Here is a 57,671-nt window from a genome sequence, read left to right on the forward strand (position 1 = left end):
ACATTCTTCCACTCGTTTCAGCGCAGCCTCAGCGATGTCCGCCACGTCAAACACATTCCGCGGGTCAACCATTTGCACTGGTACATCCCTCTGTCCATGATCCTGCAGCAGCTGCTTGATCCGCGGTATCGGATCTTCCTGTCCAGGAGCCAGGAAGTTTACTCCGATGACGGTTCGGTGCAGCGCCCGCTTTTCCCCCAATAACCCTACCCATTCTTGTACTTGGTCTTTGAGCAAGTGCTCATACCCAAACAGCATAAGGACAATTCCTGCTTCTGGGTTAAGCGCCGGAGTCCGCGAAGCATCAAAGCGATCTTGTCCGGCGGTACCGTAAAGCGCCACGCGTTGACCGTTCAGGCGTTCCCACACGCCCATTTCAATGCCGACGGTGGTGGTTTCCTTGCCTCCCACAATGAAGTCATCCGTGGTGGATGCCTTCACTTCAGAACTCACCGGCGTGGATGTGGAAAGTGCACGTACTGCGGTTGTTTTCCCAACCCCGACCGGACCAACGAACACGATCTCTGCATGCGAATGGGCACCAATGATCGCGTCATCTGGCATGACCAGCGTGGAGTCAACATCTTCTGGCGTGAGCTCCTCTGGCTTGCCGTGTCGCGGAGCATATCTCGCTTCGAAATTCATAACATTACCTCCGGCTTCTGCCAGGAATTTCTACATCATTATTGATGACATTTCAACAGCTGAGTATTCTCATGGTGTCTTGTGCTACTCGCTCGCGACTATCTCGACTGGAAAAACTATCCAAGATCGGTGATGATCGTGTACAGCATCAACTTGAAAGGAACCTAAGCATGACTCAGCAGGACTCCCTGAACGGCTTCCTCGAGGCTCTCTCGACGGATCTGAACGGCTTCATCGGCGCTTCCGTCGTCGACTTGGACACCGGTATGTCCCTGGCCTCCAACTCCAAGTACCCGGACTTTGACCTCGATGTCGCGGCCGCGTACAACTCCGAGATGGTTAAGTCCAAATTCAAGACTATGGAGGCTCTTGGCATCACCGGTGGCCTTGAGGATATGTTGCTGACCCTGACGGATCAGCTGCACCTGATCAAGATCCTGGACAACAACATGTTCGTGTACCTCGCAGTGAACTCCTCGCAGTGCAACCTTGCTCTGATGCGCCGCGCTGTGATCCAGCACACCCGCGAATTCAATCTGGCATGAAGAACTGAGGGCGGAGCCTTCCCGTTAAATTACGGAGAATGGGCGGATCAAGTTCCACCGCAATCACTCGATGAGGAGGCGGTGGACGATCCTGCATCGGGCTTCAACCCCTCAGAAGAACATCCCTCTGTCAGCCCCGATGATGTAGACCCCACGGACATGAGCGACGAAATCGCCGAGGACTACGAGACCTACATCGTCTACGAGGAGGGAGAGCCGGAAAACTACGACGCTCCCTCCGATGCCTCAACTGAATATCCTCACGAGGAGAACCCCGGATTCTTCACCTCACTTGCGCGCCTCTTTGGGGTTTCCAAAGATAAGCACTAAGCGAGAGCACTAGGAGCCGGGTTTCTCCTCGTTGCTTGTTTTTAAAGCGTTTTACGCGCCAGTGTGAACACTAAGACGAAAACTATCAAAGTATCAAAAGCGAGAAACTATCAAAGTATCAATTCGCTACACTGTTCCACATGGATGCGCTCCCCCACACCAGCAACCCCTTCCGCCCGACCTTCGGCGTCAGCCCACTGATTTGGTCCGGCAGGCAAACCGTCCTCCTCGAATTCGAGAAAGCCATCCTCAGCCAACCTGGCAACCCCGGACGATCCATCATCGTGTCCGGGTCCCGCGGTATTGGGAAGACAGTCTTGCTTAATGAGGTTGAGGATATCGCTCAACGCAACGGTTGGATTGTTCTTCGGCTATCTGCACGTGAGGGTATGGCGCAGTTGCTTACGGAGTCGCTGGTTCCGGAGGCCGTCGAAAAGCTAGAGCCCTCGCGCAAGCACCACATTGAGCACATCTCCGTTGCAGGTGTGGGCTCCATCGGCTGGAACAGCGACGAGACGCAGGTAGCCCCGCGCCTGAGCAGTCGCCTCCGCGAACTTCTGTCCCTTCTGAAGGACACTGGCGTGCTGATCACGATTGATGAGGTCCAGGATTGTGACCCCCAAGACCTCACGACAATAGCTATCTCATTCCAGGATCTTGTGCGTGACAATGAGCACATCACCATAGCGATGGCGGGCTTAACCGTTGGTGTGAACAACCTGCTCAATTTGCCGGGCACCACCTTCCTCCGCCGCGCACGCCACTACGAGCTCGGTCCGCTTACGATCGCTGATGCACGCTCCAACCTGGTCGAAACCGCCGCTGGATCAGGCAAAGAATTCAGCGAGGAAGCTGCGGACTACGCCGCCAGTTTCACTCAGGGCTACCCGTATCTTGTGCAGCTCATTGGTTTCCTGTCGTGGGAAAAATCAGACGCAGCGATCACGCTCGACACGGTAGAGGAAGCTCGGCCGGAAGCCATTCGAATCTTGGGCACGAACGTTCATCAGCCTTCCGTCCGAAGCGTGCCCGCGCGCCAGCGCGAGTTCCTCGACGCCATGGCCAACCTCGAGACAACATCACCCAACGGAGAAATTTCCATCAGCGACATCGCCTCCTCCCTGGGCAGAAAACTCAATGAGATCTCCGATTCGCGCGCCAAACTGATCAACCGCGACCTCATCGTTTCCGCCGGCCACGGCAAGCTCGAATTCGCCCAGCCCTACCTCGGCTCGTACTTGCGTAGCGACGATCGCCCCATCCGCGTCAACTAACCCCACGCTTCGCCATTTTCCCAAAAGACAGCAGAGACCCGTCAACGCGTGTATGTTTGCGTAACCAAAGAAAGGTTTCTTAATGTCTTCTAAGTTTTTTACTGTCGTTGCCTCCACCGCCGTTAGCGCGTTGCTCCTGACGGGCTGCGGCGGCATAAACATTCTCAACCAGGATAAACAGGACGATTCCGCTGATCAGACCACTGGAACCGAGTCTGCCTATGACACGGGCTTTTACAATGCCGAGCCCCATCCGGGCTGGCGCAAGAAAACTTGGGAGTCTCTCAGCCTGGTGACGGAGACTAATCTTGTGGCCGCCTACACACTGTTGCCGTATGAGGTGGATGAAGCGTTTTCCGGTGGCCGTAATCCATTGCGCAGCGATTCCTTCACGGATTTCCAGGCAGGAATGCCGGATCAGGTGGCGGAGAAGCTCAACCATCTGGAGCAGAAGTGGTTGGGTGGCTACACACAAGAAGCAGTGGATTCCGCGGGCAAACGTGGTGCAGAACATAGTGTGCACCGCTTCGAGTCCCCGGAGGATGCACAAGAAGCAGCTCAGCTCATGCACGATGCGTATCTTGCGGAGGGCGGAACTGACTACCTCGGCGACGCGAACTACCCACTGGAGAATGTAGACATCGCCGGCGATCCTAAGGTTCTGGCTGCCAAGGACGAGCAGCAGCAGGCGCAGATAGCCATCACCACCAAGGACGAGTACTTGATGGTGGCTAAAACACACAATGACAAACTCGACGAGAACTCTGCAGTCATCCCGCATGGTCCGGATTCGATGGATTGGATGAGCGGGTACGGGCGTGCCTTCGCGGATAAGCAAGCTGAGCTTCTCAGCGACATCCCGTCCCACAAAACCGCCAAAGGCTACGGCCAGACGGATGATTGGCTTCCGCTGGACCCGGACGACATTTTGCGTTACACCCTCATGCCACCACGCCAAGGCCAAAGCGTGGGCACCACTGCCCTACCGTTGAACGCCCGACTGACTGCCAGCCGGTTTGTTTCTACGCCGGAAGTGTTGAGGTTGTACGAATCCTCTGACATCGAAGCCGCTGGCGTCGCGGAAACACTCCTGCTGCGCGCATCTAGCCCCGAGCAGGCTGAGCACATCGAGTCCGAATTCACATCCATCGACGCAAACTCTGGGCTCTTTGAAACATTGGAGCCTTACGATGACCCGCAGAACGTCCCCGGCACCAGCTGCTACTCCTCCCCACAAACCAGTAGCACTTTCTACTTCTGCTACGTGCGACACGAGAACTACCTTGCCTACGCCTCCTTCATGGACCACGCCCCCGTTGAGTCCGACTCCGCATCAGACGAACCGGAAGTGGACGGGAAGACGAAGTTGTCCCAAATGGTCGCCGCCCAATACCTCATCCTGCAGGAGGCACCAACCAGTTCTCAGGCATCATGACAAACATGAAGCTCTACACCATCGGCTATTCAAAGAAGAGCGCGGAGGAATTCTTCGACCTGCTGCGTGACAATAACGTGAAGCGTGTCGTGGACATCAGGCGCCACAACACAAACCAGCTCGCCGGATTCACCAAACAAGACGACCTCGCGTGGTTCCTCAAAGTCATCGCCGACATCGAGTACCAGCACGTCCTGGAACTCGCGCCAAGCGAGGACCTCATGCACGCCTACCGGAAAGAGCACCTGCCTTTCGACGAGTTTGCGGACCAACTCCGCACACAATTCGACGAACGCGACATGCCCACGAAAGCCACCTTCGACCACGCCGCCCTGCTGTGCTCTGAAGCCGACCCTTCCACGTGCCACCGCCTCATCGCCGCGCAGTACCTCGCCGAAAAGTGGTCCGGGGTGGAAATCATTCACTTGTAAGTCCGCACCCCGCCCACCCCGTTTCCAGCTAGGGTCGATGGCAGTCCCAGTTGTTCTTTTCCGCAAAGAGAGGGCAAGAAATGCATTCCATCGATTCCCACAAGTGCGTCTTGGCTATGTCCCCGGACCAGGAACCCCGTCTGCATATTGAAAGCGGCGACGAAGTCACAGTCCAGACCATGGACTGCTTCTCCAACACCATCACGGATGAGTCGCAGTTGTTCAGCTCCGTCGGCTGGGACAAGGTCAACCCGGCCACCGGGCCGATTGCCATCAACGGCGCTAAGCCAGGCGACACCCTCAAGGTGGAGATCCTCAGCATTGAGATCGGCGACCACGCCACCATGACTACCCATCCGGACTTCGGCGCACTGCCGGGCACGGTTGAGGAGCGCACCCGCATCATCCCCATCCGCGACGGCAAGGCCCACTTCTCCGAGAACATCGCTATTGAGCTGCGCCCCATGATCGGCGTCATCGGCACCTCCCCCGCCACCGAATCCGTGCCCACCGGCGAGCCCCGCCAACACGGCGGCAACATGGACACAAAGGAAATCGTCGCCGGCTCCACGCTCTACCTCCCCGTTGAGGTCGAAGGTGCAAACCTCAGTCTTGGCGACGTCCACGCCGTCATGGGCGACGGCGAAGTCGCCGTCTGCGGCGCCGAAATCGCAGCGGAAGTACGCATCCGCGTCACCGTCCTCGACGGCCGCCCACTGCCCCTGCCCTTCCTCGACTCCGGCGATGCGGTCTACACAATCTCCTCCGAAATCGAGCTCACCGACGCCGTCAAGGAATCCACCCGCATGATGCGCGATTGGCTTTCCGACGAATCCCCCCTCGACCCCACCGACACCCTCATGCTCCTGTCGCTTACCGGCGACATCCAAATCAGCCAAATCGTCGACCCCCGCATGACCGCCCGCTTCCGCCTGCCCAAGACCATCCTCGAACAGTGCGGGGTGGCGCTGCCGTAGTGAAGTGACAAAGCGTGCGATCACCCGCTTTGCTCTGTTGAGGTCACCAGAGATCATGGACTCACAGCCCTGTGGAGGACCGTATGCTTCCGCTTTAACGGAACATGAGGCGGGAACACGAGGATGCACTGCTATCCAGGCTTTTAGCCTTGCTTGATGACATAGGTGTCAATATTGGAAACCTCTCCACAGGCCCAACCCGGCACACAGCTCCCAGAAATTCTCTTACTGCACTTCCCTCATCATCTTTTTGTAATGACCTAACTGTCCTTCCACCTCAAAAATTTTGCGGAACACCGTATAGCAATGCAAAGCTTCAGTGCCAGCTGGAGCGTAATCAACTTCCCAAGGAATGTTGTGGGATCCATCGTTAGCCCAAGCTAATAGCGATTGGGCAGCTAACTGATCACCCGGCTCCATTTTCTTTAGTAGGTCCTCCCGAAACCCTCCAATCGAACCAAAATACGTTTCAAGTATCCGGCGCATAGTGTTTTGGGTGCTTGCAGAAATGTTTCTGTCTTCGACATCGCCCTGCTTATCGTTTCGAAGATCAGCCCAAAGTTGCTCGTATGTAGAAACGATGGGATTCCCTTTGTGCTCGGTAGCCTGCGTCACAGAACCATCTTGCTTCCGGAATGTGTAGTAAAGGCGACCTTTATCATTAGGCTTTCCGAATTGATATGTGATCTCCTTAAAGAAATAGGCATTGTGGGTTAAGAACAGAAGCTGACATAACCGCGAATGAGTATCAAGGCATGTATCAATTAACTGTTTGCAAAGTACGCTGATTACAAATAGAGTTTCCGAATCTAAACTTGATATAGGATCATCAATTACCCCTACTAGTGGCAAGGTTCTAGTTTTATCGTTGGCAGCTGTTTCAAGACTATGGAAGAAGTAAAGAAACGACACAAGAGTCTTTTCCCCTTCACTCAATGTAGGTCCAGCAAGGGCCCCCGTTGAACGAACAACTTTGTAAGAATCCTCATCTTTCAATGGTGCAAGATGGAAGTTGGAGAATCCTAGGGCTTTGAGGGTCTGGTTCACATCATCCATAACATGCTTAGTGGACGACACGCTTTCCGCAAGTCTTCTCGCTTCATTGTTTAGACTCTCAAGCTCCGCTTTAGCCGAAGAAACTTCCTTTTTTAAATTCTTCACCGCCTTCTCTGCACCGTCAACGTCCGTTTTGTAGGAATTCCAGCATTGCTCAAGTTTTTCAGCTGCAAATCGATCAAAAATTTCATTTGTAATCCGTGCGCGCGCTTCCTTCATATTCCGGCGACTAGCGTTAACTCGATCAATCTCTTCCGAGGCTTTTTTATACGCGCCTGCCAGCACATCGGGTTGATCAATGCCATCAATCGAGCACGCAACCGACATTTGATTAAGCTTTTCATTGGCTCTTTCAATTATTGTTGACGCGTATGTCGAATGCTCTGCTATCGACACTTTCAGGACGGAAACAATGCGCTCTGGAAACCCCTTTAGCTCCTCCTCAAGGACATTTAATTCTCCTCGATAATCCAAGAACTTGTCGCGCAGTTGTTCAATTTGACTGACGGCGGCGTCATAGTTCTCGCTAAACAACGATCGGATCTTCTCAATCAGAGACTCAGAGAGCTCTTGCTGACAGAACGGGCAACATGAGTCAGTTTGATCTAAGTGCGCAACACCTTGTTTCACCCAATCCGCGTTTCCAATATTTTCAATTAACTTCGACAGCTCATTGCTAGTGTCAGGAACAAGCTCTTCGTTGAATAGATCCCTGATATATCCGTCGATTTTGGTTAGACGAGGCAAAGTTGGCAGCGTTGGTAATTCAGGCTCACCGGCGGTACCCAGCTCTTGAAGTTCAACTTCCAAGGAACCAAAGGATTTCGTGTTCTCCAGAGTCGGTCTATTTCCAGACCTAAACTTTTGCTTAACCTGGTCAGCTAGGTTTTGTTTTCTACCGAGCCCCTCCTTCAAACCCGCCTCCCTGAGCGTTGCTGGGACTGCTTTCTTTGCATCCCAACATTGATTTTGGAACCGTTGTTCAGCTGCATTAGCCTCACGCTGTTTCTCAAGAAGTGTATTCTCTAAACCTTCGAGTTTAGATTGAGCGAGTTCAATTTCTCCCCCAGCACCATTCAGCTCCCTCAACCGCTCTGAAACGTCATCTGGCCCATCAATCACGCGCAGGACGCCTGCAAACTTGTGATCGGGATTAAGGAGATTGCGAATGAATTTTTGATCAAAAGCTCTAAGCTCACAAACTCCGTCGGTGAAGACGGAGTGCTGTCCCATTTCCCTGAGAATTGTGGACTTACCAGAGCCATTTGGCCCATAAACAAACGTCAATTTATCAAGTTTCAGCTCTGGAGCATCCGATGGAAAACACTGGTGGTTCTGCAATGAAAGTTCACTGATCGCCAGAGTGTTATATTTAGAATTTTTCATCGGTAGCCCCCGAATTATAAGCAGCCGTTAGTAGACTAGACACAGAAACAGATGACTGTAGCTTATTCTCTACCAGTGGTTTCTCCAACGTTTTCATTCAAAAGCATCCAAATTGTTAAACCGCCAAGTGTATGGGGAGCACCGTAATGGCCCTCGCTCTCAAGCTTCATGGCCCAAAAAGTGAATGATCAGAAAGGTCAATGTGAGTTCTTTTCCTTGGCCCCTGTTCAAGCCAAGGTGCTAATGGCTGATCCATAATTAGGAATCAATCCACTAGCGGGGCTGCGTTCTTGAGCTCTTCCCTGAGTTCTTCATCGACAGCGTAGATTCCCATGCCACGAACTCCTCGGGTCAGAAGAACGTTGAGCTGGTTGCGTAGCAGTTCTTGGCTGACGTCGAGTTTCTTGTTTTCTCCGTCGATCTCCATTGATCGTTTGCTCGTTACGTTGGGGTTCCTGCTTTCTGTCTTGTCGTAGACGATTCGGCCGTCACGGTACTTGACGGATGGCCCAAGGATGACCCCGGCGTAGTTGAGATCAAAGCCCTGAACCGTGAAGATTGACCCGACTTCATCAACAGTTGAGGCTCGCTCCGCCCATGACTGTTTCTTCTCCGTGCGTGAAATTGTCATTTGGTTGTTCCAGGGCAGGCGGAAATCACCGATGGTCACGTCCCACGTGTCACTATCCGCTGGCCGGGTCTTTCCGGACGAGAACTTCCAATCGTAGGTTGCAATGAGGCGGCTTAAACCTTTTTCTACCTCCGATGATTCGCTCAGATCCGATTTTGCACGAATGACAGCATGAAGATCCTCAGGAGTGTCAAAGACCTCGATCCGGTACCGATCATTCGTGGGAATCTGAGTGATCAAACCCTCATCAACAACCGTTCGAATCCATGTTTCGGCGGGGCCATCGGAGTCGATGCGCATTTGTTGACTGAGGTTGATGATATTGCCATGACCTGCACGCGCTTCGAGTTCTTGTAGCTGATCTTCAGTCCAAAACTGATTACCCGCCAGAACTTGCAGAGGATCAAAGACAGCAACGACAACATCAGCCAATTCAAGGATGTCGCGGAGCTGATTTTCACCGCGGTAGGACTGCTTACCCTGTGTCCAAAGGAGGTGGGCTTCGTCGATAAACACGACATCGGCCTTCTCACCCGAGTTTTGGTGCTCATTAATAAATCGTGTCGGTTTCATGACGCGCGAGTGTTTATCGTTGTGCAATCCAAGCTTCTCCGCGATTTGCTCGTACACAGTTACCTGTTCGTCGTGGTTGACAAGCAAGTATGCGTTGAAGCTCTGATCATCCCCTAGATCCGTCTTAGCTGTACGGGCTTGGATGAGGTCATAGAAAACGCTGCTGAGCAACACGGTCTTGCCGGTTCCTGCTCCCCCTTTAACCAGAATCAGATCAGACTGGTTTCGGTCTCTTTGAAACTCGTCCGGGGTCAATGCACGATCAACAGCCTGGAGGATCTGTATTTTTGCGCCAACTTGTTGCTCGTTGAGTTGATGAAACGGGGAGGCTTTAAAAAGCGCCGACTCACGAATCAGGCGCTCAAGGGGAAATAGAACAGGATCGTGCTGGCGGAGTTTTCGCCAGATTGAGTTAAACGCCTCATCGACGTAATCGCGCGTGAAATAGTCCGTCTGGATATTCCTACGAGCATTGGTGAGCGTAACCGAGTTCGCTCCCTTCACGCCCTCAACGGAGGACAGGTAGAGCATTAGTCGATCCTCGATGTCCAAGGTCAACGACTTGTTGAATAGGGAGTGCCCGATGACGATAATCGTGGAATCATTATCCCGGAATGAATTCCACTTTGATGGCTTTAACGCGATGACCTCAGGGTCTTCTACAGGGAGTAGTGCCTCATCAAACACATTTTGACCCAGATCAATGTTGTCGGGATCAACTTCGAGGTGAGTTTTCGTTCTTTGCGCAATGTCGTTGGTTTCACCGACGTAGACTTGATACGCGCCGTTAGATTCTTGATAGATGACGTACACCGTCGGGTACTTCAGCAGGAGACGCCTTGTGGCTTCATCTTCTTGAGCTGCTTCTACAAGGAAATTCTCAAGGTGATCGACGCTGTAGGGAAATGACCTGACTACAGCTTTACTCTTGAGTTTCATGTTTCCTCCAACCACGGTGAACCCTAACCCAGCAATATAGCGAAAGACCACCTTGCGGTGGCCTTTCGAGGAGGTCGACGTTTGGCAGCTTCGTGCTTTAGCGAATCACGTCGGAGCGGGTTGCGTTGACGATGGCCATGCCGGGTGCGCCGCTGAGTTCGGCGTCGACGTTGGTGGTGGCAACCATGGTGTGGTCGGAGTCGGCCCAGGCGTCCTCGAACTGGTCGATGGGGACTTCGAGGCCGTTGCCGTAAGGGGCGCCCGGGTCGGTGAGGGTGACTACGCCGCGGTTGAAGTCGATCTCAGAGACGACGAGGAAGTGGTCCATCAGGTTGTCCTCGCGGACGGCGTCTTCGGGGTCACCCCAGATTTCGCCGGAGTCGACGCAGGCGATGATGCCGTAGCCGTCGTTAAGCTTCATGGCCAGGTCCTCCATGTTGGAGGTTTGCATCTCAGCGGGGAGGCCGGACTCCGTGAGCAGGGTGGCCAGGTCCTCGGTGTACATGCCCTCAGTCGGGTCGCCCATGAGGCCGAGGTTGACGGCGCGCTCCACCATGTACTCCGGGTTGGAGATGCCGGCGTCCTGGAACTGGTTGAGCAGGAATGCGGCGGCGGTGGGGCCACAGTAGCCGTCAACTTCCTGCCAGAACCAGTCGTCGGACCAGAGGAAGTGGTTGCCAGCAACGCCGTCTTCGAGGCCGGTGGAGTCATCAATAACCGGGACGTCGTCGGCGGGTTCAACCGGGGCTGGGGCATCGTCCGCGATCGGGGCGGGCTCGTCCTGTTCCACCGTCTGGGTAACTTCCTCGTCGGCAGGCTCGAGGATCGGGGTGGCGTCGGTGTCAGGTTCGGGCGTGGTGTCCACGATTGGCGCGGGATCGGTTTCTGGTGCGGTATCAGCCTCAGTGGTGTCCGGCTGGGCGATGTCCGTCTCAATGGGCTGTGGGTCCGGTGCCTGCGGGTAGGCGTAAGGGTTGGACTCAATCGGGTCGAGGGGGCTCGGGGTGATGTCGGCGTCATTCTCAACGATGTCGTTGAGGAAGTCAGGCAGATCTGCGGAGAAGTCGGACATTGTTACGGCCTTTCGGTGTGGTGCTTTTCATGTTCTGACCGTTAGACGGTCCGAGGGGACAAAAGGGTTACACGGATTCTTGAAAAACTTTTACGTCATCGCCTGGGCGTTGCGTTCAAGCTGGTCATAGGCTTGGGCGAAGGTGACAAGCGCGTGTTCCTCCGAAGGGTCGAGGAGGCCGAAGGACAGGGTTTGCATCTCCCGGCGCTTCTCCTGGATGCGGTCGAGGATCTGCCACGGGTTGGCATCATCCGGCAGGCCAAGGCGTTGGGCGGGGCTGCCGATGGCGGCCAGGCGGGTGGCTTCTTCCACGAAGATGTTCTGCGCAGAGGATGTGAGCAAACCCTTCAGGGTGACCAGGAGTTTGGCGGGGAGAGCAGCCGGGTGGTTGCGCACGGTGGATACTGCCTGGCGGATGGCATCCGAGTGGGTGGGGTGGCGGTACACCAGGGTTTCCATGGAGGCGAGGATCTCACCGGCGCGGTGGAGGTACGCGTAGGTGGACAGTTCCTTCTCCAGCACGTCGCGCACGGCACCGATGCCGGAGGATTGGGTGAGCCACTCGTTGAAGGTAGCGGCACCCTTGGCTGCTTCTTCGGCGCCGAGGAAAAGGCCATACTCCCCCACCACGTCGATGACGTTGGTGATCTGGTTGATGGCGCTGCGGCTGCCACCAGGTTCAGCGGTGAACAGTTCGGTAATGAGTTCCGTGCGGGACATCGCCGTCACGCGGGCAATCTGGCGTGTCAGGGATTCGGTGACCACACCGGTGGCAGCGGTTTGAGCAAGCAAACCGGAGACAGGCATGACGCGGCCAACGTAGGAGGCGAGCTCACGCTGCAGCTTCTGCGCGTGGTCGCCGGCAGCCACCATCGGGTCCTCCTGACCCAAGGGACCCTCACCAAAAGAATCGGCGCGGGAGAGCACGCCCATGGTGTTCAGCGGGGTGAAGCCAAGTTGTTGGATGAACTCCACTTCGTCGCGGCGGGGAGCCGAATCAAAAAGGAACATGGCGGCGTCGGCGTCGACGGAGGCGCTGCGGGTCTGCTCGTAGCCGTCGATAAGCGCGGCGCGCGTTGTTGCCTCATTCTCATCCGTGAGGGTGGCTAGACCTGGTGTATCGATGAGCGTGTAGTTGCTCACGGCGCTAGCTGGCATCCACCTGTCGATGAATGCGATGTCCACCGGCGGGGCAGGCAGCGCGGCCACTTCCCCACGCATGGTCTGGATGGGCACGCGCTGGCCGTTGCGCAGCATCGCTTCCGCGCGATCCGGCGCGCCGTACTGGTACACGGTGACCACGTTGGTGGCTTCCAGCGCCTTGGTCTCCGCCACGGGGGCGCCGACGAGGGCGTTGAGCAGCGTGGACTTACCCGCCTTGATGCGACCAACGATGACAATGCGCGGCGGAGTACTCACCCGCGCAGTCAGTGGCGCACAAGCTTGAGCCAGTTCCGGCGACTGGGCGGACAGCCCCTGGAGCTCTGCCAGCAAAAGGTCAAGGATAGAGGCCATTTACACCATCTCCTGCGCCGCGATCTTACGCAGCAAAATCTCGGCATCGCGGTAGGAACGCTGCACAGCCTTGAGGTTCGTGTTCAGCTGCGCCAACTCCCGGTCGCGCTTCTCAACGGCCTTGTTCTTATCATGCTCAATTTTTCTAATGCGCGTCTGAGTTGCCTTAATCTCCTGCGCCAAGAACTCGGAGTAGCGGATGGAAATACGCGGCTGGGCAATAGCAATGAAGGTCTGCAGCGCATTGCCGGTGTTCTTCTGCGCGGCGTTCGCTGCCTCACGCAGCCAGTTCTGCAAGTGAGACTTGCCCTGGCGCATGGCGCGGTAGCCAAAGGTGATGGCCACGAATCCGGCACCGGCAACAATGCCCACGCCCGGCACCAGCACCGCACCGAGCAAGCCACCGATGGTGGACCCGGATGAAAAACCCATCATGAGCATCATCGGGTCGAAGGTGTCCTTCATGTAGTTCTGCAGCTCCGAGGTGTGCAGCTCACCCAAACTCAACTGCGCGCGCACATCCCCGATGATCTCATCCGGAATATGGGATGCCCCGAACTTCTCCCGCAGGTACGTTTCCACTTCCCAGCCGAAAGAATCCACGGTGGCCACCACCGCGCGCTGGAAGTCCTCCTCCATGAGGCGGGTGAAGTGCTGCGGATCCTTGCGCAAAAGCTTCACGCCGTGTTTAGCAATGAAGTCGGTCCACTTCTTCTTCACCTCCTGCACGTCGGTGTCCAGGCGTTCCATCGCGCGGGTGCGCATCAGCGACAGGTCCGAGTAGAAGAAGCGCTCCCACTCCTTGCTCGTGCGCTGCAGATCCTCCAGCCGCGCCAGATCATTAGTCAGATCCGGCAGGAGTTTCTCCGCCTCACGCACGTCCTCAATATCGCGGTGGATCTGTTTGTCCACATCTTCCAGGCCCTCCAACACCATGTTGAGGCCCTTGGTCACCGGGATGGATTGTGCACGGGTAAAGCGCTCGCTGATCTCGGCACGGAGTTGCCCGAGGCCCGAAATATCGTCGATAACGCTATCGGACGTATGCAGGCCCACGAACGGCAACAACGAAGACACACCGATCACCGGAATCGGCTCATTCAAATGAGTAGCAATGAGCGCCTTGTCTTCCTCCACGATCTCGCGCCAACGCGTCGAGTTCTTATCCGTCTTCGTCACAGCAACCACCACGTTGCCGTTCACCGCGTGCGCCCGCGCGAGGAAGTCCATCTCCGGTTTGGTCAACGGGGTCGACGCATCCGTGACCACCACGACCACGCTGGCCTGCCGCTCCGAATCCGCGTGCACCGCCGAATCCATCGAGGAAATCCCGCCCACACCCGGCGCGTCAATGACCACAGCGTCGCCCATCATGGAGGATTCCAGCGCAACGTGCGCGCGCGTGGGCACAAAGTCATCGAAGTGCTGCGCCGCACGGTCCACGCGCTGCGCAAGGTCTTCTGGCTTAACGACGATCGCTCCGTCCGCCGACATCAACGCCGCCTGCCCCGCCACGAGATCCTCCGTGGGCAAGGTCAACGCCACCGGGATAACGGTGGTGAAATCTGCCCCGGCGGGCGAAACACCCTGCCGGCCCACCAACGCATTGGCCAAGGAGCTTTTACCACGGCCCACTTCCCCCACCAGGATCACTGTGTTGACCTGGTTTTCCGCCGTCGCCAACGCCTTGGCATGCTCGCCGTACTTCTCCCGGCCGTAAGGGTTGAGGATCTTCTCGCTCACACGCTCAATCCACAGCGCCGCTTCTTCGCGCGGGCCTCTCGTGGGGGCCTGGGGCTGATCGGACTGATCGGGCTGATCGGACACTGAGCAGAGCCTTTCCGGAACACGGTGGTTGAACACGTTAGTTGGACGTGGTTGAAAACTAGAGGGAAGTATATCTACTGCCCCAGTCATGGGCACATGATCTGACGCACGAGAAAACTTGGTTTACACATAGCAGCACAGTTGAAGAACCTGTGTAAAGCTTTAGAAAATCTTTATGTAACCTTTCCGCATGCGCGTTCATCTAACAGAGTGAAAGCGTTACTCCCCTGCTGGCCTTCTTATGTGGCCAGCGGGGACGCGTAGCGCACATCCTTCCGTTAAAGCAGAAAGGTTTTGCCCGTGTCCTCTAAATTTCTCACTGTCGCCGCAACCGCCATTGCGAGTGCGTTGCTTTTGACCGGCTGTGATCTCCCATTGAAGGGCGGGGACGGTGCACCGACTAAATCCTCTGAAGAATCACTGTCCATGGCCCCTGCCTATGACACCGGTTCGTACAAGCCTGAACCCCACCCAGGTTGGCCGGAGGAAACGTGGGAAAGTCTCGGTCCGATCACAGAAACCACGCTCATCGGTGGCAACACATTACTGCCCTACGAGGTGGATCCCAGGTTCACGCTTGGACTCACCGCGCAACGCCAAACAACGTTTGAACTTTTCACAAACACTATGCCCACGGGTGTGCCGGATAGAATCACATCCTTAGAGCCGACTTACCTGACTGGCTACAGCCAAAGGGCATCGGACACCCTGACCAACTCCCGTGCGGAGAACGCACTGCTCCGTTTCGTTTCCCCCGAGGCGGCAAAGGAGGCTGCGAAAGTTTTGCATGAGGCGCTCCTAGCCGCAGGTGGCACCGACTTCATCACCGATTCTTCTTATCCGTTGGAGAATGTGACCTTCCCCAGCAATGAAACAATCCTTGCCTCCAAAGATGAGCGCCGCCAGATCCTCCGGGCCTTCGTGCCAAAAGACGAGTACGTCCTTTACGTTTACACCAGCAACCTGGAGGTTGATGCGGATGGGAATGAGACACAGCGCGGACCAGAGGCGATGGATTGGATGTCGGAGTATGTGAATACCACTGTGGATAAGCAGCTCCCACTCATTGATCTGATCCCGTCGCACAAAACCCCTGAAGGCTACGGCAAGTCTGATAAGTGGCAGGACGTGGATCCAGATGACATTTTGCGCTACACAGTTCTGAAGCCGGAAGATAAAAACCTCGTTGGCGTTGTGCCTATGTCCATGAATAGCCGGCTGTTCGCGGCACAGTTCTCAAACGTTCCCGAGATTCTGAAAATGTTCGATAGCGCCAAAATCGAAGCTGCTGCAGCATCAGAGACAACGCTTGTTCGCGCGTCTAACGCAGCCAACGCGGACCTTATTGAAGCGTCGTTCAAGGCTATCGATTCAAACTCGGAGGACTCCGCAACACTACAGCTTTACGACGAACCGCAGAACGTCCCCGGCACCACCTGTTACGCCTCCCCTCGAGACGGGCAGACCTACTACTTCTGCTACCTCCGTTATAAGAACTATTTCGCCCACGCCGGCATCACGGAATCACATCCTCTCGACGATGAGGTCAAAACAACCCCTGACTCAGGCGCCGAAGAACTGGATCCGAAGAAGACTCTCTCCCAAATCATTGCTGCCCAGTACTACATTCTGGAGAAGGCTCCCACGAAATAGCATGTAACCTTTTGTCCCCACCATCCGTCTAAGGGGTGTACCCACCCGACTGCGTAGAAAGAAAGATCAATGAAGAAACGCACTTCTCTCCCGCTCGCAGCGATGCTGACTGCGACCGCTTTGTTGAGCACCGGCTGCTCCGTCTTAGACGGGATCGGTAAAAGCGGCGAAGCCCCGTCTGAACCAACCTCGGTTGAGGTTGCGGAACCAACTGGCCCGGAATTTGATACCGGTTCCTACGCCACCGAGCCCCACAAGGGTTGGCCCGAAACGAACGATGAGATGGGCCCATCGGCCGAAATGGCACTCTTTGCCAACAACACATTGCTGCCGTATGAAGTGAACAACGAATTCACACGCAATGCTGCTCACCGCCGTGTGTGGAAACTCGACAATCTCAGTATGGACTTGCCTAAGGTGGCTCTTGACCGTCTGGATCCGTTGGGTGAAAAGTTCCTGCTCGGCTATGCCTACCTTGGCAATGACGCTTCAAAGAGCCGCTCAGTAGGTAACTTTGTCCTCCGTTTCGAAGACCCGGAAAGCGCGCAAAAGGCGGCTGATGCTCTCACAGAAACACACCTCACAGAAGGCTCGATGTATTTCTTTGAGGGTGACCCGCACAACCCGGGCACCGAAGAACCAGTGGCAGGCCATAATGATGCTACGGCTGTACGCACCGCTGACGGCGAAGGCCTTGATGCGGTGAAGGTGCATAAGGAGTATCTGCTCATGTCCACTGCATACGTCGACAAGAGCGGCGATGAGGGCAACGACGATGCGGGCCCAGAAGCGACGAAGTGGCAGGGAGAATACGTATCTTCCTTCTTCTCCAAACAGATCCCCATTTTGGATACTTTGAAGACCCATAAGACTGCAGCAGGTTATGGCTTCTCCGATGAATGGCCGCCCCTTGACCCGAAACACATCTTGCAGTACACGGTCTTGAGCCCAAAGGACCAGTCAGTACAGTCTCTGGGCGGTCTCCCCATGGCCTTGGAGCCACGCGGTATGGCCGGCAGGTACAAGGAGGTGCCCGAAATCCTCTCCATGATTGATCAAGCCAAGGTCGAAGCCATGGCAACGATGGACACGTCACTGTTCCGCACTAAGAACCCTGAGGGCGCCAAGCTCATTTTGGCCACCATGCACGCCGTCACCGCGGACCTGGATTATGAGCCGTGGGACGCCCCTCAAGAGGTTCCGGGCATGGAATGCAAGAAAGAGGACGGTGCTGCCGGAACGGTATACACCTGCTACCTGGTGTATGAGAATTACTTTGCCCATGCTAGCGCCTTCGAACCCAAGAAAGACCCGGACGCTGTGGAAGGGACCGATAAGGATGCGGAATCAGTCCTCGCCCCCAGCCTCCAGCTCTCCCAGGCCATGGCTGCCCAGTACCTCATTTTGCAAAAAGCGCCGACGAGCGCGGGCACTCCCACGAGCGAAGCCACTTCCCCGAGCTCTGTGGAGAACAGCTAGGCTCCCATGCGGGAAATAGATTAGGAAGGACCCGACATGTCCAACGACTGGATTTTGTCCATCGACTTCGGCACATCCAACACCGCGGCAGCGCACACGAATCCGACGCGCGGTGGGGTTGAGGCAGTGAGCCTCTCCCATGACCGGATGACCATGACGTCTTCGGTGTACATCGAAACACCTGACCACGTGGACACTGGTGATGTGGCGCTGAACAAGGCGGAGGACAACCCGGACGGGTTCTTGGCCGCACCGAAGCGCGTGGTGCCGCAGCAAGTGTTCCAGATCAATGGCTATGACGTGCCGGCTTCTACCCCGGTTGCCGCCATTTTGGATTCTGTGGTGAAGCGCGCCTCCCGCGAGCACAACAATCAGCGCCCGAGTGAGCTCGTGCTCACTCACCCGGAGGCGTGGTCCGATGCTGAGGTGAAGGTGCTGCTGGATGCCGCGGAGAAACTCGGCCTCAACGCCACCACCATCCGCACCGTGTCGGAGCCTAAGGCTGCTGCGCAGTACTACTCCACCAACTCTCCGCTGGAACCGGGCGACAAGATCGCGGTGTTTGACTTCGGTGGCGGCACCCTTGACGTGGCCGCGCTGCAGGTGCAGCCGGATGGGTCTTTCCACATCATCGCCGCACGCGGTGACAACACTCTTGGCGGCAAGAGCTTTGATGCTTTCATCCGCCGCTGGGTGGACCAGCAACTGGAGGATGATTACCCGGAGCACCTCGAATACCTGCGCCGTCGCGCTCCCCTGTCCGACCGCCATGCGGTGGAAGACAGTATCCGTCGCGCCAAGGAGCTCCTCTCTGAGCACCCAACGGCCACCATCTCTGTCCCCGGTGATGGTGAAACGATCCGTTTGCAGCTCACCCGCTCCGAATTCGAAGACATCATCCGCCACCCCGTTCAGCGCGCCGTAGAGCTCACGCGAGCAACGCTTATCGACGCGGGAATTAACACCCCAACCGACCTCAAGGCCCTGTACCTCACCGGTGGTTCTTCCCGTGTGCCACTGGTGCAGGAGGAAATTAAGGCACTCGGCCCAGTAGCAACCCTGGATGACCCGAAGATGGTGGTGGCCCAAGGCGCTATCTCCGCTGTCGGGCCCATCGTCACTGGTTTGCATACTGCTGCTGCCCCAATACCGCAGCAACCAGCCCCCCAGCCGGCGGGACAGCAACAGCGACCGATGACGGAGCCGATGTCCGCGTATCAGTCGCAGCCTTCGGCAGCGCCCGCCAAGAAGTCGAAAGGCAAGATCATCGGAATCGCCGTGGGCTCCATCTTGGCCGTCGCTGCGTTGGTGGGTGCAATTGTGATGTTCGTCAAACCGCAATCAAACGACAAACCCAACGAGGAACCACAAGAAACCGTAACAACGGAGACCACCGGGCAAACCCAACCGACCACGGAAGCTCCCACACAGCAAACTGGTGAGGACGTGCTCAACGCGCTGCCAGAATCCATCAGCGCGGAAACGGCGGCATGCCATCGCCGAACCACAACCATAAGTACCCTCACCGGAACTTCTATCTCCTGTGAAGTGGCATTAAATGGCGACAACGTGCCGTACTTCAAGGCAACGAGCCCGTACGACGCACCGCGCATCACCTTCGCGTACAACACGGAGGACGGCTCGCGTGAGAAGGCCCTTATTGAGCAGGGCCGCTACACCGACAAGTCTGACGCTGAACCGGTGACCACTGACAACGCAGCTGCCATTGCCACGAAGGACAATGACACATCTGCCACCCTCCACTACGCCAATGCTGAAACTGGCCTGGTGATTGAGTCCCGTGATTTCGCCTCCCCGGAGAAGGCTATCGAGTGGCTGGAGCACCACAACCTGCTCTAACCTGCGGAAATAATCTTTTTAAAAAAATGTGGCGCCTGGATGTAACCATCCGGGCGCCTTCCGCATCTAAAGATATGTAAGCAACCACAACCCCTTGAGAAAGGAACCCATCATGAGCGGTGACAACAACCTCAACCTCCCAGAGCTCAACCCGGAAGAATTCGGCTACCTCAGCGCACGCGACATCAACGCTGACGGCACCAACGACCTGATCCACGGTGTTGACCACGACGGCAACGCACACGTCTTCCACCTGGACGGCAAGGGCGACATCACCCTCGAGGAGATTGACACCGACGGTGACGGCACCTTCGAAACCCAGCGCGAGATGGTCGACAGCAGCACCGTCGCCTACACCGTGGACACCGACAACGATGGCGCGGCTGACACCGTGGCCTACGTTGATGCCAAGACGAACACCACCTTCCAGCAGGACTTCATCGAGGACGGCCAGGTAGTCGAGTCCCGCGTTGACCTCGACGGCGATGGCATCACCGACGTGGTGTACAAGGACACCACCGGCGACGGCTACGTCAATGAGATCTCCCTGGACACTGACGGCGATGGCTTTGCCAACACCAAGCTCGTTGACCGCGATGGTGATGGCAACATCGACGAGATCCACTCCGACCTGGATAACTCCGATGGCATCCTCGAAACCGTGATCGAAGCAGGTGACTACGCTGGTGGCCTCGGCTCCATCAATGACTACTTGGGCACCCAGGACACCTCAGGTTCCCTGGACAACACCCTGGACTCGGACCTGAACAACCCAGCAGATAACCTGGACACGGACTACAACGATTCGTTCTAACGTGACGCTCGCCCACCCCTGTACTTTGCAGCGCACGACAACGAAGCAGGCTGAAAGGAGGCCGCAATGATCAACCAAGAGCCCGTCCCCGAAGGATTGCTTGAGCGCGCCCTCCACACAGCCTTCACCACCGACGAATGGCCAGAGTGGGACACCCTGGACATCGTCCCTACCACCGAAGAACCCTTCGACCTGGATGCCTTCGACCCCTTCGCGGGGGAAGAGGGCACCGATAACACCGACACCGACGCCCTGGATTCTGATTCCGCAGGCTCCGGCGCCGAGCCGGTCGAGTCCTCGGAGGCTGACTCCACGGACACTTCCGATTCCCCGGCGCTCGACTACCCAGATTTGGGCCCTGACCTGGGATCTGACCTCGGATCTGACTTCTCCTCCGGTTTTGATTCGGGATTTGATTCCGGTTCTGACTCGGCCTCAGATTCCGGTATGAGCGGGGACTACGACATGTAAAGGGTGCCCCTGCAAAAGCACGCACCCACCACTACTTCAGCCCGGCGCGGCAAAGTTACAGTATTCTTTTTGCGTAACTTGTTTTCCCGGTACACACGAAAGTAAACATGTCCGAGTCCCAGCTTCTCCAAAACGCTAAAGGTGGCGATGAGTCTGCCTTTGCCAAACTGGTGAAGCTGCACGAAGGAAAACTTTTCAACCTCTGCCTCCGCATCACCACCAACCACCACGATGCGGAGGACGCATTCACCGCGGCACTGTACCTGGCATGGAAGAACCTGCCTACGTTCCGCGGTGATTCCGGTTTTGCCACCTGGATCTACCGCATTGCCTCCAACACTTCCTTGGAGGTTGTGCGCCGCCGCAAACCCACGATCTCCCTCGACGCACCGCGCGACTCCGAGTCGGAGGACTCCCCCTCCTTCGAGATCGCCGATCCCCTCGCCGAGTTTGAGCAATCCATCGCGGATAATGACGCGTTGAGTACAGCCTTGGCCTCGCTCCCCGCAGACTCCCGCGAAGCCCTCATCCTCGCCGAAATCGGTGGCCTCACCCTGGCCGAAATCGCCGAGCACCAAGGCTCCTCACTTTCCGCCACCAAAGTCCGCGTGCACCGGGCGCGCAAGAGCCTCCGCGAGCTGCTGCAGGGATAGCGCATCCAAGAACTGACCCGTCGATAAGCAACGCACACCCGTTCGAGCAGCTCAGCCCACCTATGTCGCACCCGCGTTGTAGCGTGAGGGCATGAGAGAAAACGTGGTGGAGCATATTCAGGCCCTGGGCGAGGCGGGCGTGGCAGCACTGGCTGATGTGAAGAGCTTCATATGTGCTGATGAGATCTTGGACATGGAGATGACGCCGTTGGTGCGAACGGAGTCAACCTTTACCGCGCAGGTGTTAGGCACAGGTGTGTGGGTGGTGCGGTTTGAGCTGGTAGCCGATGACGGTGCCATGGTGGCGGATCGTCTCAATGTGCACTGCACGTGCCCGGTACCACGGGTTTGGTGCAAGCACGCGGTGGCGGTGGCGTTGCAGATGATGTGGCACCCCGAGTGGCCGCTGACTGCCAAGCTGGTTGGGGAAGCCGAAGAAGAGTACGAGGTTGATGCGACCAGGCGCTATGACGATGTGGTGGTGGATACCAAGGATGTGGTCACCAGCACGCTGGAGATCATGAGCAAGCAGGATCTGGTGGATGTGATCAACGCACTGCGGCATGAGAATCCGCTGGCTGAGCCCACGGTAACCAAGTATGTTCTGCCATTTTCTTCGCAGCCGTTGCCCGCGATGGAAGCGGTGCAAGATGAGATGAAGTTTGCCAAATTCCTGTTCGACGTGGCCTATACCGAAAAGAAAGTGGAAGAGGCTGCGCACAACTTGGAGAACGCGGGAAATGTGATCCGTAGTCATGCTGATGCAACGGACTTCCAGAATGACAAGCTCAAGCTCCTGTGTTCGTTGGAGAGTCTCATCTTTGACGCTATCGCGTGGACACATCGCATCACTTATCCCGTCGGGAGCGTGGTGGTTGCGCTGGAGAAGCTGTATCAGCACCACGTGGTCATCGCGCATGATACCCAGCCGCCGACAAAGCTTCTGGTCGATTGGATCGTGGACATATTCTTGGTCCCCGGCGGTTACCTACGCCCGCATCTCGCGGACTATGCAGAGCTGCTTGAAGATGAGGATCTTGATGTCATCATCACCAAAGCCCACACACGCTGTCCCCGGCATCCGGAGAATGTCCTGCCTCTGGAGATCGACGTGGCCCTGCTGCGCAACAACATGCAGGAGGTCAAGCGGCTGTGCGCGGAGTACGGCAACTATGACGCACTGCTGTTGTTTTATCAGCGCAACGGGATGGATCTGGGCGCCGAGAAGCTTGTCACAGCGGCACTGGATAGTGCGGATCCGGTGGAGCTCACACCGGAGGTCCTGTACGCCGCGGCGGCGAAGTACTTCGGTGCGGACGGTACGCGGATGTATCACCGCTACTGGTTTGAGAAAGACGTGAGCATCGAGAGTTTCCTCGACTACATCCGGCTCCCGGACATGGACTTTGCTGAAGCCATGTTCGTGCTGCAATCCGTGGAGGAAGCCGCCACCAACCCGGATTACATGTTGCTGGCAGCAACGTATTTCAAGCTTTTCGACGTCGGCTTTACCCTCATCACCACCGCCTCCCCCAGCACATCCATGGCTGCCCACTTCGCAGAACACGTCGGTCTGGTGTATGACCCGGAGTGGGCATTCGGCGTGATCTTTACGCACATCCGGGAGCAGATATCCCGAGCCCTGGCCCAGGAGAACATGCCGGCAACGCGTGCAACGCTCAACTGCTTGATGGACCGGATGCTCACACTGAAGAAAAAAGCAAAGGAAGTATCCGGCTCGCCGGACACCGATGCTTACTGGGGCTTTCAGGTAGGCGCACTGAAAGCCGAGTTCGGTAGCCACCCGGTGGTCAAGGATGTGTTCGCGGAGTGGGGTTTCTGAGCCGGTTCAGGGTTGCAAACACACCACTACACTGTTGGGGCATGAAGTCCCATCTCCGAGTTGCTGCCCTGGCTCTTTCAACTGTGCTGGCAGGAGGTGTGCTCACTGGTTGTTCCTCGTCTGGGGAGTCCCTCAACGAATCCGCGATGACCACCGTTGCTGCCGCAGATGAGGGTGCGTCGACGCAATCCAGCAGTGCGCAGCCCTCGTCGGAGGAAAAGCCGGCACCGGACAAGAAGTGTTCTTCGCTGCCCAAGGACCCACAGGAGCAGTACCCGGACCACGAGTCCCCTGGACGCATGCCGGCGCGGGATTGGGAGGACAACAACTTCTGGATCAACGACATTGAGAACCACTACGACCCGTGCGCACCGATTAGCTGGATCATCTTCCGCGGTGGCCTCGGCGATGCGGAGCGCCCGGCACACACTGGCGCATCCATGACGGACGGTGTTGCCTTCTATGTCCATGGCGAACCAGTCGACGACATGACCTTATTCACCCGCGTCGAAAGCGTCACCACCAACCCCGACGGCGCCGTCGAGTTCATCTGGGGTGAGCGCACACGCTCCACCGCCGAAGGCATCACCGCGCACTTCACCGCCACCATCGAGCCACGTGACGGGTCTATGGTGCCGGTCAGCGGCAACGGCAGTGAATTCAGTGCGCGCTGGAACGACCAGCATGCGAAGTTCTTGTTGGGGCATGATGGGTAATCGTGGGCCAGCCCAACTAACTCCGAGAAGCGTAGAATCGCCCCCATGGCAACACATAAACGGAAACCTATTCCAAAGGTCGCTTACGCCCCCATGCTCGGACTGGAAACATACGTTCGCGCACGTGTGGCAAAGGACTTCTCCCACCTTGTGCAACTTCGGGCTTCTGCTCTGAACCAATGCGTTTATTGCCTGGCAATGCATCGTCGTGATGCGCGAAAGGGCGGTTGGACAGAAGACAAAATCACCCAGACCGAGAACTGGACTGACTTTCCGGACGCTTTTTCTGAGAAGGAACGTGCAGCACTTGAGCTCACAGATGCTGTAACCAAGATCCACGGCGAGGAATCTGTCCCTGATTCGCTTTGGGAGCGCGTGGAGGAACTGCATGGTGAGAAGGGCGCGCGGGATCTCCTCATGGCTATTGTCACCATCAACGCTTGGAACCGAGTCGGCATCACCACGCGCCTTGATCCAACAAGCCTCTCCGGAGTCACAGCTTTTGATCTAGGGCAAAAGTGAGCTGACCCGTTGATGGGGAATTTGGACGCCCCGTAGACCAAGACTCGTCGATAAGCATCCGGCGAAACATCGCGGACGCGCGGACCGATAGGCCGTGTAGGACCTGATCTATTCACAGCTAACCCGTAGACTGAGGCGCTATGACCGATAAGAAACCCGACATGACCACCACCGCCGGAAAGATTGCAGATCTACGTAACCGTTTGGCGGAGGCACGTGAGCCGATGGGCAGCGAAGCCGCCCGCGCCGCAGGTGAAAAGGGTATTTCAACAGCCCGCCAGCGCATTGAGGCGTTGCTGGATACAGACACTTTCGTGGAAACGGATGCGCTTGCGCGTCACCGCGTGGAGGATTACGGCTTGGATCGCATCAAGCCGACCACCGATGGTGTTGTGACGGGCTACGGGCTTATCGACGGCCGACGGGTCACCGTCTACGCCCACGACTCCTCCATTTTCAACGGCCAGTTGGGTGAGGTGTACGCCGAGAAGATCCTGAAGATCTACGACCTGGCGATTAAGACGGGTGTGCCTGTCATTGCGATCCATGATTCGACGGGTGCGCGCCTGCAAGAAGGTGTGGTGACCGCCGCGATGTCCGCGCGCATTCTGCGCAAGGCGACGGAGGCTTCCGGCGTTGTGCCGCAGATCTCCATCGTCGCTGGTGAAGTGGCATCCCTGCCGGCACTGCTAGTGCCGTTGAGCGATCTCACCGTCATGGTGAAAACCGCCACGATGCATCTGACCTCCGTGTCCGCGGTGACCAAGGTGACGCGCCGCGTAGCAACCGCGAAGTCCCTGGGTAGCACCGATGTGCACTCCCAGATCACCGGCATGGCGCACCTGACCGCACCGACTGACCTTGAGGCGGTTCAGACCGTACGTGACCTGGTGGCTTTCCTGCCCGAGAACAACCGCGCAGCATCCCCCCTGAACGAAAACACGACGGAGCCGGACACCACTGACCTGGATACCTTCATCCCGGATAGCATCGCTGCTTCCTACGATGTCCGCGACGTGATCAACCGCATCACCGACAAGGGTCTGACAGAACTCAGCCGTGGTTACGCCGACAATGTCGTCACCGGCTTCGCGCACATCTCTGGTCGCGCGGTGGGCATCGTGGCTAACCAGCCGAGCGTGCTGGCTGGCTGCCTGGACCACGCAGCCGCAACGAAGGCCGCGTCCTTCATCCGCGTGTGTGATTCCTTCAACCTGCCCATCGTTGAATTCGTCGACTCCCCTGGTTTCTTCCCGTCTGAGGAGGAAGAGCACCTCGCCTCCGCAAAGCATGGCGCCGGCCTTGCCTTCGCCTACGCCGAGGCCCAGGTGGGCAAGATCACCGTGATCCTCCGCCGCGCTATCGGCCCGTCCTACGTGGTCATGGGTTCAAAGGACTTGGGCGCAGACATGGTCTTTGCATGGCCGACCGCGCAGATCGCGCTTGCCGACGCCACTACGGCCGCCGAACAACTCGGCGTCGACGCGGACGAATACGCCACCACCCACCTGACCCCCTACGTGGCTACGGAACGTGGCCTCGTTGACGCTGTGATCGAGCCATCCCAGACCCGCGCAAACGTCACCGAAGCGCTGCGCCTCCTTGAACGCAAGGTGGTCTACGCCATTCCGAAGAAGCATGGCAACATTCCGCTGTAAGGAGGCTAAGGAGCTAGCATGACTAATCCCCTATTCACGGTGGTGAAGGGCAACCCCACCGAGGAAGAACTTGCCGCGCTGACCCAGGTGCTCACGGACCTGCAGCAGGAAGCCAAGTCCCGCACCGGCGGTGGTCACCGCAACCTGTGGGGCCGTCCCGCCCCGCGCAACCACGACCCCGTGGTGTTCAACCCGTCCGCGTTTAACTCGCAGACCTTGTTCTAATTCGGTTGTCGTTCAGTTCTCATGCGCCTGGTTCTTGCTTCCCAGTCTCCATCGCGTTTGATGATTCTGCGCAACGCCGGTGTGGAGCCACTGCAGCACCCGGCGCACGTGGATGAGGACGCGATCATCGCCTCCCTTGGTGGCGCCTCCCCCTCCACCACCGTGACTACCCTCGCCCGCGCAAAGGCCGATGCCGTGGCTCCGAACTACCCCGATGACATCGTGGTGGGGTGTGATTCCATGCTGCTTCTTGGCGGCACTCTCCAAGGCAAACCCCACACCGTTGAGGAAACCATCCGCCGTTGGCAGGCCCAACGTGGCCGCACCGCTGAGCTGGTCACCGGCCACGCGATCGGTTTCAACGGGACCTGGGTTGTGGACACCGTGTCCACCCGCATCCACTTTGGTGATGTCTCCGATGCAGACATCGAGGCCTACGCCCGATCAGGCGAACCCCTCCAGTGCGCCGGCGCTTTCACCTTGGAAGCCCTCGGCGGCTGGTTCATTGATTCCATCGAAGGCGACCAGACCAGCGTCATCGGCCTGTCCCTGCCCCTGCTGCGCCGAGCGCTGTATTCCTTTGGCGTGAACGCCTCCGATCTCTGGGGTGTCTAACCCTTAGAACCCAATAGTTAGAACCCGCTACCTAGTACCAGCTATTCGGCCCAAAAGGGATGAATAGCGGGATCTAGATAGCGGGTTTTAGCGTGCAGCGAGACCAGATTGGAGGCAATCCAGGCGGGTGCTCCTGCTGGCACCACAAAGAAAACCGCACCGAACCCCACATTGGGCACCCGGCGCGGCCTAGCTTCAGCGTTTCAGCGCGAAGGCTTACACGAAGGTTTACTCGGTGTCCTCCTGACCGTCCTTCTCGCTGTCAGCCTTGCCTTGCTCCACGAGCTCGGTGGTGTTTTCAGCGGTCCGGTACAGATTCACCAGTGCCTCAATGCCAAGGCGGGCGAAAACGACCTGGATGAAGCTCCAGAATGTACCCAAGATCAAGTACATGAACAGGAAGAAGATGCCGGCGCCTGTCGAACCTTGCTGGCTGAGCCCCAACATCGAGCCAAAGGCGAAGAAGAGGCCAACGAGCCAGAACAACCCAATGAGAACGAGCGCAAGGATGTAGATGACCCGGGCGCTGTCCAGGGTGACAAAGCGCTTGAAGGACAGATCAAACAGCTTTCCAAAGAAGCTGTTCGGGTTCTTGGTTGATCCGGCCTGCAACGGCTGTCCCAGCTGATCTGGCTGGCCCGGATAGTAGCCCTGCTGCTGGTACCCCTGCTGCTGGTACCCCTGCTGTTGGTACTGGCCGTACTGCGCACCGTATGCCTGCTGGCCGTACGGAGCATTCGCGGCAGTCGGATCAGACGCAGACGATGACGGCGGAGTCATCTGCCACGTGGAGTTGGACGGGTTCGCATCAGCGCCGGTGTTGTTAGACGCGCTGTTGTTCTCATCAAATGGGGTGGACATGAATTCGTCGGTCCTTCATCTTTCTCGTCTCGGCGATATGTAAGAAAACCATTAGAACACTAATAGCCATTGCCATAGTGCCAGGTGTGGGGCGCGCTGGCATTATTAGGTGGGAGTGGGGGCTGGGAGGGACGTCGAAAAGCATCACCTGAACGGGGGCGAGACGGACTTAAACCAACATCGAAACCCCCGCCTCGGGGGTGATTATGGCTGGTTTTATAGGGAAATGGGCATGAGAAACGTGGAATCGGCAGTTTCAAGACACATTTTCTTTAAGATCTACTGAAACCTCCTATCTGAAAGGCCAATGCATGAATATTCACGCAACCCGTAGGACTGGCGCCGCTCTGTGCGCCATCGCACTGTCCGCTACTGCACTGACCGCGTGCTCGGATGACGCCGGTGGCTCGGACTCTCAGGCTTCCGGCGCTGACCGTGGCCCGATCACTTTTGCCATGGGCCGTAATGACACGGATAAGATCACCCCGATCATTGAGGCCTGGAACAAGGAGCACCCGGATGAGCAGGTGACTCTGAAGGAGCTGGCCGGTGAGGCTGATGACCAGCGCGATACCCTCGTGCAGTCCCTCCAGGCCGGTAACTCTGACTATGACGTGATGGCTCTGGACGTTGTGTGGACCGCTGACTTCGCCGCTAACCAGTGGCTGGAGCCGCTCGAGGGCGACTACGCGGTGGACACCTCCAAGCTGCTGCAGACAACGGTTGATTCCGCCACCTACAACGGCACGCTCTACGCGCTGCCGCAGAACACCAACGGCCAGCTGCTGTTCCGCAACGTGGACAAGGTTCCGTCCAAGCCGGACACCTTCGCCGACATCAAGTCCGCGTGTGAGGCTGTGGAGGGTGACTGCCTGACCACCCAGCTCAAGCAGTACGAGGGCCTGACGGTGAACACCCTGGGCTTCATCAACGGCTGGGGCGGCACCGTCATCGATGACAACGGTGAGCCGACCGTCGAGTCCGCTGAGGCAAAGGCTGGTCTCCAGGCGCTTGTCGACGCATACGAGGACGGCACCATCGCCAAGGGCTCCACCGCCGCAACCGAGGAGGAGACCAACCTCGCTTTCACCGAGGGCAACACCGCCCTGGCCATCAACTGGCCGTACATGTACACCAACGCTGTGGAGGCAGGCCTCAACTTTGAGGTTCAGCCACTCGTCGGCGAGAACGGTGTCGGCGTGTCCACCCTGGGTGGCTACAACAACGGCATCAACGTGAACTCCAAGCACAAGGCAACGGCCAAGGACTTCATCGAGTTCATCATCAATGAGGAAAACCAGCTCTCCTTTGCTAAGGCTTCCTTCCCGCCGGTTCTGGCCTCCATTTACGACGATGCTGACCTGATTAAGGAGCACCCGTATCTGCCGGTTCTCAAGGAGTCCCTGGAGAACGCTCAGCCGCGTCCGGTCTCCCCGTTCTACCCGGCTATCTCTAAGGCAATCCAGGACAACGCTTACGCAGCTCTGACTGCAGGCAAGAGCGTCGACGATGCAACGAAGGACATGGCTGCCGCCATCAAGCAGGCAGCACAATAGGATTTCCCCAGCTTCCACTAGGAAGCTAGGGGGAAATGAGAAAGATAAGGATAGGGCCGCAGCGGTTTTCACACCGGCTGCGGCTCTGCCGTTTTTTACGCCCGCATAGTACGCTCGCCCAGGTTGGGGTTGGAGGTTAGGAGAGTGGATGAGCAACGTCGTTAAGCAACGCGCCCGCAGCGATGCCGGCAAAGCGTATGCTCTTGTTGCGCCTGCATTGATTGTGCTGGCGATTGTTATTGGCTACCCCATCGTGCGCGCAATCTGGCTGTCGTTCCAGGCAAACCGGCACCTTGATCCGTCAACCGGCGTGTTCGTCGACGGTGGCTTCGCGGGACTGGACAACTACCTGTACTGGATCCAGAACCGCTGCATGAGCCCCGCGGGCACCGTCGGTGATTGTCCGCCGGGCGTGCTGGCCACGGATTTCTGGCCGGCACTGGGCATCACGTTGTTCTTCACCGTGGTCACCGTTTCGCTAGAGGCCGTGCTGGGCATGGTCATGGCGCTGATCATGAACCACCCCTCCCGCGTGCGAGCCCTCGTGCGCGCGGCGGTACTCATCCCGTGGGCGATCCCCACGGCTGTGACGGCGAAACTGTGGCAGTTCATGTTCGCGCCAAACGGCATTGTTAATTCCCTGCTCGGCCAGTCCATCGCGTGGACCACCGATCCGTGGGCGGCGCGCATCGCCGTCATCATCGCGGACGTGTGGAAGACCACGCCATTCGTGGCGCTGCTCATCCTCGCTGGTCTGCAGATGGTACCCAAGGATGTCTACGAGGCCGCCCGCGTCGACGGCGCGTCTGCGTGGCAGACCTTCACCCGCATCACCCTGCCGCTCATCCGCCCTACCCTCATGGTGGCCATCCTCTTCCGCACCCTCGACGCGCTGCGCATGTATGACCTGCCCGTCATCATGATCTCCGGCTCCTCCAACTCCCCTACCGCCACCATCTCGCAGCTCGTCGTCGAAGACATGCGCCAGAACAACTTCAACTCAGCATCCGCCTTGTCGACGTTGATCTTCCTGCTCATCTTCACCGTCGCCTTCCTCCTGGTCCGGTTTGGCGGCGCGGATGTCGGTGGTGAGGAAACGCGGTCCCGCAGGCAGCGGCGGATAGAGAAGCGTCAGGCGAAGAAAGCAGCTCAGGCAGCTTCAGCAGTGGAGGTCGCACGATGAAGAAACGTCTTGGATCCATCGGCCACGTCTTGGGCGTGCTGTTCATCCTCGTTTGGGGCCTGGCCCCGTTCTACTGGATGCTGGTCACCGCGCTGCGGGACAAGAAGCACACCTTTGACACCACTCCCTGGCCCACGCACGTGACCATGGAGAACTTCCGTGACGCCTTGGCCACGGACAAGGGCAATGACTTCTTAGGTGCGATTGGGAACTCCCTGATCATCTCCCTGGTCACCACCGCGTTGGCCGTCATTGTGGGTGTGTTCACCGGCTACGCTCTGGCACGCCTGAACTTCCGGGGCAAAGGCCTTGTCACCGGCATCATCCTGGCAGCGTCGATGTTCCCCGGCATTGCCTTGGTCACTCCGCTGTTCCAGCTTTTCGGCGATCTAGGGTGGATTGGTACCTACCGCGCCATGATCATCCCGAATATTTCCTTCGCGCTGCCGCTAACGGTGTACACGCTCATCTCTTTCCTACGCCAGTTGCCGTGGGAGCTAGAGGAGGCCGCTCGTGTGGACGGCGCTACGCGTGGCCAAGCCTTCCGCCTCGTCCTGCTGCCGCTGGCAGCACCCGGTATTTTCACCACAGCGATCATCGCTTTCATTGCCACCTGGAACGAGTTCATGCTGGCCCGTCAGCTGTCTACCAACGCAACGGAGCCGGTGACGGTGGCTATCGCAAGGTTCTCCGGGCCCAGCGCCTTCGAGTACCCCTACGCCGCCATCATGGCTGCTGGCTCCCTGGTCACCGTGCCGCTGATCCTCATGGTGCTGGTGTTCCAGCGCCGGATCGTCTCCGGGTTAACCGCTGGTGGTGTGAAGGGCTAACCCCCTTCGGGGGTTAGGCCCACCCTGCCGGGACAAATCCCAGCAAGGACACCACCGAGTAGATGAACGCGGCTACGTACACCACGATGATCGTGGCTTGGATACCCACGTGATCCACACCGCGGACCTGCCACACCGGTACTTGGTCGCCTGATTTACGGGCACGATGTAACAACAGCACCGGTACGACGGACATGATCGCCCCGGCAAAACCACCCGCGTACGTGAGTGCTGAAACGAAGCCACCAAGGCCCGCCAGAGCAATGAGCAGTGGAGGCAGGACGGTGAGTGCTGTTGCCGCCACGCGCTGCCATCCGTCCTCTGGCCAGTGGAAGATATCCAAAACATTGCGCATCGCGGTGAAACCGATGGCCAAAAACGAGGTGAACATGGCCAGCAGGGCAAACAAGTTGGCCATGTAGTACGCAACCGTGCCCAGTTTCTCGCCCCAGGCAATGGTGACCACTTCAGTCACATCGGTGCCAAGTAGGCCCAGTGCCGCGAAAGGAACAGCAGCCAAAGTGAAAGCGGTGATGCCCATGCCGGCGATAATCGCCTTCGGCAGTGCCTCCGGCTTCGTTTCAGCCATACCGCGGGCCATCTCCGGAACAACGTACTGCGCCAAGAAGGTAAACACAGCCAGGTTCATAATCGGAATGATGAAGTAGGGCTTAAGCACCCACAGGTTGGACAGTTCAATGCCGGGACCCACCATGGTCCAGGTCACCAGGGTAAAGATGATCACGGCCATGCCACTCGTAATCAGGCCTTCGGTAAAACCAGTTGCCTGGAGGCCCTTCCACATGATGTAAGAGCCCAGCGTGTAGAAGATGAGCGTGCCTGCCAGTGGTGGCAAGCCAAACAGGTTATGCATCAGCTGACCGGAACCAGAGGCGTAGGCGATCAACGCACCAATGCTGTTAATCACAATGGCGGCGAAGACGAGGAAACGACCTGCTTGGCCCAGGTAGCGTTCCGCCAAGCCGGAAAGCTGGAGTGGCTCCTTTGTGCGTAGAGACACTTCCGCCACATACAACATGGAAATGGTGGTAAGTGTTCCCGCGATTGCAAGCGCCACCACCAAAGCGAGGAACCCGCCATTGCGGGCAGCGTACGGGAGGGAAAGAATACCGGCACCGATATTGGTGCCAAAGATCAGGGCTACTCCCTGCCCAAAACCAAGTGCATGGCTAGTTGCCCGGGCGGGATCTGCATGATGGTCGCGCAACGGCGCAGGTGTTGAATCAGTCGATGACATAGGGGTGAATCTATCAACCGATAGACCGGGGCCACGCACAGAGTATCACAAACTCCGGCGGTACCCCGGTCCCCCACCCAGCTATATACGAACGGAAGCGCAGGTAAAACTACTTATTGGCGTATGGGTCACGCACACCGATGTACTGCACTTCGGTGTATTCATCGATTCCCTCGGCACCGCCCTCACGGCCCAAACCGGAGTGCTTCACGCCGCCGAAGGGAACCGCCGCGTTGGACACGACACCGGCGTTGTAGCCAACGATGCCGAATTCCAAGCCATCCGCCAGGCGCCACAAACGGTCAGGGTCCTCCGAGAACACGTAGGATGCCAGGCCATACGGGGTGGAGTTAGCCAGCTCAATGGCCTCATCCTCATCAGTGAATTCGTAGATGGACGCAACTGGACCGAAGATCTCCTCCTGGAAGATCCGCGAATCAGTACTGGCACCACGCAGAACGGTCGGCTGGAAGAAGAAACCATCACCCTCGATAGCGTTACCGCCGGTGAGGACCTCGGCACCGTTGCGCTTCGCGTCGTCGACAAGGCTTGCTACATTCTGGCGCGCCTTCTCTTCGATCAGTGGGCCAACATCGACGCCATCGTCCATACCGTTGCCCACGGTGAGCGCTTCCATGGCCTTGACCAGTTTCTCGGTGAACTCCTCAACAACCTCGGAGTGAATGAGGAAGCGGTTCGCAGCGGTGCAGGCCTCACCGATATTGCGCATCTTCGCGGCCATTGCGCCAGCGACTGCCTGGTCGATGTCTGCATCCTCGAACACGATGAATGGAGCGTTACCACCCAACTCCATCGAGGTGCGCAGGACACTGTCTGCCGCCTGCTTCATCAGGATCTTGCCCACAGCAGTGGAACCGGTGAAGGACACCTTGCGCAGGCGCGGATCAGCAATAAGCGGTTCGGAGATCGCCGCCGGGTCAGTGCCACAGACGACGTTGAGCACGCCAGCCGGCAGGCCAGCCTCAACCATGGTCTGCGCAAAATACTGGGTGGTCAACGGGGTCAGCTCAGCGGGCTTCAACACCATCGTGCAGCCAGCAGCGACAGCCGGAGCGACCTTGCGGGTAGCCATGGCCAGCGGGAAATTCCACGGAGTGATGAGCAAACACGGGCCAACCGGCTTACGGCGAGTAACCATGCGGATGCCACCTTCCGGCACTTCCTGAGTGTGGCCGTACTGGCGGACGGTCTCTTCCGCGAACCAGCGCAAGTACTCAGCCCCGTACTTCACCTCCCCACGCGCCTCCGCGAGGGGCTTGCCCATCTCCAAAGTCATGAGCGTGGCGAATTCTTCAGAACGCTCAGTGACCAGCTGGTAGGCGCGAGTGAGGATCTCGCTGCGCTCGCGAGCTGATGTACGCGCCCACTCCTTTTGAACTTTCGACGCAGCATCCAGTGCAGCCACGGCATCAGCGCTGTTAGCGGAAGAAAGAGTGGCCAGCACGTCACCCGTGGCGGGGTTACACACCTCAAACGATTCGCCGCTTGACGCCTGGCGCCACTGCCCACCGATAAACAACCCAGTGGGTAGGGAATTGAGCAACGTGGTGGTGTCCACAGAACCCTTGGTCTCAGCCATGATCATGCCTTCCTTGTTTGTTCTTTGTTGTTACTTCAGCTGACTGTCAGGCCAGCTTCCTCTATGCGCAACGCTATACCTCCTGGCTGTTTTCGGTGCACGCGGCACCGTCTCCCCCAGTTAGGGGGCATTGTGCGCTGAAGATCGTTGTGCTAGACCTCGGGCGCATCAATGCTCAGCAGGACGAGGAGCTCAGCTCGCCCCAAAGGATCGTCTAGTGGCAACCCGTAGCGCTGCTCTGCACGATCGATCCTCGCTTTGAGCGTATGTCGGTGAACGCCCAATGACTCCGCCGCGGCCCGGAACTCGCAGCCGTGGAGGAGAAAAGCCTGGACTGCCTCGAGTAACGCCGGATCATCCTCAGCCAATGGCGCCAACACTTCACGGTATCGGCGTGACAGTGCGGTGTGTACCGTCTCCTCTTCAGCCCAGTCGAGCCTCCGCGGAACATACTCGTCCACGGTTCCAGGAGGCAGGGCACGCGCGCGATCAACAAGATACGTCAGCTCATCACTGGTGAGATCCCGCCATGGTGATCTCCTCCCCGACAAAACACGTAACCGGGTGGCAAAAGAACCAAAGAGCTCACTCGCAACTTCGCCGGTCATGGGGGTGCGCGACAGGAAAACAAATCCATCGGGGGCGGTCCGCATATACGCGAGGGGTTGTTGCCCTAGCCCTAGCCCTTCGTCGAGCCTGGTCAACGCACGTGAAGAAGCGGCTTTGTTCGCAGCGACGATCGCTACCGGCACCACCATCCCATCTGCGTCGGCAGCGCCATCCAACAATCGTTCAACTGCAGGTTCCGTTGTCGGGTCCGATAGAAACAGCTCCAAAGCGGCACCACGCAGTTGTGTTTCTGCGCTGCGCAGAGCAGGAGGGTCACGCAAAACGATTTCAGCCAAACCGACGAAGTGTTTAATCGCGCTGCGCGACAGTGGCGGCAAAGCATGAGGTGAATCCACAACAGCCACGTAGTATTTCCCACCCAGTGCTCGCATGCGTTGGACAATGATCATGCGGTTCTCAGCGCGATACGCGCGACTGCGTCCTCCATCAGTGATAGCTAAACGCAAGGCTTTCAATGCGCGTTCGGTGGGCTGAGCTGGTGCGGAGGAAATGACGCGCCCGGAGCTATCCCCAATGAGAACATCCGCCCCCACTGCGTTATGCGTGCGCCCGACTAGGGCATCTACTCCCCCATTCCAAGCTGCACGGTTAAGCCCCTCAGCTGCCTCCAGGATCTCATTGGCCGCAGCCGCCTGTAGCCGCGCATGCTCTCCACCGACCACTTTGGAAATAAGAGCGAATGGGGTTTTACGGGGCACTTCAAATAAGGGGAGTTCAGCTGCAGCGCATGCTTTTTTCAAAGCTGCTGGCACGTCGGAATGATGAAGGCCGGTACCAAAACCAAGCGCAGCCACCTCAGCTTGGCTTAAGCGTTCAACATATTCACCAATCGCCTGCTCATCGAATGGATCAATGCGAAGACCGAGGGTCAAAATGACAGAGTGGGGTCTGAAGAACTCTGCAGTTTCGACGATTTCACTCGCCTGCACCGAGCCAAATTTTCCCTGCTTCAGCTCCCCGATCGGAGACAGCTGCAAAGCACGGATTCCGTAGAGCCATGCAAGGTCCAGCAGCTCAGTTGTATCGTGCCATTCAACGCTTCCACCACGTGTTTCAGCACCCACACCATCGGACATGGACACAGTGTATAAGTTGCAGATTAAATATGGACAGGGTGTCGGTTGCCTTGAGGGTGGGCTGAGGACGGATACTACTGCCATCACCACTGCCCCACATCAGGCACGGGCAGCACATCTCACCGGAAAGGAACCCGCACATGCAGGATCTTGAATACCGTCTCCCGCAGGAGCGTCGCATCAACACTGAGCTTCCTGGCCCGGCTAGTGCTGAGCTAGATAAACGTCGAAAAGCGAGCGTCGCTGCAGCCATGAACCCTGGCCTTCCTGGCTACATCGTTGACGCCGACGGCGGAGTGCTTGTCGATGCCGACGGAAACTCGTTCATCGACTTCTGCTCCGGCATCGCCGTCACCTCCGTCGGCGCCTCCAACAAGCGCGTTGTCAACGCTGTCGCTGAGGCGGCCACCCACTTCACCCACACATGCTTCATGGTGAGCCCCTACGAGAGCTACCTCCAAGTTGCAGAACTGCTCAACGAGCTCACCCCAGGTGATTTTGAGAAGCGTACTGTGCTGCTCAACTCTGGTGCTGAGGCAGTGGAAAACGCTGTGAAGATCGCTCGTTCCTACACCCGTAAGGCAGGTGTTGCCGTCTTCGATTACGCCTACCACGGCCGCACCAACCTGACCATGGCCATGACCGCGAAGAACAAGCCGTACAAGTCCTCCTTCGGCCCCTTCGCCAGCGATGTCTACCGCGCCCCAATGTCCTATCCGCTTCGCGACGGCCTGAAGGGCGAGGAAGCTGCTGAGCGCACCATCCGCTACCTCGAGCAGTACGTGGGCGCAGAGAACCTCGCTTGCGTGGTCATCGAACCGATTCAAGGCGAAGGTGGCTTCATTGAGCCTGCAGAGGGCTTCCTCCCGGCAATTGTGGACTGGTGCCGCGCTAACAACGTGGTGTTCATTGCCGACGAGATCCAGGCTGGTTTCTGCCGCTCCGGTGAATGGTTCGCTTCCAGCTTTGATGGCATCGAGCCGGATCTAGTCACCACCGCTAAGGGCATCGCCGGCGGTATGCCACTGTCTGCTGTGACTGGTCGCGCCGAGATCATGGATGCACCGATGGCCGGTGGCCTCGGCGGTACCTACGGTGGTAACCCGGTGGCTTGCGCAGCTGCTGTCGCTGCTATTGAGGAAATGAAAGAACACAATCTTGCTCTTCGCGCCAAGGAAATCGGCAAGATCATCCACGAGGAACTCGACTCGTTGACTGAGCTGGATGAGATCGCGGAGATCCGTGGCCGCGGCGCAATGATCGCCATCGAGCTCGTAACCAAGGATGGTAAGCCGAATGCGGAGCTGACGGCCAAGGTCGCTGCCGAGTGTAAGGCCGCCGGCGTACTCATCCTCACCTGTGGCCTTGACGGCAACGTCGTGCGCCTGCTTCCATCCCTGGTCATCCCGGAGGAGCTGCTGCGTGACGGCATGCGTGTTCTCGCGGAAGCAATCCGCAACAACATCTAGGGGAGCAAGAATCTATTCGAGGGCCATGCCGTCCAGAAGATTTTTCAAACCAACCTCAAAAGGTTGGTCAGCATAAGGGTTAGCGTCAGGCTGGCCCTTTTTTGCTGTTTTGTACCCACTCATCGCTTCCGCTGCTTGACGCAGCGCAGAATGTTCAGGGGAAATCGCGCAGGGATCAAAAAGATCGGCTGGGGCTTGGACGTCCCACGCTGAGCCATAAATGAAGGATTCAAGCGCAATGATGCGTTCCATCACCTGCGCAGGCGGGCATCCAGCAGTGATGAGCGCTTGGGCAACAACCTCATACATCTCTTGGGTCCGCGGGGAAGCACCAATGGGCTGCACTGCAATAAGCGGGATCAACGGGGTGTGCCCAGCAAAAACATCGCGGTAAGAACGCGCCCAGGATTCTACTGCCGTGCGGTAGCCCGAACCTGTAGCGATGGCTTGTTCGAGCGGCCTAACATCAACAAGCTGCATCACCGCGTCCTGTATCAAATAGAGCATTTCCTCTTTGCCCGAAATGTGGTTGTAGAGGGCGCTCGGAGCCACATTGAGTCGCTTCGCAACGGCAGTCATGGTCAGCGCTTGATACCCCTTATCCGAGCTAAGGGAGAGCGCGGCTGCACCAATTTTTTCGGCGCTGACCAGAGATTCTGCGGGGCGGCCACGCCCTTTTGCCATGTGACTCTTCCTTCATTAGCAAAACAAATGTACGCTAGGTCACACCATTTAATGAATGGCGTTCATATCCGTGATGGCCGGCACCCACCGGCCCTGAAACAGGAGTAGAAGTATGAATTCTAGCGCACCAAAACATGAAATTGAGCGCGATGTTGTCATCGTCGGAGCCGGCCCAGCAGGCCTCATGGCTGCACGCACGCTGACTAAGGCCGGCAAGTCCGTCGCAGTCCTCGAGGCACGCGAGCGCGTCGGCGGTCGCACCTGGAACGGCCGTGTACGTGACGCCAACGGTGTTGATCACTTTGTTGAGCTTGGTGGCCAGTGGATCTCCCCAGACCAGACCCGCCTCATTGACCTGGTGGATGAGCTGGGCCTGAGCACCTTCCAGCGCTACCGCGAAGGCAAGTCCATCTACGTCTCCCCGGACGGTGAGCGCCACGAATACGAGGGCCCAGTCTTTCCCGCTTCCGAGTCCACACAGGCCGAGATGGACAAGCTGATCAAAATCCTCGATGACCTTGCAGCCGAGATCGGTGCCAAGGAGCCGTGGGCTCACCCGAAGGCTGCCGAGCTGGACTCTATTTCCTTCCGCCACTGGCTGGAGCAGCTCTCTGATGATGAGGAGGCAATTGACAATGTTTCCATCTACGTCGCATCCGGCATGCTGACCAAGCCGTCCTTCACCTTCTCCGCCTTGCAGGCTGTCCTCATGGCTGCTTCTGCCGGATCCTTCTCCAACCTGGTGGACGAGGACTTCATCCTTGACCGCCGCGTCGAAGGTGGCATGATGTCCGTCTCCGAGACCATGGCCAAGGAGCTCGGTGAAGATGTCTTCCTGGGCACCCCGGTCCGCGAGATCCAGTGGGCACAGCCGGACCCGTCCACCGAGGACAGCCTGAATAACGTTAAGCCAGACGTGCGCAACGGTGTCCCGAACAACGGTAAACCGAGCGATGTCACAGTCGTCTCCGACAAAGTGATCGCCCACGCCAAGAATGTTGTTATTGCTGTCCCGCCAAACCTGTACAACCGCATCTCCTACGTCCCGGCGATGCCACGTGACTTGCACATCGCGCACCAACACATCTCCATGGGCCTGGTGATCAAGGTTCACGCTATTTACGAAACCCCGTTCTGGCGTGAGAAGGGCCTGTCCGGCACCGGTTTCGGTGGGGGACGCCTGGTCCAGGAGATCTACGACAACACCAACCGTGGCGCCAACATTGCAGGCGGTACCGCTGGTGAGGAAGATACCTACGGCACCCTCGTCGGATTCGTTTCTGATGTGTACGCCGAGGAAATGTGGCACCTGCCGGAAGAAGAGCGCAAGCACCGCATCCTTTCCGCCATGGCGGACTACCTGGGTCCGGAGACCATGGAGCCAATCGCGTTCTACCTCTCCGATATGGCTGCTGAAGAGTGGACCCGCGGCGCGTACGCAACCAGCTACGACCTGGGTGGCCTGTCCCGCTGGGGCCACCTGCAGAACCAACCTGTTGGCCCGATCCACTTCGCTTGCTCCGACATTGCTGATGAGGGCTACCAGCACGTCGATGGCGCTGTCCGTCAGGGCGAGCGAGCTGCCAATGCCATTCTGGCTAATTACTAAGGCAGGGTGATCATGGTCCAGCCAACACAGCAGCCTGCGGACCGTGGGCCGTCGAAAATCCTGGTCGGATACCTTGCCACTCCAGCGGGCTCTGATGCTTTGAACCTTGGCATCGCCTTGGCCAGAAGCTGGGACGCGGACTTGGAGATCGTCATGGTGGTTCCGCATTCAGAGAACTACTCAGGTGCGTATCCTCGCCTCACTGCCCATGAGACGATCATTAGCCGAAAGCTCAACGCGTGGCTTGAGAATGCGTTGGCTAAAGTCCCCGAGGGGATTACGGCCACCGGCCGTGTCGTCTCCGGTGTGGACGAAGCTAATTCACTGCACCGCACCGCCAAGGAACTGGGTTGCGACTTGATTATTTTGGGCACCCGCGGTGGTGGCCTGTTGCGTCGCTTCAGCATTGGGGTTTCGGCGAATGCTCTTTTGCACTCATCAACCATTCCGATTGCGCTTGCGCCGCCACGCTACCAAGCGCCTGAACGGATCAGCCGGGTGTCGTGCATGTTCGGCACCCTGGCTGGCTCACGCCAGTTGATTTCCACGGCGATTCGCACCGCACAGTACACCGACAGCGAACTGCGCTTGATCTCGTTCCACACCGATGAGGATGCGGGAGCTATGCCGCACGAGATCACTGAGACGGTATTGGAAAACCTCGAAGCTAACGCCAACGAATATCTTGCAGAACAGGCAAAACACCTCGTTGATGAAGGTTTAGCCACCACCGAAATTGTCACCGGCACATCTGTCGCTGAGGCTGCGGCCGAACTTGAGTGGCGTGAGGACGAAATCCTGCTCGCGGGATCGTCCCGGCTTGCCACCGCTGGCCGTATGTTCATGGGGCCACGCGCCGCTAAAGTGCTGCGGAGTCTTCCGATTCCGCTACTTGTCACCCCTTCACAAAGCCCGAAGGATGACGATGAGGAGGGGCAGCATGAGTAAACGCAAAATGGCAAATGAGCTGGCACACCAGCCGTCGCAAAGCGAAAAAGGACTCATCGCTGGTCGCGTCGGCCTTCTTGGAGCCGTCGTCATTGGCGTGAGCTGCATTGCTCCGTCCTACACCTTGACCTCGGGACTCGGCCCCACGATTTCTGAGGTCGGCGACCACGTCCCGGCGATCCTCCTGCTCGGCTTCTTCCCCATGTTGCTCGTCGCCTTCGCGTACCGCGAGCTGAACAACCGTGTTCCGGATTCCGGTACCTCGTTCACCTGGGCAACCAAGGCTTTTGGCCCGTGGGTCGGCTGGATGGGTGGCTGGGGCCTGATCACAGCAACCATCCTGGTGTTGTCGAATCTGGCTGCCGTAGCCGTGGACTTCTTCTACATCCTGCTGGCGCAACTCACCGGCAACGACGCATTCGCGGACCTCACCCGCAATCTGTGGGTGAACATCCCAACCACCATCGTGTTCCTAGCCGTCGCCGCCTACATTTCCTACCGCGGCCTCGAATCCACAGAGAAGCTCCAATACTTCCTGGTCGCTCTGCAGCTGTTCACCCTCGTGCTCTTCGGCGGAATGGCACTGTGGAATGCGTACCACGGTGGCGGATACGACTTTCACCCGGTAGAAGCTGACTGGTTTAACCCGCTGACGATTGGTGATTTTTCCACTGTCGCCGCAGGAATCTCCCTATCGATCTTCATGTTCTGGGGCTGGGATGTCACCCTAACCATGAATGAGGAAACCAAGGACCCAGAGCGCACCCCGGGGCGGGCAGCCACACTCACCGTGCTGGTGGTCATCACCGTGTACATCCTCACCGCCGTCGCTGTCGTTGCGTGGGCCGGTACTGGTGATACCGGTCTCGGTGCCGGCAACCCGGAGAACCAAGAATCCATTTTCGCGGCACTCGCCGGCCCCGTGATGGGCCCGTGGGCCATCCTCATGTCCATATCAGTTCTGGCGAGTTCTTTCGCCTCACTGCAGTCCACCATCGTCGGCCCGGCACGTACGCTGCTGGCCATGGGGTACTACAAGGCCCTGCCAGCGGTTTTCGCACACATTAGCCCGAAGTTCCGCACCCCTGGTGTGGCCACCGTGGCTTCTGCCGTTGCCGCCGGTGGTTTTTATGCAGTAACCAGGATCGCCTCCGAGAATGCGCTGTGGGACACCATTACTGCGCTGGGTTTGATGATCTGCTTCTACTACGGCATCACCGCATTTGCCTGCGTGTGGTTCTTCCGTAAGGAGATCACCCACTCTGTCCGCGGTTTCTTCTTCCGGTTCCTGTTTCCACTGATCGGCGGAACGATGCTGTTGACCATGTTCTTCATCACCGCATTTGATTCCATCGACCCGTCCTACGGCTCTGGGTCTTCGATCTTTGGTGTCGGCACGGTCTTTGTCCTCGGCATGGGCATTCTGCTCCTCGGGGTAGTACTCATGCTGTTCACACGACTGCGCCATCCGGAGTTCTTCCGTAGCGAGATTCTGCCACGAGTCACAGCCGAGGAGGATGATACGAATACTGTTTTGACAGTCTAAGCATCTGCTTTCCTGTGGCAACATCTCTACACTGGCAGCCACGGGCAAAGGCAGACCACACAATGTGACCCATACTGACCCCAATACGGGACCCGCACTGGGTTCCCCAAACAAAGGAGACATCATGGCTGAGAAAGATCTGTCCTACCGAGTAGAAAACCCGGCGACCGGTGAAATCACCGCGACGTACCCTGGCGCCACCGATGATGAGATCCAGCAGGTTCTCGCCGCCTCGGAGAAAAGCTTCAAGGAGTGGGCCGCCCTCGATATCGCCGAGCGGAAGAAATACGTGCTGCGTGTCGCTGAGCTTTTCGACGAACGCAAGGACGACCTGGTTGACATCATCGGCCGCGAAATGGGCAAGTCCCGCCCCCACGCCATTGACGAGGTAGAGCTGTCCGCCAACATCTTCCGTTACTACGCCAACAACGGTGAAGAGTTCGCTGCTGACCGCAAGATCGAAAGCTACAACGGCGGCACCGCCGTCATCCGCCATCTCCCACTGGGTGCGCTGGTGGGCATCATGCCGTGGAACTTCCCGTACTACCAGGTCGCTCGTTTTGCCGCGCCAAACCTGATGAACGGCAACACGATCATTTTGAAGCATGCTGAGATCTGCCCGGAGTCCTCTGCCGCAATCCAGAAAATCTTCGATGATGCGGGTGTGCCGGCTGGCGTGTACCAGAACGTGTACGCCTCCCACGACCAGATCACCACGATGATTGAGGACCCACGTGTGCAGGGTGTTTCTCTCACTGGTTCGGAGCGTGCTGGCGCAGCCGTCGGCGCAACTGCCGGCAAGAACCTGAAGAAGGCGGTTCTGGAGCTCGGCGGTAATGATGCCTACGTACTCTTGGACTCTGACGATGTGAAGGCTGCCGCAGAGCTGGCGTGGGAAGTCCGCATGTACAACATGGGCCAAGTCTGCAATGGCAACAAGCGCATGATCATCATGGATGACATCTACGACGAGTTCGTGGGTGAGCTGGTGAAGCTGGCGGAGAAGGCCACGCTGGGTACGCCGGAAGAAGCCGGCGAAAACGACGTTTATTCCCCGCTTTCCTCCCGCGATGCAGCTGAGCGCCTGGATGAGCAGGTCACCCGCGCCGTCAAGGAGGGTGCAACCCTGTTGGCTGGTGGCGGCCTGGGTGAGAACGCCTACTACGCTCCCGCAGTGCTCACCGATATGGACACCAAGAACTCGGTGTTCTACGAAGAGCTCTTCGGTCCGATCGCCCTGGTGTTCAAGGTCTCCTCTGATGAGGAGGCACTGAAGCTGGCCAACGACACCCAGTACGGTCTCGGTGGCGCTGTCTTTTCCAAGGACAAGGATCGTGCTCGCGCCATCGCCCGTCAGCTGGAGGTTGGTATGTCCAACGTGAACACTCCAGCCGGCGAAGGCGAGGAGATTCCTTTCGGTGGTGTGAAGCGTTCTGGTTTCGGCCGTGAGCTTGGCCCGCTGGGCATGGATGAGTTTGTGAACAAGCAGCTGTATTTCGAAGCGGATTAATCTCCCCCTCCCGCAGCACTGCATAAGACCAGGACGTGCTACCGGCTCCGGTGAGTTGGTAGCACGAGCCCTGAAAGAATCACCTCTCCCACGTACCGTGGGTCGTGGTCGGCACTGTCGGCCAGAAGAATCACACGGTACGAAAAGGAGAGCAATATGCCAACGAAAGCTATCGACGGCAAGGTCGCCCTTGTCACTGGAGCAGCCCGCGGTATTGGCCAGGCAATCGCCCTGCGTCTTGCACAGGACGGTGCGGATGTGGCGGTCCTCGATTTGAAGGAAGAGAACTGCGCCGACACCGTTTCCCAGATTGAAAAGCTTGGCCGCAAGGCAATCGCGATCGGGGCCGACGTGTCCAAGCGTGACCAGGTTTACGCCGCCATCGACCGCACTGAAAATGAACTAGGTGGCTTTGACATCATCGTGAACAATGCTGGTATTGCACAGGTCCAGCCAATTGATGAGATCACGGATGAAGAGCTGGACGCTATGTTCAACGTGAACATCAAGAGCGTTGTGTGGGGCATCCAGGCTGCCGCCGCCAAGTTCAAGGAGCGCGGCCACGGCGGCAAGATCATCAACGCCTCCTCCATCGCTGGTCACGATGGCTTCCCCGTTCTCGGCGCCTATTCCGCTTCCAAGTTCGCGGTGCGCGCGCTGACCCAGGTTGCTGCACGTGAATATGCCAGCGACGGCATTACCGTCAACGCGTACTGCCCGGGCATCGTCGGCACCGACATGTGGGTAGACATTGACCGCCGCTTCCACGAGCTGACTGGCGCCGAGCTCGGCTCCACCTACGAGAAGAACGTGGAGAGCATCGCCCTTGGCCGCGCACAGACCCCAGAGGATGTGGCCAACCTTGTGTCCTTCCTCGCCTCGGAAGATTCGGACTACATCACCGGCCAGGCCATCCTGACCGACGGTGGCATGGTCTACCGCTAAACCCCGCCCAGCTCCCCGCTACCACCTCGCTGGAGTTGGTAGCGTGGGGCCATGGAATTCAAAGATATGCTCGCTCCCCCGCCGGTTCACCTGCCAGAGGACCCGGCGCAGGGGAGCGATGTGCTTGATAACGCCACCGCCATCGCTCACCCGGACTCCCCCGCTGTCTGGGCTGCCCGGGCCGAGCACGAGCTAGCCGATGGTGACCCGATCGTTGCCTACGCCTACGCCCGCACCGGCTACCACCGTTCGCTTGACCGCCTCCGTGCGAACGGGTGGAAAGGCTGGGGCCCAGTCCCCGCGTCACACGAGCCGAACCAGGCAGTGCTCAAAGCTATCGCCATGCTGGCCCTGGCATCCAAGAAGATCGGAGATGAAGCCGAATACGACCGCTGCCGCCAAATGCTGTCGGACGCGGACCCGGCTAGCGTCGAGCAGTTCCTCGACTAGACAGCAAACCGCGCCGGCCCGAAAGTTGGTCCGGCGCGGTTAAACGTCGATAAGCAAATGCTTAGGCGTTCTTCTCCTCGACGCGCTTGATGGCCTCCTCGGCAACCATTTCCTGGATACCCATGTCCAGCTCGGAGGTGAAGCCGACGCAGGAGCAGTTGATCTCGCCGAGAACGTAGGTGTCCTCACCGGTCTCATCGTCGTCCGCGAGCATGAAGTCAGCGGTCCAGATCAGCGGGATGTTGTCGCCACCGAGGTTCTCGGCGATGACGGGGCGGGCCTCAGCGAACATGTCCACGAGCTCCTGCCACTCCTCCGGCTTCTGGTAGGTGTACTGCGCACCGGAGAACAGGGTTGCGGAGAATGCATCGCCGCCCTCGGCCGGCTTCTTGTGCACCACGAAAACCGGGTGCGGGCCGACCAGCAGAATACGGATCTCACCCTCGACAATGCGTGGCATGAAGCGCATGTCCACGAGCATGCCGTTGTCGCCCACGATGTACTGGTCACAGAAGTCCATGAACTCGCCGAGCTCGCGGTCCTCGGTGTGGTTGTCCACGGCCTCGGTGCACTTGAGCTTGGTGTCCAGCGGCAGGGCGGTGCCGGGCTCGACGGAGGCAGCCAGGGCTTCGTCGGCCAGGCGGACGCGCCAGATGCCGGAACCGGTGGAGCCACGGTTCTGCTTGAGCACACGCTCACCGTAGGACAGGGAGGTCGGGAACGTGTTGTGGAAGGACTCGACGTCGTAGTACGCGGCGGTATCCTCCGGCACCAGGGAGGTCTTGTTCAGCTTCACCAGGGCATCCTTAGCACCGTAGGAGACCATCTCCTCCGGGGTGGACATGCCTACAAGACCGGCCTCGGACAAGCGGGTGAGCAGGTCGAAGTAGCCCTTCTCACCGCCCGGAATGTTGCCCGGGTTCACGCGGGAGATGTAGCCGTCGAAGTTGTTGGACACATACTCGAAGATTGCGTCAGACCACTCGGGGCGGAAGAACACAACCTCTGCGTTCCAGCCCTTGTCCTTGATGGCGTTGACAATGGGCATGGTGTCCTTGCGGTGCCCATCGAAGTACTTGTCAGAACCACCCTCGACCTCGAAGACGACGATTGCCTTGTGCACAGTGAATCCCTTTCAGTAGTGCTCAGTATTTTGGATTAAACCCACTTTTGAGATTAAGGCCTAACCGGCTTTCCTGCCCTCACGGGTAGCGGTTTAGTAATTAACCTCACAGCCGGGATACGCCACATAATCCACCTTCGGGGGTAGCCCTTCACATGTATGGTGGCTATTGACTGTAAGCACGCCACTGGGAGGACACTCGCATGGGAATCGAATTCGATCCGTTTGCCCAATTCCAGGATTTCGCACACCCGGAAAAATTCGTGTCGGCTTCCTGGCTGTCGGCCCGCCTGGGCACGGATGGTCTCCGCGTGGTGGAGTCGGACGAGGACGCGTTCCTCTACGATATCGGCCACATCCCTGGTGCGGTGCGCATTGACTGGCACCGGGACCTCAATGATCAGACGGTGCGGGACTTCATCGACGGTGAAGCCTTTGCCAAGCTCATGGATTCTAAGGGTATCGGCCGCGATGACACCGTGGTCATCTACGGTGACCGCAACAACTGGTGGGCTGCCTACACCGCCTGGGTGTTTGAGCTTTTCGGCCACCCGGACGTGCGCCTCCTCGACGGTGGGCGTGACGCGTGGATGGGCGAGGAACGCGACACATCCTACGCCGTCCCGGATTACCCGTCCCGTAACTATCCGGTGGTGGAGCGGCAGGATAAGCCGCGCCGTGCGTTCGTCGATGATGTTCGTTCGCGTTCCACAAACCACTTGCTTATCGACGCACGCGGGCCCGAGTTCTACTCCGGCGTCGAGCACCTCACTCAGACAGATCCCAACTGCTCCTCCCCTGTCCAACGCCACGGCCACATCCCGGGTGCGGTTAATCACCCGTGGGGTGTGTCGGTGTATCCGAATGGGCGGGTGAAGGATCGGGCGTCGATAGCTGAGGCTTATGCCCACACTCTGAGCACCGTGGACACGGACAATCCGTCTGTCATCGCGTACTGCAGTGCCGGGCAGGCTGCCGCACACACGTGCTTTATCCTTCGCAACGTGCTCGGCATCGAAGATGTGGCACTGTATGACGGCTCCTGGGTGGAATGGGGCAACATGGTTCGCATGCCCATTGAAAGGGAATTGGACTAGGCCCCGGCTCGTCACTGCGGGCTGTAATTCTTCGGACCTTGCGTGCGATACCTCTTATGTGGGCAGCAGTGCTCTACCCTAAGCTAGGTCCCCGAAATTTTTCGATGAGGAGTTTTTGAATTGTCCGCAGCGTCCAACGCCCTGACCATCAGCAAAGTTCTGGTTGCTAACCGCGGTGAGATCGCCGTCCGCGTCATCCGTGCAGCGAAGGACGCTGGTATCGCCTCCGTGGCTGTCTATGCCGAGCCGGACACTGACGCGCCCTTCGTCGAACTTGCGGACGAAGCGTTTGCCCTCGGCGGCGCCACCGCCGCTGACTCCTACCTGAACTTTGACAAGATCATCGGTGCTGCCAAGGCATCGGGCGCGGACGCTATCCACCCGGGCTACGGCTTCCTGTCCGAGAACGCTGACTTTGCCCAACGCGTCATCGATGAAGGCCTGACCTGGATCGGCCCCTCCCCTGAAGCCATCGCACTGCTGGGTGACAAGGTGGAAGCACGCCAGATCGCCGAGAAGGTTGGCGCACCCATGGCCCCGGGCACCAAAGAGCCTGTGAGCACCGCCGATGAGGTTGTGGCTTTTGCGGACGAATACGGCCTACCCGTAGCCATCAAGGCTGCCTTCGGTGGCGGTGGCCGCGGCATGAAGGTCGCTCACACTCGCGAGGAAATCCCGGAACTCTTCGAATCCGCCACCCGTGAAGCCGTAGCCGCCTTCGGTCGCAGCGAATGCTTCGTCGAGCGCTACCTTGACCGCGCCCGCCACGTTGAGGCCCAGGTCATTGCGGATAAGCACGGCAACGTCATCGTCGCTGGCACCCGCGACTGCACCCTGCAGCGCCGCTTCCAAAAGCTCGTGGAAGAAGCACCCGCCCCGTTCCTCTCCGATGCTCAGCGTGAAGCCATCCACTCCTCGGCCAAGGCGATTGTGAAGGAAGCCGGCTACTACGGCGCTGGCACCGTGGAGTACCTCGTCGGTGCCCCGGAAGCTGACGGCTCTGACGGTCTTGTTTCCTTCCTCGAAGTAAACACCCGCCTCCAGGTGGAACACCCCGTTACCGAGGAAACCGCTGGCCTCGACCTCGTCCGCGAACAGTTCCGCATCGCCTCCGACCTGCCCCTGCGTCTCACCTCCGATCCGGAGCCACGTGGCCATGCCATTGAGTTCCGCATCAACGGCGAAGACCCCGGCATGAACTTCATGCCGGCACCGGGCACCATCACCCGTTACGTCGAACCCGCTGGCGCCGGCATTCGCGTCGACTCCGGCGTGCGCGCCGGCAACGTCGTCGGTGGCCAGTTCGACTCCATGCTGGCCAAGCTCATCGTCACCGGTGAAGACCGCGACGAAGCCATCCAGCGTGCCCGCCGCGCCCTCGCCGAGTACGATGTCGCTGGCCTCCCCACCGTCATTCCTTTCCACTTGGCTGTTCTTAATGATCCAGCCTTCATCGGTGACGGCGAACGCTTCGACGTGTACACCCGTTGGATCGAAGAAGAATTCAATAACACCATCCCGCCGTACCAGGACAGTGACGACGATATTGACGTTGCCGATTCCGAACCGGCAAAGCGCACCTACGCCGTTGAAATCGACGGCCGCCGCATCGAAGTTGCCCTCCCCGCCTCCCTCGTCATCGGCAACGGGGCGAAGCGCAAGTCCAAGAAGCGCCGCTCCTCCGGCGCTGCCTTGTCCGGCGATGCGGTGCCGGCGCCGATGCAGGGCACCGTCGTCAAGGTCAACGTGGCTGAAGGCGACACCGTCAACGAAGGCGACATCCTGCTCGTCCTCGAAGCCATGAAAATGGAAAACCCCGTCAAGGCCCACAAGTCCGGCACGGTCAAGGGCCTGGCCGCTGAACAAGGCGAACAAGTCAACAAAAACGCAGTACTACTGGAGATCCACTAACTCTTTATGAAGTTCACGCTCGTCCCAGCAACCGAATCCGACCGCACCTACCTACGCCGCCTGGAATACCTCGCCGATGTCTTCGGCAACGAATCCCGCAGCCGCATCGGCGCCATGCAAAGCCCCGAAGAGTACGTGGACAAATGGTCCCCTGAACGCGACGGCGGATTCATCGCCTACGACGAAGAACGCATCCCCGCCGGTGGCGTGTGGCTACGCTACTGGGCACCGGAGGATGATTACACCGACGCCAACCTCGGACCTAACATCCCCGAACTGTCCATTGCTGTGGAGAACCGCTCCCACGGCCACCAACTCGGCCGCATCCTGCTCCAAGCAGCCTGCGACCTCGCCGCCTCCCAAGGCGCCACCACCATCGCACTCCACGTCGAGCCCGGCAACGACCGTGCTCAGCACGTGTACGAGACCTTCGGCTTCACCTGGTCAGACCACCACCCGGAAGTGATGACGAAGCAGCTCTAGGGGCGGGCCAGCTCCGCGTTGTGTCGCGGGGCTAACCTCCTGCACGATTCCCAGGATTCGTGCACAACCCCCATAAAAAGCCCAGGAGTGCCCTCAATTTCCGGGAGTTAAGGGCACGCACCCGATCAAGCACCCCCTCGAGCCACCCCCTCCCATCTTTTTCGCTGTCCGAGGGAACCGAACCGGGGTCAACGGCGGTCTAAGGTCATATGACCAATCTATTTAATGGCATGTCCATCGCCCGCCCCATCTACCTCGAACCATTGGGTTCCCGGCCAGGCCTCGTGCCTATTTCGGACACGTTTGGCCTGGCACCGGAGCGACTCATTGACTCCAATCTCGCCGAACGCGACGCCGAATTTCACCACCAACGGCTCTGTTACCAGATCCCACAGGCCTACCGAGCGGCAGCGTTTGCCCTGGAAAACCCGCACCTGACATTGACTGCTTTCGGTGCGTTGGCTCTATACGGAGCGAAGTTTTTGGGCGACGGGTGTGACACGGTGTTCGCCGAGAAGAAAGCACCACGGTCCCAAAAAGCCGGCCCTCGCAAGCCACACATTTCACGCGCAGCTCTAGATATCCACGAGAAGTGGTCCGTTTGCCTTCACGGAACCTGGATCTCCATCGCCTCACCCGCCGTCTCCGTCGCACACGCACTCGCAGAACTGCGCCGCGAGAAAGTCGGTTGGCCCGTGGTGCACTGCGGAGATCTCCACCCCACTCTCATCAGAGCCGTTCAGCTTATCGACGTCTCTCGTCGCCTCACCATCGATCCCCTCCACATCCTCGCCGCCTGCAAGAACCGCCTCGACCTCCCCTGGGTGACTGATGCTCTGATCCGCTCCTCTTCCCTGGCCGAATCTCCGAAAGAAACCGAGATGCGGTTGATCGCGGCGCAAGTGGCTAGAAAACATGGTCTTCACCTGCGGGAGCAAGTTCCAGTACAAGCCAATGGCCGGTGGATCACGCGCTTTGATCTGGCTCTCATCTGTCCCGTGACCGGACAGCGGTTTGGTTTGATGTATGACGGCATCCAGCATTGGGACTACGAGCAGCGCAACAAAGACGCGAACATCAACCTCAACGCGACTATCGAGGGGTGGGTTCCGCTGCGGTTTTCCAGCGCGAGTTTGCCCACGATGTTTGAGGACCTCGACCGCTTTTTCACCCGGGTACTCAACCACTAGTTTTACCGCTGCCCCAGCCCCGCGTGCACGATTCCCAGGATTCGTGCACAACCCCCATCAAAAGCCCAGGAGTGCCCGCAACTCCAAAGAGTTGGGGCAAAGCTAGCGGGTCGCACGGCTGCGGCCTACTAGGCCAGCGCCGGCGCCTTCTGGTGCTCGCTGACAACAAAGACGTCGTCCCGGTCCGTGATCAGGGACTGGTCGTGGGTGACAAAGCCACAGGCGATACCGCGGTCCTCGACCAGCTGGCGGAGGAGTTCCACGATGTCGTGGGAGCGGGAGGAGTCGAGGGCGGCGGTGGGTTCGTCGGCAAGCACGAGCTCTGGCTCCCCCATCAGCGCCCGGGCGATGCCGACGCGCTGGCGCTGGCCACCGGAGAGGGCGTGCATGTCGCGGTCCCCGAGCCCACCGAGTCCGACAACTTCGAGCAGCTCATCGGCGCGTTGCTTGCGCGGTTTGATACCGCGGATGTGGTCGGTGACGAGTAGCTGGTCGCGCACGTTCAACGCCGAGATGAGGTTGGCCTGCTGGAAGATCATGCCGATCTTGTCGCGGCGCAGATCATTGTCCACCGGGACCCCACCCAGGGTGGCGGTGCCGGAATCCGGGGTGATCAGGCCGGCGGCGACGGAGAGGAGGGTGGATTTGCCGGAGCCGGACTCGCCAACAATGAAGGTCAGGCGTCCAGGTTCAGCGGTGAAGTTAAGCTTGTCCAGGATGGTGCGGCGTTCCTGGCCGTCTTGGAAGGAAACGGTGACGTCAGTGAGTTCGAGCCTAGAAGTGGACATTATGCGACACCTCCGAGTGCGCTTTGGGGGTTAACTTTGCTGATAGAGCGGGTGGCCACAACGGCACCTGCCATGCCCAGGACCCACACGAGCAGCGGTGGCAGGGCGATAACGCCAAAGGACAAGGTGAACGGGGCCACGCCTTCCATGGCGAACCCGATGCCCAGTCCGACGAGGGCGCCGATGGTCACACCAATACAGAGGAGGATGGCGGACTGGCCGACGGCGTCCTTGAGCAGGTACTTGTTCGAGGCGCCGATAGCTTTCAAGATGGCCAGGTCACGGGTGCGCTGGATGGTCCACACGGTGAGGAACGCCACGATGACCAGTGCAGCAATGGCGTAGAGGAAGCCCTGAATCATCTTCAGAGACCCCTGTTCCGAGGCGTAGGCGGGCAGACCCTGGAAAGACTCCTCCAACGAAACACCCCCTTCGATGGCCGGATCATCGGAGAGCAGAACGGTGCCGTCCGCGTCAGTGTGGAAGACCTCCTGCCATGTTTCGGTGGGGACCCACAAAACGGGGGTGTGGGCGAACATGAGGTCCTCACCGATCGCGTCAACGGGGATGGTGGTGCCGGCGAGGGAGAGGACGTCGTGAAGCGAATAGTTCAGTGAGGCTGAGGCGACCGCACCATCGCCGAGGACCTCTCCCCCGGGCAAGGTGGTGCCACGTGGCAGCGAGAGGACCGCGACGGATTGCTCCGTGCCATCCGGCCCGGCGACGAGCATCTGGCCGGTCCCGAGTGCGTCCGTGCCCGGCAAACTATGCACGCGCGAGGTGGTAAACGACGGGTCCTGCGGGTCCTCAAAAACCACCGCGGCCGGGTCGAGCGCCTCGAGCGCGGACGTATTCTGCTTACCCAAACCCGAGGTCAGACCCGTCAGCACAACAACGAGAAGGGTGATCAGCGCGACGGTGCCCACGATCAGGCCGAAGCGTCCCTTCGCTTTCTTGATTTCACGGATTCCTACGAACATGCTTCCAATTGTGGCCGTGACCTGTGCGGTTAACATCGGGCTGCGGGTTGAAAAAGGAATCGACCGTTCGGTTGATACAAGACCAGCCGGGGGCCGCACTAGGGTTGCCGGCATGACCTCCAACCGCATTTTGGCCACCCTGCGCGTGAGCCTGCACGTGCTGGTGGCCACGCTGTTGGGTGTGGGGCTTGTCAGCGCCTTCCGGGACCATCACTGGCCCGCCGTCCTCGCGGCGTTGCTATTCGCGGGCATCTACCTGTTCGGCACCGTGTGGCACCACCACGGCCGACCCCATTCGCACCCGCAGACATTGGCGTGGTTGGGTGCTGTGGTGATCGTGTGGGTGCTGCTGGTGGCACTGTCCCCGACCTTCGTGTGGCTGGAGTTCCCGCTGGCCATCCTCGCCTGCTTCCTGCTCCCAACGGGGTGGGGTCTGGCGCTTACGGGCGCGCTGCTGGCCTACACCTTGAGCGTCACTTTCCCAGTGGATGGCCCGGGTGGACTGATCGGCCCGACGATTGGCACGGTGCTGGCTGTAGGCATCGTGCACGCCTACAAGGCGCTCAACGCGGAGACGGAGCACTACCGCCAGCTAGCCACGGACCTGGAGGCCGCGCAATCGGACCTCGCTTCCGCGGAACACGAGGCCGGCCGTGCGGAGGAACGTGCGCGCTTGTCGCGGGAGGTGCACGACACAATGGCGCAGGGCTTGAGTTCCATCGTGTTGCTCGGCCGTGCGCTGGATAAGGAACTGGAAAATGTTGGCGCTCCTGAGTCCGCTCGTGACACGTTGACCACCATCAGGGAAACGGCTGCGGAAAACCTGACGGAGGCTCGTCGCTTCGTCGCCGGCAATGCTGCGCCCGCCGCGCCAGTGGAGCGCCTGATCACCCGCATTGAGCGCCTGGCTCGGTCCGCGGAGCGCCGCCAGAAGGCGCTGGGTGAGCCGCTGGAGGTGCGGGTCCAGGTGGTGGATCTGCCGGAGCCGGCCGCCTCGGTGGCCGAGCGCGTTGTGCGGGAGGCGCTGAGCAACGTGGTGCGCCACGCGGGGGCAAGCCTGGCAGTGGTCACCGTGGATAAGCTGGGCACCCAGGCCACGGTTGACGTTTACGACAACGGCCGCGGTATCACCGGGCCGCTCGGTTATGGCCTCTTGGGTCTCCAGGCGCGCGTCGCCGAGGCCGGCGGCGAGCTCACGGTCGAAGGAAATGTCGTCGCCGCAACCCTTCCCATCAAGGAGAACTAATGCTCAACGTCATGCTTATCGACGACCACCCCGTCGTCCGCGCCGGCCTCCGCGCCGTGTTGAACTCCTTCGGCGATATCACCGTGGTTGCTGAAGCCGCCGACGGCACAGCGACGGTCCCCGAGGGCGTGGACGTGGTGGTCAGTGACATCCAGATGCCCAACGTGGACGGCATTGAACTGACCCGTCGCCTCGTCGCCGCTGATGGGCCGCCAGTACTGATCCTGACTACCTATGACACCCAGGCAGACGTCGTTGCCGCCGTGGAAGCCGGCGCGATGGGCTACCTGCTTAAGGATGCCCCGGAGGATGAGCTCCACGACGCAGTGGTGCGCGCCGCCCGCCGTGAACGCGCCCTGTCCCCGCAGGTAGCCAACGTTCTCGCGGAGCGGGTCATGCGGCCGGACGAGGCTCTCTCCCCGCGCGAGATCGAACTCCTCCGCCAGGTCCAAACCGGTGCCTCCAACAAGGAGATCGCCTCCGCCCTGTTCATCTCCCAGGCCACGGTGAAAACACACCTGATCCACATCTACTCCAAGCTCGGAGTGGATAACCGCACTGCCGCCGTGGAGGTGGCGCGGCAAAGGCGAATTATTTAACTACGGCGACCAAATCGCCGCCCTCCACCTTCGTCGGTTGACCAAACGCCACCTTTTCCACAACACCATCCACCGGTGCGGAGATGGTGGCTTCCATCTTCATCGCTTCGATGGTGGCCACCGGGTCGCCGGCCTTGACCTCGTCGCCTACCTTGACCGTCACGTTGACCACACCGGCGAACGGTGCGGCGACGTGGTTCGGGTTGGAAGGATCAGCCTTCTCTGCTTCGGCAACGGTGGATTCGGCGTTCTCATCACGAATAGTCATCGGCCGCACCTGGCCGTTGACGGTGAGGATGACCTGGCGCATGCCCTTCTCATCCGGCTCACTGACGGCGTCGAGGCGAACGACGAGCGGTGACTGGTTCTCCTCAATCTCCCCGTAGTAGACCATGATCTCCTTGCCCTCTTCGAGGCCGTAGAAGAACGCCTTGTCCCCGAGCTGGTCCGTGACGCCGTAGAGGCGACGGTGTTCCATGAACTCGGCGTACTGCTTCGGGAAGAGGAGTTTGTCCAAGGCGATGCGACGTGCACCTGACGCCTCATCACCATCGGCGTTGAGCTCCGCCTCCAGGTCCGTTGGGACGTCAACGGTGTGGTCCACCGGTGCACGGTCCGCCAGAGCCTTTTCGCGCAGCGCAGGCCAGCCACCAGGCGGGGTGCCCAATTCGCCTTGGAGGAATCCGATGACGGATTCCGGGATGTCGTACTTGCGCGGGTTGTCGGCGAATTCTTCTGGGGTCACACCCGCGCCCACCAGGTAGAGGGCAAGGTCCCCCACCACCTTGGAGGACGGCGTCACCTTGGTGGGGCGGCCGAGGATCTCATTAACGCCGGCGTAGTAATCCTCGACGAGCTCGAAGCGGTCCGCCAGCCCCAAAGCCTTGGCCTGGGTGCGCAGGTTGGACAGCTGCCCGCCGGGGATCTCATGGCGGTACACACGGCCGGTGGGGCCAGGGATGCCGGACTCAAACGGCGCGTACACGGCGCGAACAGCTTCCCAGTATGGCTCCATGTCGGAGACTGCCTGAAGGGACAGGCCCGTGTCACGCTCCGTGTTGGCAAAGGCAGCAACGAGGGCCGACATGGATGGCTGAGACGTCGTGCCAGCCAACGGCGCGGAGGCTACATCCACCACGTCGGCACCGGCGGCAGCAGCGGCGAAGTAGGTGGCCAGCTGCCCGCCGGCAGTGTCGTGGGTGTGTACGTGGACGGGCAGGTCGAAGCGGGAACGCAGCGCCTCAACCAGCTTCGCGGCAGCTGCCGGGCGCAGCAACCCAGCCATGTCCTTAATAGCCAGCACATGCGCGCCGGTGTCCACGATCTCCTCGGCCAGGCGCAGGTAGTAGTCCAGCGTGTACAGGTCCTCGGCCGGATCGAGTAGGTTGCCGGAGTAGGCCATGGCTACCTCGGCGACGGTGGTGCTGGTGTCCAGGACGGCGTCGATGGCGGGGCGCATCTGGGAGACGTCGTTAAGCGCGTCGAAGATGCGGAAGATGTCCACGCCGGACGCGGCGGCTTCCTTCACAAAAGCCCGCGTGACGGATTCCGGGTACGGGATGTAGCCCACGGTGTTACGGCCGCGCAGAAGCATCTGAATGTTCACGTTCGGCATGGCTTCACGCAGTGCGTCCAGGCGCATCCACGGGGATTCGTGCAAAAAGCGCATAGCCACGTCATAGGTCGCGCCACCCCACGCCTCCACCGAAGTGAGCTGCGGGGTCAAGTGGCCGACGTGCTTCGCGGCGGCAACCAGCGTGTTCGTGCGAATGCGGGTGGCCAGCAAGGACTGGTGCGCATCGCGGAAGGTGGTCTCCGTAACCCCCAACGCGGTCTGGTTGCGTAGCTTCTCCGCCCACTTGACTGGCCCGAGTTCCAGCAGGTCATCGCGGGAGCCGCGCGGCAGCTCACCGTAGTCATGGGCAGGCAGCTTCTTCGAGGGCTGCAGGATCGTCGGCCGCTGACCGTTCGGCTGGTTCACGGTCACGTTGGCCAGGTAGGTCAGGATCTTGCCGGCATCATCGGCTGCCGGCGGCGCCTCCAACAGGCCCGGGTGCTCTGCGATGAAACCGGTGTCAATGCGCTTGTGGCGGAAGTCCGGTTCGCTGAGGAGGGCGCGGAGGAAACCAATATTCGTCGATACGCCATCGACCGCAAACTCGTTGAGGGCGCGCAGGGCACGATCAACGGCGACCTGGAAATCGCGCCCGCGACATGTCATTTTGACCAGCAGCGAATCAAAATTCGGCGTGATCTCCGTGCCCACCCCCACGGAACCGTCCAGGCGTACGCCCGCGCCACCCGGCGAACGGTAACCCGTGATCGTGCCGGAATCCGGGCGGAACCCGTTCGTGGGATCCTCCGTGGTGATGCGGCATTGCAGCGCCGCACCGGACACCGTGATCTCCTCCTGGCGCACATTCAGATCCGCCAGGGTCGCGCCCGCGGCGATGTACATCTGGTTTTTCACAATGTCGATGCCGGTGACTTCCTCCGTCACCGTGTGCTCCACCTGCACGCGCGGGTTCATCTCAATGAAGACATGATTGCCGCGCTCATCCACGAGAAACTCGACGGTACCCGCGCCCTCATAGTTGATCTCTTTGCAGAAATTCACCGCGTCTTGGCAAATGCGCTGGCGCTGTTCCTCGGTGATGTGCTGTGCGGGCGCGATCTCCACAACTTTCTGGTGGCGGCGCTGCACGGAGCAGTCGCGCTCAAACAGGTGCGCCACGTTGCCGTGCGAATCCGCCAGAATCTGCACTTCAATGTGCTGCGGGTTGATCACCGCGCGCTCGATGTACACATCCGGATCGCCGAAAGCGGCCTCCGCTTCGCGCGAAGCTTCCGCCGCGAGGGCCTCAAGGTCCTCTCGCTTTTCGACGAACCTCATCCCCCTTCCGCCACCCCCCGCCACGGCCTTGACAAACACGGGGAACTCAAAGTCCTCAGCG

At 58.9% G+C, this 57,671-nt stretch carries 50 protein-coding genes (3 of these 50 only partly in view); 34 read left to right on the forward strand and 16 right to left on the reverse strand.

Features of this window, described 5'->3' with window-relative positions; translation table 11 throughout:
- A protein-coding gene (locus tag QP968_RS05900) for a roadblock/LC7 domain-containing protein (protein WP_284855475.1) crosses the window boundary here: on the reverse strand, positions 1 to 4 show its start. 500 nt of this gene lie to the left of the window's left edge; the window shows 4 of its 504 coding nt (coding positions 1–4); its start codon is at positions 2 to 4; the stop codon falls past the left edge of the window.
- Positions 1 to 645: the 5' portion of a hypothetical protein gene (locus QP968_RS05905; RefSeq protein ID WP_284855476.1), read on the reverse strand. Its footprint begins 6 nt before the window's first position; only the first 645 of its 651 coding nucleotides appear in the window; the start codon lies at positions 643 to 645; the stop codon falls past the left edge of the window. The genes QP968_RS05900 and QP968_RS05905 overlap by 10 nt, the downstream gene beginning before the upstream one ends.
- Positions 646 to 815: 170 nt before the next feature.
- On the opposite strand from QP968_RS05905, the gene QP968_RS05910 reads away from it, so the two are divergent.
- From QP968_RS05910 to QP968_RS05935, 6 genes are all read left to right on the forward strand, one after another.
- Positions 816 to 1,190 (forward strand): hypothetical protein, encoded by a 375-nt coding sequence (locus QP968_RS05910; RefSeq protein WP_284855477.1) that lies wholly within the window; start codon positions 816 to 818, stop codon positions 1,188 to 1,190.
- 81 nt (positions 1,191 to 1,271) lie between these two features.
- The gene (locus QP968_RS05915) at positions 1,272 to 1,520 is read left to right on the forward strand and encodes a hypothetical protein (protein ID WP_284855478.1); all 249 of its coding nucleotides are present in this window, start codon (positions 1,272 to 1,274) and stop codon (positions 1,518 to 1,520) included.
- Positions 1,521 to 1,660: 140 nt separating this feature from the next.
- Positions 1,661 to 2,794 carry an ATP-binding protein gene (locus QP968_RS05920; RefSeq protein WP_284855479.1) on the forward strand — a complete coding sequence of 378 codons (1,134 nt, stop codon included), beginning with the start codon at positions 1,661 to 1,663 and terminating at the stop codon, positions 2,792 to 2,794.
- Between the two features lie 82 nt (positions 2,795 to 2,876).
- The gene (locus tag QP968_RS05925) at positions 2,877 to 4,229 is read left to right on the forward strand and encodes a DUF7373 family lipoprotein (protein ID WP_284855480.1); all 1,353 of its coding nucleotides are present in this window, start codon (positions 2,877 to 2,879) and stop codon (positions 4,227 to 4,229) included.
- Positions 4,226 to 4,660 carry a DUF488 domain-containing protein gene (locus QP968_RS05930; RefSeq protein ID WP_284855481.1) on the forward strand — a complete coding sequence of 145 codons (435 nt, stop codon included), beginning with the start codon at positions 4,226 to 4,228 and terminating at the stop codon, positions 4,658 to 4,660. Before QP968_RS05925 ends, QP968_RS05930 begins: the two co-directional genes overlap by 4 nt.
- 80 nt (positions 4,661 to 4,740) lie before the next feature.
- A complete protein-coding gene (locus QP968_RS05935; protein ID WP_284855482.1) occupies positions 4,741 to 5,637 on the forward strand; it encodes an acetamidase/formamidase family protein in 897 nt (298 codons plus the stop codon).
- A 225-nt stretch (positions 5,638 to 5,862) separates the two neighbouring features.
- Here the strand turns inward: QP968_RS05935 and QP968_RS05940 are convergent, their stop codons facing one another.
- From QP968_RS05940 to QP968_RS05960, 5 genes are all read right to left on the reverse strand, one after another.
- Positions 5,863 to 8,079, reverse strand: a complete 2,217-nt coding sequence (locus QP968_RS05940) for an AAA family ATPase (protein WP_284855483.1) — start codon at positions 8,077 to 8,079, stop codon at positions 5,863 to 5,865.
- Between the two features lie 265 nt (positions 8,080 to 8,344).
- The gene (locus QP968_RS05945; protein WP_284855484.1) at positions 8,345 to 10,222 is read right to left on the reverse strand and encodes a DUF2075 domain-containing protein; all 1,878 of its coding nucleotides are present in this window, start codon (positions 10,220 to 10,222) and stop codon (positions 8,345 to 8,347) included.
- A gap of 97 nt (positions 10,223 to 10,319) precedes the next feature.
- Positions 10,320 to 11,294 (reverse strand): C39 family peptidase, encoded by a 975-nt coding sequence (locus QP968_RS05950; protein WP_284855485.1) that lies wholly within the window; start codon positions 11,292 to 11,294, stop codon positions 10,320 to 10,322.
- A gap of 90 nt (positions 11,295 to 11,384) precedes the next feature.
- Positions 11,385 to 12,809 carry a dynamin family protein gene (locus QP968_RS05955; protein ID WP_284855486.1) on the reverse strand — a complete coding sequence of 475 codons (1,425 nt, stop codon included), beginning with the start codon at positions 12,807 to 12,809 and terminating at the stop codon, positions 11,385 to 11,387.
- Positions 12,810 to 14,636: a dynamin family protein gene (locus QP968_RS05960; RefSeq protein ID WP_284855487.1), complete on the reverse strand. Its 1,827-nt coding sequence runs from the start codon at positions 14,634 to 14,636 to the stop codon at positions 12,810 to 12,812.
- 300 nt (positions 14,637 to 14,936) lie between these two features.
- On the opposite strand from QP968_RS05960, the gene QP968_RS05965 reads away from it, so the two are divergent.
- From QP968_RS05965 to QP968_RS06020, 12 genes are all read left to right on the forward strand, one after another.
- Positions 14,937 to 16,289, forward strand: a complete 1,353-nt coding sequence (locus QP968_RS05965; protein WP_284855488.1) for a DUF7373 family lipoprotein — start codon at positions 14,937 to 14,939, stop codon at positions 16,287 to 16,289.
- 69 nt (positions 16,290 to 16,358) lie between these two features.
- Entirely contained in the window at positions 16,359 to 17,768 is a 1,410-nt protein-coding gene (locus QP968_RS05970) for a DUF7373 family lipoprotein (protein WP_284855489.1), read from the forward strand.
- A gap of 36 nt (positions 17,769 to 17,804) precedes the next feature.
- Entirely contained in the window at positions 17,805 to 19,628 is a 1,824-nt protein-coding gene (locus QP968_RS05975; protein ID WP_284855490.1) for an Hsp70 family protein, read from the forward strand.
- Between the two features lie 112 nt (positions 19,629 to 19,740).
- A complete protein-coding gene (locus QP968_RS05980) occupies positions 19,741 to 20,442 on the forward strand; it encodes a hypothetical protein (RefSeq protein WP_284855491.1) in 702 nt (233 codons plus the stop codon).
- Positions 20,443 to 20,508: 66 nt separating this feature from the next.
- Positions 20,509 to 20,913, forward strand: coding sequence for a hypothetical protein (locus tag QP968_RS05985; RefSeq protein ID WP_284855492.1), 405 nt, complete (start codon positions 20,509 to 20,511; stop codon positions 20,911 to 20,913).
- 107 nt (positions 20,914 to 21,020) lie between these two features.
- Positions 21,021 to 21,566: an RNA polymerase sigma factor gene (locus QP968_RS05990; RefSeq protein ID WP_284855493.1), complete on the forward strand. Its 546-nt coding sequence runs from the start codon at positions 21,021 to 21,023 to the stop codon at positions 21,564 to 21,566.
- A gap of 91 nt (positions 21,567 to 21,657) precedes the next feature.
- The gene (locus tag QP968_RS05995) at positions 21,658 to 23,409 is read left to right on the forward strand and encodes an SWIM zinc finger family protein (RefSeq protein ID WP_284855494.1); all 1,752 of its coding nucleotides are present in this window, start codon (positions 21,658 to 21,660) and stop codon (positions 23,407 to 23,409) included.
- Positions 23,410 to 23,450: 41 nt separating this feature from the next.
- Positions 23,451 to 24,125, forward strand: a complete 675-nt coding sequence (locus QP968_RS06000) for a hypothetical protein (protein ID WP_284855495.1) — start codon at positions 23,451 to 23,453, stop codon at positions 24,123 to 24,125.
- Between the two features lie 45 nt (positions 24,126 to 24,170).
- The gene (locus tag QP968_RS06005) at positions 24,171 to 24,647 is read left to right on the forward strand and encodes a carboxymuconolactone decarboxylase family protein (RefSeq protein ID WP_284855496.1); all 477 of its coding nucleotides are present in this window, start codon (positions 24,171 to 24,173) and stop codon (positions 24,645 to 24,647) included.
- A 140-nt stretch (positions 24,648 to 24,787) separates the two neighbouring features.
- Positions 24,788 to 26,305: an acyl-CoA carboxylase subunit beta gene (locus QP968_RS06010; protein WP_284855497.1), complete on the forward strand. Its 1,518-nt coding sequence runs from the start codon at positions 24,788 to 24,790 to the stop codon at positions 26,303 to 26,305.
- An 18-nt stretch (positions 26,306 to 26,323) separates the two neighbouring features.
- A complete protein-coding gene (locus QP968_RS06015; protein WP_284855498.1) occupies positions 26,324 to 26,530 on the forward strand; it encodes an acyl-CoA carboxylase subunit epsilon in 207 nt (68 codons plus the stop codon).
- Between the two features lie 21 nt (positions 26,531 to 26,551).
- Positions 26,552 to 27,145 carry a Maf family protein gene (locus QP968_RS06020; protein WP_284855499.1) on the forward strand — a complete coding sequence of 198 codons (594 nt, stop codon included), beginning with the start codon at positions 26,552 to 26,554 and terminating at the stop codon, positions 27,143 to 27,145.
- Positions 27,146 to 27,373: 228 nt separating this feature from the next.
- On the opposite strand, the gene QP968_RS06025 is transcribed toward QP968_RS06020, so the two are convergent.
- Complete coding sequence (locus QP968_RS06025) at positions 27,374 to 28,006, reverse strand: DUF4282 domain-containing protein (protein ID WP_284855500.1); 633 nt, start codon at positions 28,004 to 28,006, stop codon at positions 27,374 to 27,376.
- A gap of 311 nt (positions 28,007 to 28,317) precedes the next feature.
- On the opposite strand from QP968_RS06025, the gene QP968_RS06030 reads away from it, so the two are divergent.
- The 3 genes from QP968_RS06030 to QP968_RS06040 all read left to right on the forward strand — a co-directional run bounded on the left by QP968_RS06030 (position 28,318) and on the right by QP968_RS06040 (position 31,575).
- Positions 28,318 to 29,562, forward strand: coding sequence for an ABC transporter substrate-binding protein (locus QP968_RS06030; protein ID WP_284855501.1), 1,245 nt, complete (start codon positions 28,318 to 28,320; stop codon positions 29,560 to 29,562).
- A 148-nt stretch (positions 29,563 to 29,710) separates the two neighbouring features.
- Positions 29,711 to 30,745 carry a carbohydrate ABC transporter permease gene (locus QP968_RS06035; protein WP_284855502.1) on the forward strand — a complete coding sequence of 345 codons (1,035 nt, stop codon included), beginning with the start codon at positions 29,711 to 29,713 and terminating at the stop codon, positions 30,743 to 30,745.
- Positions 30,742 to 31,575, forward strand: coding sequence for a carbohydrate ABC transporter permease (locus QP968_RS06040; protein WP_284855503.1), 834 nt, complete (start codon positions 30,742 to 30,744; stop codon positions 31,573 to 31,575). The genes QP968_RS06035 and QP968_RS06040 overlap by 4 nt, the downstream gene beginning before the upstream one ends.
- Before the next feature lie 13 nt (positions 31,576 to 31,588).
- Here QP968_RS06040 and QP968_RS06045 read toward each other — a convergent pair whose 3' ends face one another.
- The 3 genes from QP968_RS06045 to QP968_RS06055 all read right to left on the reverse strand — a co-directional run bounded on the left by QP968_RS06045 (position 31,589) and on the right by QP968_RS06055 (position 36,139).
- The gene (locus tag QP968_RS06045) at positions 31,589 to 32,833 is read right to left on the reverse strand and encodes an aromatic amino acid transport family protein (protein WP_034664589.1); all 1,245 of its coding nucleotides are present in this window, start codon (positions 32,831 to 32,833) and stop codon (positions 31,589 to 31,591) included.
- Positions 32,834 to 32,942: 109 nt separating this feature from the next.
- Positions 32,943 to 34,433, reverse strand: a complete 1,491-nt coding sequence (locus QP968_RS06050) for an NAD-dependent succinate-semialdehyde dehydrogenase (RefSeq protein ID WP_502870920.1) — start codon at positions 34,431 to 34,433, stop codon at positions 32,943 to 32,945.
- A 152-nt stretch (positions 34,434 to 34,585) separates the two neighbouring features.
- Positions 34,586 to 36,139 carry a PucR family transcriptional regulator ligand-binding domain-containing protein gene (locus QP968_RS06055; RefSeq protein ID WP_284855505.1) on the reverse strand — a complete coding sequence of 518 codons (1,554 nt, stop codon included), beginning with the start codon at positions 36,137 to 36,139 and terminating at the stop codon, positions 34,586 to 34,588.
- 140 nt (positions 36,140 to 36,279) lie between these two features.
- Between QP968_RS06055 and gabT the strand changes: the two genes are divergently transcribed.
- A complete protein-coding gene (gene gabT / locus QP968_RS06060) occupies positions 36,280 to 37,608 on the forward strand; it encodes a 4-aminobutyrate--2-oxoglutarate transaminase (RefSeq protein WP_034664596.1) in 1,329 nt (442 codons plus the stop codon).
- 12 nt (positions 37,609 to 37,620) lie between these two features.
- On the opposite strand, the gene QP968_RS06065 is transcribed toward gabT, so the two are convergent.
- Entirely contained in the window at positions 37,621 to 38,292 is a 672-nt protein-coding gene (locus QP968_RS06065; RefSeq protein ID WP_284855506.1) for a TetR/AcrR family transcriptional regulator, read from the reverse strand.
- Positions 38,293 to 38,404: 112 nt separating this feature from the next.
- Here QP968_RS06065 and QP968_RS06070 point away from each other — a divergent pair, with 112 nt between their 5' ends.
- From QP968_RS06070 to QP968_RS06095, 6 genes are all read left to right on the forward strand, one after another.
- A complete protein-coding gene (locus QP968_RS06070) occupies positions 38,405 to 39,901 on the forward strand; it encodes a flavin monoamine oxidase family protein (protein WP_284855507.1) in 1,497 nt (498 codons plus the stop codon).
- Positions 39,902 to 39,913: 12 nt separating this feature from the next.
- Positions 39,914 to 40,849, forward strand: a complete 936-nt coding sequence (locus tag QP968_RS06075) for a universal stress protein (protein WP_284855508.1) — start codon at positions 39,914 to 39,916, stop codon at positions 40,847 to 40,849.
- Positions 40,842 to 42,395 (forward strand): APC family permease, encoded by a 1,554-nt coding sequence (locus QP968_RS06080; RefSeq protein WP_284855509.1) that lies wholly within the window; start codon positions 40,842 to 40,844, stop codon positions 42,393 to 42,395. Before QP968_RS06075 ends, QP968_RS06080 begins: the two co-directional genes overlap by 8 nt.
- Before the next feature lie 124 nt (positions 42,396 to 42,519).
- Positions 42,520 to 43,905, forward strand: a complete 1,386-nt coding sequence (locus QP968_RS06085; RefSeq protein WP_284855510.1) for an NAD-dependent succinate-semialdehyde dehydrogenase — start codon at positions 42,520 to 42,522, stop codon at positions 43,903 to 43,905.
- 156 nt (positions 43,906 to 44,061) lie between these two features.
- Positions 44,062 to 44,850 (forward strand): acetoin reductase, encoded by a 789-nt coding sequence (locus QP968_RS06090; protein WP_284855511.1) that lies wholly within the window; start codon positions 44,062 to 44,064, stop codon positions 44,848 to 44,850.
- Between the two features lie 51 nt (positions 44,851 to 44,901).
- Positions 44,902 to 45,300, forward strand: a complete 399-nt coding sequence (locus QP968_RS06095) for a DUF3151 domain-containing protein (protein ID WP_102724054.1) — start codon at positions 44,902 to 44,904, stop codon at positions 45,298 to 45,300.
- Positions 45,301 to 45,361: 61 nt separating this feature from the next.
- On the opposite strand, the gene QP968_RS06100 is transcribed toward QP968_RS06095, so the two are convergent.
- On the reverse strand, positions 45,362 to 46,423 hold the full coding sequence (locus QP968_RS06100) for a Cj0069 family protein (protein ID WP_102724055.1): 1,062 nt from the start codon (positions 46,421 to 46,423) through the stop codon (positions 45,362 to 45,364).
- Positions 46,424 to 46,626: 203 nt separating this feature from the next.
- Between QP968_RS06100 and QP968_RS06105 the strand changes: the two genes are divergently transcribed.
- The 4 genes from QP968_RS06105 (at position 46,627) to QP968_RS06120 (ending at position 51,104) form a co-directional block, all read left to right on the forward strand.
- Positions 46,627 to 47,520: a sulfurtransferase gene (locus tag QP968_RS06105; protein WP_284855512.1), complete on the forward strand. Its 894-nt coding sequence runs from the start codon at positions 46,627 to 46,629 to the stop codon at positions 47,518 to 47,520.
- A gap of 120 nt (positions 47,521 to 47,640) precedes the next feature.
- Positions 47,641 to 49,431: an acetyl/propionyl/methylcrotonyl-CoA carboxylase subunit alpha gene (locus QP968_RS06110; protein WP_284855513.1), complete on the forward strand. Its 1,791-nt coding sequence runs from the start codon at positions 47,641 to 47,643 to the stop codon at positions 49,429 to 49,431.
- Between the two features lie 6 nt (positions 49,432 to 49,437).
- Positions 49,438 to 49,914, forward strand: a complete 477-nt coding sequence (locus QP968_RS06115; RefSeq protein WP_284855514.1) for a GNAT family N-acetyltransferase — start codon at positions 49,438 to 49,440, stop codon at positions 49,912 to 49,914.
- Between the two features lie 209 nt (positions 49,915 to 50,123).
- Positions 50,124 to 51,104: a hypothetical protein gene (locus QP968_RS06120; protein ID WP_284855515.1), complete on the forward strand. Its 981-nt coding sequence runs from the start codon at positions 50,124 to 50,126 to the stop codon at positions 51,102 to 51,104.
- Between the two features lie 128 nt (positions 51,105 to 51,232).
- Here the strand turns inward: QP968_RS06120 and QP968_RS06125 are convergent, their stop codons facing one another.
- Entirely contained in the window at positions 51,233 to 51,892 is a 660-nt protein-coding gene (locus tag QP968_RS06125; protein ID WP_284855516.1) for an ABC transporter ATP-binding protein, read from the reverse strand.
- A complete protein-coding gene (locus QP968_RS06130) occupies positions 51,892 to 52,872 on the reverse strand; it encodes an ABC transporter permease (protein WP_284855517.1) in 981 nt (326 codons plus the stop codon). The genes QP968_RS06125 and QP968_RS06130 overlap by 1 nt, the downstream gene beginning before the upstream one ends.
- Positions 52,873 to 52,984: 112 nt before the next feature.
- Between QP968_RS06130 and QP968_RS06135 the strand changes: the two genes are divergently transcribed.
- Both QP968_RS06135 and QP968_RS06140 read left to right on the forward strand, forming a co-directional pair.
- Positions 52,985 to 54,118 (forward strand): sensor histidine kinase, encoded by a 1,134-nt coding sequence (locus tag QP968_RS06135; protein WP_284855518.1) that lies wholly within the window; start codon positions 52,985 to 52,987, stop codon positions 54,116 to 54,118.
- A complete protein-coding gene (locus QP968_RS06140; RefSeq protein WP_284855519.1) occupies positions 54,118 to 54,717 on the forward strand; it encodes a response regulator in 600 nt (199 codons plus the stop codon). The genes QP968_RS06135 and QP968_RS06140 overlap by 1 nt, the downstream gene beginning before the upstream one ends.
- Here the strand turns inward: QP968_RS06140 and QP968_RS06145 are convergent.
- Positions 54,710 to 57,671, reverse strand: the 3' portion of a protein-coding gene (locus tag QP968_RS06145; RefSeq protein ID WP_284855520.1) for a pyruvate carboxylase. Its footprint extends 482 nt past the window's final position; 2,962 of the gene's 3,444 nt are visible here — the last part of the coding sequence; the start codon falls outside the window, past its right edge; its stop codon occupies positions 54,710 to 54,712. The two genes, QP968_RS06140 and QP968_RS06145, sit on opposite strands and share 8 nt — an antisense overlap.

The organism is Corynebacterium sp. MSK041 (assembly GCF_030232265.1).
Taxonomy (GTDB): Bacteria; Actinomycetota; Actinomycetes; order Mycobacteriales; family Mycobacteriaceae; genus Corynebacterium.

Excerpts from the sequence above, each read along its gene's own strand:
- QP968_RS05950 (WP_284855485.1), bottom strand. The coding sequence starts at position 11,294 with ATGTCCGACTTCTCCGCAGATCTGCCTGACTTCCTCAACGACATCGTT.
- QP968_RS06105 (WP_284855512.1), top strand. The coding sequence starts at position 46,627 with ATGGGAATCGAATTCGATCCGTTTGCCCAATTCCAGGATTTCGCACAC.
- QP968_RS06000 (WP_284855495.1), top strand. The coding sequence starts at position 23,451 with ATGAAGTCCCATCTCCGAGTTGCTGCCCTGGCTCTTTCAACTGTGCTG.
- QP968_RS05930 (WP_284855481.1), top strand. The coding sequence starts at position 4,226 with ATGACAAACATGAAGCTCTACACCATCGGCTATTCAAAGAAGAGCGCG.
- QP968_RS06020 (WP_284855499.1), top strand. The coding sequence starts at position 26,552 with ATGCGCCTGGTTCTTGCTTCCCAGTCTCCATCGCGTTTGATGATTCTG.
- QP968_RS05945 (WP_284855484.1), bottom strand. The coding sequence starts at position 10,222 with ATGAAACTCAAGAGTAAAGCTGTAGTCAGGTCATTTCCCTACAGCGTC.
- QP968_RS06050 (WP_502870920.1), bottom strand. The coding sequence starts at position 34,433 with ATGGCTGAGACCAAGGGTTCTGTGGACACCACCACGTTGCTCAATTCC.
- QP968_RS06075 (WP_284855508.1), top strand. The coding sequence starts at position 39,914 with ATGGTCCAGCCAACACAGCAGCCTGCGGACCGTGGGCCGTCGAAAATC.
- QP968_RS06095 (WP_102724054.1), top strand. The coding sequence starts at position 44,902 with ATGGAATTCAAAGATATGCTCGCTCCCCCGCCGGTTCACCTGCCAGAG.
- QP968_RS05920 (WP_284855479.1), top strand. The coding sequence starts at position 1,661 with ATGGATGCGCTCCCCCACACCAGCAACCCCTTCCGCCCGACCTTCGGC.
- QP968_RS06045 (WP_034664589.1), bottom strand. The coding sequence starts at position 32,833 with ATGTCATCGACTGATTCAACACCTGCGCCGTTGCGCGACCATCATGCA.
- QP968_RS06005 (WP_284855496.1), top strand. The coding sequence starts at position 24,171 with ATGGCAACACATAAACGGAAACCTATTCCAAAGGTCGCTTACGCCCCC.
- QP968_RS05975 (WP_284855490.1), top strand. The coding sequence starts at position 17,805 with ATGTCCAACGACTGGATTTTGTCCATCGACTTCGGCACATCCAACACC.
- QP968_RS06115 (WP_284855514.1), top strand. The coding sequence starts at position 49,438 with ATGAAGTTCACGCTCGTCCCAGCAACCGAATCCGACCGCACCTACCTA.
- QP968_RS05980 (WP_284855491.1), top strand. The coding sequence starts at position 19,741 with ATGAGCGGTGACAACAACCTCAACCTCCCAGAGCTCAACCCGGAAGAA.
- QP968_RS06135 (WP_284855518.1), top strand. The coding sequence starts at position 52,985 with ATGACCTCCAACCGCATTTTGGCCACCCTGCGCGTGAGCCTGCACGTG.
- QP968_RS06070 (WP_284855507.1), top strand. The coding sequence starts at position 38,405 with ATGAATTCTAGCGCACCAAAACATGAAATTGAGCGCGATGTTGTCATC.
- QP968_RS05910 (WP_284855477.1), top strand. The coding sequence starts at position 816 with ATGACTCAGCAGGACTCCCTGAACGGCTTCCTCGAGGCTCTCTCGACG.
- QP968_RS06120 (WP_284855515.1), top strand. The coding sequence starts at position 50,124 with ATGACCAATCTATTTAATGGCATGTCCATCGCCCGCCCCATCTACCTC.
- QP968_RS06025 (WP_284855500.1), bottom strand. The coding sequence starts at position 28,006 with ATGTCCACCCCATTTGATGAGAACAACAGCGCGTCTAACAACACCGGC.
- QP968_RS06080 (WP_284855509.1), top strand. The coding sequence starts at position 40,842 with ATGAGTAAACGCAAAATGGCAAATGAGCTGGCACACCAGCCGTCGCAA.
- QP968_RS05925 (WP_284855480.1), top strand. The coding sequence starts at position 2,877 with ATGTCTTCTAAGTTTTTTACTGTCGTTGCCTCCACCGCCGTTAGCGCG.
- QP968_RS06040 (WP_284855503.1), top strand. The coding sequence starts at position 30,742 with ATGAAGAAACGTCTTGGATCCATCGGCCACGTCTTGGGCGTGCTGTTC.
- QP968_RS05955 (WP_284855486.1), bottom strand. The coding sequence starts at position 12,809 with ATGGCCTCTATCCTTGACCTTTTGCTGGCAGAGCTCCAGGGGCTGTCC.
- gabT (WP_034664596.1), top strand. The coding sequence starts at position 36,280 with ATGCAGGATCTTGAATACCGTCTCCCGCAGGAGCGTCGCATCAACACT.
- QP968_RS05995 (WP_284855494.1), top strand. The coding sequence starts at position 21,658 with ATGAGAGAAAACGTGGTGGAGCATATTCAGGCCCTGGGCGAGGCGGGC.
- QP968_RS06030 (WP_284855501.1), top strand. The coding sequence starts at position 28,318 with ATGAATATTCACGCAACCCGTAGGACTGGCGCCGCTCTGTGCGCCATC.
- QP968_RS05970 (WP_284855489.1), top strand. The coding sequence starts at position 16,359 with ATGAAGAAACGCACTTCTCTCCCGCTCGCAGCGATGCTGACTGCGACC.
- QP968_RS06035 (WP_284855502.1), top strand. The coding sequence starts at position 29,711 with ATGAGCAACGTCGTTAAGCAACGCGCCCGCAGCGATGCCGGCAAAGCG.
- QP968_RS06055 (WP_284855505.1), bottom strand. The coding sequence starts at position 36,139 with ATGTCCGATGGTGTGGGTGCTGAAACACGTGGTGGAAGCGTTGAATGG.
- QP968_RS06015 (WP_284855498.1), top strand. The coding sequence starts at position 26,324 with ATGACTAATCCCCTATTCACGGTGGTGAAGGGCAACCCCACCGAGGAA.
- QP968_RS06085 (WP_284855510.1), top strand. The coding sequence starts at position 42,520 with ATGGCTGAGAAAGATCTGTCCTACCGAGTAGAAAACCCGGCGACCGGT.
- QP968_RS06130 (WP_284855517.1), bottom strand. The coding sequence starts at position 52,872 with ATGTTCGTAGGAATCCGTGAAATCAAGAAAGCGAAGGGACGCTTCGGC.
- QP968_RS06125 (WP_284855516.1), bottom strand. The coding sequence starts at position 51,892 with ATGTCCACTTCTAGGCTCGAACTCACTGACGTCACCGTTTCCTTCCAA.
- QP968_RS06140 (WP_284855519.1), top strand. The coding sequence starts at position 54,118 with ATGCTCAACGTCATGCTTATCGACGACCACCCCGTCGTCCGCGCCGGC.
- QP968_RS06065 (WP_284855506.1), bottom strand. The coding sequence starts at position 38,292 with ATGGCAAAAGGGCGTGGCCGCCCCGCAGAATCTCTGGTCAGCGCCGAA.
- QP968_RS05935 (WP_284855482.1), top strand. The coding sequence starts at position 4,741 with ATGCATTCCATCGATTCCCACAAGTGCGTCTTGGCTATGTCCCCGGAC.
- QP968_RS05985 (WP_284855492.1), top strand. The coding sequence starts at position 20,509 with ATGATCAACCAAGAGCCCGTCCCCGAAGGATTGCTTGAGCGCGCCCTC.
- QP968_RS05990 (WP_284855493.1), top strand. The coding sequence starts at position 21,021 with ATGTCCGAGTCCCAGCTTCTCCAAAACGCTAAAGGTGGCGATGAGTCT.
- QP968_RS05940 (WP_284855483.1), bottom strand. The coding sequence starts at position 8,079 with ATGAAAAATTCTAAATATAACACTCTGGCGATCAGTGAACTTTCATTG.
- QP968_RS06090 (WP_284855511.1), top strand. The coding sequence starts at position 44,062 with ATGCCAACGAAAGCTATCGACGGCAAGGTCGCCCTTGTCACTGGAGCA.
- QP968_RS06010 (WP_284855497.1), top strand. The coding sequence starts at position 24,788 with ATGACCGATAAGAAACCCGACATGACCACCACCGCCGGAAAGATTGCA.